Source organism: Methylobacterium sp. 1030 (assembly GCF_040544715.1).
GTDB lineage: Bacteria > Pseudomonadota > Alphaproteobacteria > Rhizobiales > Beijerinckiaceae > Methylobacterium.
Genome location: NZ_JBEPKM010000009.1, coordinates 1 through 55,011, shown reverse-complemented (window position 1 = coordinate 55,011; position 55,011 = coordinate 1). Strand labels below are relative to the sequence as shown.

The 55,011-nt window shown below is 72.9% G+C and carries 53 protein-coding genes (1 of these 53 only partly in view); 20 read left to right on the top strand and 33 right to left on the bottom strand.

Annotation, left to right across the window (positions count from 1 at the left end):
* The 4 genes from mltA to mltG all read left to right on the top strand — a co-directional run.
* Nucleotides 1-841: the 3' portion of a murein transglycosylase A gene (gene mltA, locus ABIC30_RS14470; protein ID WP_234083065.1), read on the top strand. Its footprint begins 338 nt before the window's first position; only the last 841 of its 1,179 coding nucleotides appear in the window; its start codon lies off the left edge, out of view; its stop codon occupies nucleotides 839-841.
* Nucleotides 838-1,470, top strand: coding sequence for a Smr/MutS family protein (locus ABIC30_RS14465; RefSeq protein ID WP_234081231.1), 633 nt, complete (start codon nucleotides 838-840; stop codon nucleotides 1,468-1,470). Before mltA ends, ABIC30_RS14465 begins: the two co-directional genes overlap by 4 nt.
* Before the next feature lie 122 nt (nucleotides 1,471-1,592).
* Nucleotides 1,593-2,483, top strand: coding sequence for a bifunctional DNA-formamidopyrimidine glycosylase/DNA-(apurinic or apyrimidinic site) lyase (gene mutM / locus ABIC30_RS14460; protein WP_234081233.1), 891 nt, complete (start codon nucleotides 1,593-1,595; stop codon nucleotides 2,481-2,483).
* 149 nt (nucleotides 2,484-2,632) lie between these two features.
* Nucleotides 2,633-4,048 carry an endolytic transglycosylase MltG gene (gene mltG / locus ABIC30_RS14455; protein ID WP_091976715.1) on the top strand — a complete coding sequence of 472 codons (1,416 nt, stop codon included), beginning with the start codon at nucleotides 2,633-2,635 and terminating at the stop codon, nucleotides 4,046-4,048.
* A gap of 49 nt (nucleotides 4,049-4,097) precedes the next feature.
* Here mltG and ABIC30_RS14450 read toward each other — a convergent pair whose 3' ends face one another.
* The gene (locus tag ABIC30_RS14450) at nucleotides 4,098-4,733 is read right to left on the bottom strand and encodes a PAS domain-containing protein (RefSeq protein ID WP_043712453.1); all 636 of its coding nucleotides are present in this window, start codon (nucleotides 4,731-4,733) and stop codon (nucleotides 4,098-4,100) included.
* Between the two features lie 353 nt (nucleotides 4,734-5,086).
* Here ABIC30_RS14450 and ABIC30_RS14445 point away from each other — a divergent pair, with 353 nt between their 5' ends.
* Both ABIC30_RS14445 and gmk read left to right on the top strand, forming a co-directional pair.
* The gene (locus ABIC30_RS14445; protein ID WP_042671436.1) at nucleotides 5,087-5,944 is read left to right on the top strand and encodes a YicC/YloC family endoribonuclease; all 858 of its coding nucleotides are present in this window, start codon (nucleotides 5,087-5,089) and stop codon (nucleotides 5,942-5,944) included.
* Nucleotides 5,945-6,008: 64 nt separating this feature from the next.
* Nucleotides 6,009-6,671, top strand: a complete 663-nt coding sequence (gmk, locus tag ABIC30_RS14440; RefSeq protein ID WP_020092708.1) for a guanylate kinase — start codon at nucleotides 6,009-6,011, stop codon at nucleotides 6,669-6,671.
* A 109-nt stretch (nucleotides 6,672-6,780) separates the two neighbouring features.
* On the opposite strand, the gene ABIC30_RS14435 is transcribed toward gmk, so the two are convergent.
* Complete coding sequence (locus ABIC30_RS14435) at nucleotides 6,781-7,227, bottom strand: DMT family transporter (protein ID WP_020092709.1); 447 nt, start codon at nucleotides 7,225-7,227, stop codon at nucleotides 6,781-6,783.
* Nucleotides 7,228-7,327: 100 nt separating this feature from the next.
* On the opposite strand from ABIC30_RS14435, the gene ABIC30_RS14430 reads away from it, so the two are divergent.
* Nucleotides 7,328-8,221, top strand: a complete 894-nt coding sequence (locus tag ABIC30_RS14430; protein WP_020092710.1) for a LysR family transcriptional regulator — start codon at nucleotides 7,328-7,330, stop codon at nucleotides 8,219-8,221.
* Between the two features lie 5 nt (nucleotides 8,222-8,226).
* Here ABIC30_RS14430 and ABIC30_RS14425 read toward each other — a convergent pair whose 3' ends face one another.
* From ABIC30_RS14425 to ABIC30_RS14380, 10 genes are all read right to left on the bottom strand, one after another.
* Complete coding sequence (locus ABIC30_RS14425; RefSeq protein ID WP_020092711.1) at nucleotides 8,227-8,820, bottom strand: biliverdin-producing heme oxygenase; 594 nt, start codon at nucleotides 8,818-8,820, stop codon at nucleotides 8,227-8,229.
* Complete coding sequence (locus ABIC30_RS14420) at nucleotides 8,817-11,429, bottom strand: histidine kinase dimerization/phosphoacceptor domain -containing protein (protein WP_331327598.1); 2,613 nt, start codon at nucleotides 11,427-11,429, stop codon at nucleotides 8,817-8,819. The genes ABIC30_RS14425 and ABIC30_RS14420 overlap by 4 nt, the downstream gene beginning before the upstream one ends.
* Nucleotides 11,430-11,513: 84 nt before the next feature.
* Entirely contained in the window at nucleotides 11,514-12,899 is a 1,386-nt protein-coding gene (locus tag ABIC30_RS14415; protein ID WP_354455685.1) for a dihydrolipoyl dehydrogenase, read from the bottom strand.
* A 128-nt stretch (nucleotides 12,900-13,027) separates the two neighbouring features.
* Nucleotides 13,028-14,044, bottom strand: a complete 1,017-nt coding sequence (truB, locus tag ABIC30_RS14410) for a tRNA pseudouridine(55) synthase TruB (protein ID WP_020092714.1) — start codon at nucleotides 14,042-14,044, stop codon at nucleotides 13,028-13,030.
* Between the two features lie 66 nt (nucleotides 14,045-14,110).
* On the bottom strand, nucleotides 14,111-14,539 hold the full coding sequence (rbfA, locus tag ABIC30_RS14405; protein WP_020092715.1) for a 30S ribosome-binding factor RbfA: 429 nt from the start codon (nucleotides 14,537-14,539) through the stop codon (nucleotides 14,111-14,113).
* Between the two features lie 104 nt (nucleotides 14,540-14,643).
* A complete protein-coding gene (gene infB, locus ABIC30_RS14400) occupies nucleotides 14,644-17,571 on the bottom strand; it encodes a translation initiation factor IF-2 (RefSeq protein WP_354455537.1) in 2,928 nt (975 codons plus the stop codon).
* A 76-nt stretch (nucleotides 17,572-17,647) separates the two neighbouring features.
* Nucleotides 17,648-18,370: an RNA-binding protein gene (locus tag ABIC30_RS14395; RefSeq protein ID WP_020092717.1), complete on the bottom strand. Its 723-nt coding sequence runs from the start codon at nucleotides 18,368-18,370 to the stop codon at nucleotides 17,648-17,650.
* Between the two features lie 25 nt (nucleotides 18,371-18,395).
* A complete protein-coding gene (gene nusA / locus ABIC30_RS14390; RefSeq protein ID WP_042671441.1) occupies nucleotides 18,396-20,021 on the bottom strand; it encodes a transcription termination factor NusA in 1,626 nt (541 codons plus the stop codon).
* Nucleotides 20,022-20,085: 64 nt separating this feature from the next.
* A complete protein-coding gene (gene rimP, locus ABIC30_RS14385; protein ID WP_234081243.1) occupies nucleotides 20,086-20,847 on the bottom strand; it encodes a ribosome maturation factor RimP in 762 nt (253 codons plus the stop codon).
* Nucleotides 20,848-21,145: 298 nt separating this feature from the next.
* Entirely contained in the window at nucleotides 21,146-22,156 is a 1,011-nt protein-coding gene (locus tag ABIC30_RS14380; protein ID WP_020092720.1) for an aldo/keto reductase, read from the bottom strand.
* A gap of 207 nt (nucleotides 22,157-22,363) precedes the next feature.
* Here ABIC30_RS14380 and msrQ point away from each other — a divergent pair, with 207 nt between their 5' ends.
* From msrQ to ABIC30_RS14365, 3 genes are all read left to right on the top strand, one after another.
* A complete protein-coding gene (gene msrQ, locus ABIC30_RS14375) occupies nucleotides 22,364-23,293 on the top strand; it encodes a protein-methionine-sulfoxide reductase heme-binding subunit MsrQ (protein WP_234081245.1) in 930 nt (309 codons plus the stop codon).
* Between the two features lie 68 nt (nucleotides 23,294-23,361).
* Complete coding sequence (locus ABIC30_RS14370) at nucleotides 23,362-23,763, top strand: hypothetical protein (protein WP_056525759.1); 402 nt, start codon at nucleotides 23,362-23,364, stop codon at nucleotides 23,761-23,763.
* A gap of 110 nt (nucleotides 23,764-23,873) precedes the next feature.
* On the top strand, nucleotides 23,874-24,284 hold the full coding sequence (locus tag ABIC30_RS14365) for a hypothetical protein (protein WP_234081248.1): 411 nt from the start codon (nucleotides 23,874-23,876) through the stop codon (nucleotides 24,282-24,284).
* A 14-nt stretch (nucleotides 24,285-24,298) separates the two neighbouring features.
* Here the strand turns inward: ABIC30_RS14365 and ABIC30_RS14360 are convergent, their stop codons facing one another.
* Nucleotides 24,299-24,475, bottom strand: a complete 177-nt coding sequence (locus tag ABIC30_RS14360) for a hypothetical protein (protein WP_012320668.1) — start codon at nucleotides 24,473-24,475, stop codon at nucleotides 24,299-24,301.
* 149 nt (nucleotides 24,476-24,624) lie between these two features.
* Entirely contained in the window at nucleotides 24,625-25,041 is a 417-nt protein-coding gene (locus ABIC30_RS14355) for a DUF4174 domain-containing protein (RefSeq protein ID WP_234081250.1), read from the bottom strand.
* A gap of 123 nt (nucleotides 25,042-25,164) precedes the next feature.
* On the opposite strand from ABIC30_RS14355, the gene curA reads away from it, so the two are divergent.
* Nucleotides 25,165-26,184: an NADPH-dependent curcumin/dihydrocurcumin reductase gene (curA, locus tag ABIC30_RS14350; RefSeq protein ID WP_020092724.1), complete on the top strand. Its 1,020-nt coding sequence runs from the start codon at nucleotides 25,165-25,167 to the stop codon at nucleotides 26,182-26,184.
* Between the two features lie 168 nt (nucleotides 26,185-26,352).
* Nucleotides 26,353-26,922 carry a single-stranded DNA-binding protein gene (gene ssb, locus ABIC30_RS14345; protein WP_354455532.1) on the top strand — a complete coding sequence of 190 codons (570 nt, stop codon included), beginning with the start codon at nucleotides 26,353-26,355 and terminating at the stop codon, nucleotides 26,920-26,922.
* Between the two features lie 193 nt (nucleotides 26,923-27,115).
* Here ssb and ABIC30_RS14340 read toward each other — a convergent pair whose 3' ends face one another.
* The 7 genes from ABIC30_RS14340 to xth all read right to left on the bottom strand — a co-directional run bounded on the left by ABIC30_RS14340 (nucleotide 27,116) and on the right by xth (nucleotide 32,087).
* On the bottom strand, nucleotides 27,116-27,583 hold the full coding sequence (locus ABIC30_RS14340) for a hypothetical protein (RefSeq protein ID WP_026604858.1): 468 nt from the start codon (nucleotides 27,581-27,583) through the stop codon (nucleotides 27,116-27,118).
* Between the two features lie 201 nt (nucleotides 27,584-27,784).
* Nucleotides 27,785-28,105, bottom strand: coding sequence for a GCG_CRPN prefix-to-repeats domain-containing protein (locus ABIC30_RS14335; protein WP_020092727.1), 321 nt, complete (start codon nucleotides 28,103-28,105; stop codon nucleotides 27,785-27,787).
* 139 nt (nucleotides 28,106-28,244) lie between these two features.
* Nucleotides 28,245-28,559 (bottom strand): hypothetical protein, encoded by a 315-nt coding sequence (locus ABIC30_RS14330; protein ID WP_020092728.1) that lies wholly within the window; start codon nucleotides 28,557-28,559, stop codon nucleotides 28,245-28,247.
* 101 nt (nucleotides 28,560-28,660) lie between these two features.
* Entirely contained in the window at nucleotides 28,661-28,927 is a 267-nt protein-coding gene (locus ABIC30_RS14325) for a hypothetical protein (protein WP_020092729.1), read from the bottom strand.
* A gap of 105 nt (nucleotides 28,928-29,032) precedes the next feature.
* Nucleotides 29,033-29,815: an SDR family NAD(P)-dependent oxidoreductase gene (locus ABIC30_RS14320; protein ID WP_026604859.1), complete on the bottom strand. Its 783-nt coding sequence runs from the start codon at nucleotides 29,813-29,815 to the stop codon at nucleotides 29,033-29,035.
* A 315-nt stretch (nucleotides 29,816-30,130) separates the two neighbouring features.
* Nucleotides 30,131-31,009 carry an SDR family oxidoreductase gene (locus ABIC30_RS14315; RefSeq protein ID WP_354455529.1) on the bottom strand — a complete coding sequence of 293 codons (879 nt, stop codon included), beginning with the start codon at nucleotides 31,007-31,009 and terminating at the stop codon, nucleotides 30,131-30,133.
* Nucleotides 31,010-31,277: 268 nt separating this feature from the next.
* The gene (gene xth / locus ABIC30_RS14310) at nucleotides 31,278-32,087 is read right to left on the bottom strand and encodes an exodeoxyribonuclease III (protein WP_091679731.1); all 810 of its coding nucleotides are present in this window, start codon (nucleotides 32,085-32,087) and stop codon (nucleotides 31,278-31,280) included.
* A gap of 159 nt (nucleotides 32,088-32,246) precedes the next feature.
* On the opposite strand from xth, the gene ABIC30_RS14305 reads away from it, so the two are divergent.
* Nucleotides 32,247-32,981, top strand: coding sequence for a lysophospholipid acyltransferase family protein (locus ABIC30_RS14305; protein ID WP_091679733.1), 735 nt, complete (start codon nucleotides 32,247-32,249; stop codon nucleotides 32,979-32,981).
* A gap of 13 nt (nucleotides 32,982-32,994) precedes the next feature.
* On the opposite strand, the gene ABIC30_RS14300 is transcribed toward ABIC30_RS14305, so the two are convergent.
* Both ABIC30_RS14300 and ABIC30_RS14295 read right to left on the bottom strand, forming a co-directional pair.
* Complete coding sequence (locus ABIC30_RS14300; protein WP_056525729.1) at nucleotides 32,995-33,903, bottom strand: LolA family protein; 909 nt, start codon at nucleotides 33,901-33,903, stop codon at nucleotides 32,995-32,997.
* Between the two features lie 267 nt (nucleotides 33,904-34,170).
* On the bottom strand, nucleotides 34,171-37,497 hold the full coding sequence (locus ABIC30_RS14295) for a DNA translocase FtsK (RefSeq protein WP_354455683.1): 3,327 nt from the start codon (nucleotides 37,495-37,497) through the stop codon (nucleotides 34,171-34,173).
* Nucleotides 37,498-37,982: 485 nt separating this feature from the next.
* Between ABIC30_RS14295 and ABIC30_RS14290 the strand changes: the two genes are divergently transcribed.
* From ABIC30_RS14290 to ABIC30_RS14280, 3 genes are all read left to right on the top strand, one after another.
* On the top strand, nucleotides 37,983-40,046 hold the full coding sequence (locus ABIC30_RS14290; protein ID WP_020092737.1) for an NAD(+) synthase: 2,064 nt from the start codon (nucleotides 37,983-37,985) through the stop codon (nucleotides 40,044-40,046).
* Between the two features lie 115 nt (nucleotides 40,047-40,161).
* Nucleotides 40,162-40,392: a hypothetical protein gene (locus ABIC30_RS14285; protein ID WP_020092738.1), complete on the top strand. Its 231-nt coding sequence runs from the start codon at nucleotides 40,162-40,164 to the stop codon at nucleotides 40,390-40,392.
* A 272-nt stretch (nucleotides 40,393-40,664) separates the two neighbouring features.
* Entirely contained in the window at nucleotides 40,665-41,075 is a 411-nt protein-coding gene (locus ABIC30_RS14280; protein WP_020092739.1) for a PilZ domain-containing protein, read from the top strand.
* Between the two features lie 16 nt (nucleotides 41,076-41,091).
* Here the strand turns inward: ABIC30_RS14280 and ABIC30_RS14275 are convergent, their stop codons facing one another.
* Nucleotides 41,092-41,529: an HIT family protein gene (locus tag ABIC30_RS14275; RefSeq protein WP_020092740.1), complete on the bottom strand. Its 438-nt coding sequence runs from the start codon at nucleotides 41,527-41,529 to the stop codon at nucleotides 41,092-41,094.
* 161 nt (nucleotides 41,530-41,690) lie between these two features.
* Between ABIC30_RS14275 and ABIC30_RS14270 the strand changes: the two genes are divergently transcribed.
* Nucleotides 41,691-42,650 carry a cation diffusion facilitator family transporter gene (locus ABIC30_RS14270; protein ID WP_020092741.1) on the top strand — a complete coding sequence of 320 codons (960 nt, stop codon included), beginning with the start codon at nucleotides 41,691-41,693 and terminating at the stop codon, nucleotides 42,648-42,650.
* 34 nt (nucleotides 42,651-42,684) lie between these two features.
* Here the strand turns inward: ABIC30_RS14270 and ABIC30_RS14265 are convergent, their stop codons facing one another.
* Nucleotides 42,685-43,644 (bottom strand): LysR family transcriptional regulator, encoded by a 960-nt coding sequence (locus ABIC30_RS14265; protein WP_234081254.1) that lies wholly within the window; start codon nucleotides 43,642-43,644, stop codon nucleotides 42,685-42,687.
* 107 nt (nucleotides 43,645-43,751) lie between these two features.
* On the opposite strand from ABIC30_RS14265, the gene ABIC30_RS14260 reads away from it, so the two are divergent.
* Both ABIC30_RS14260 and ABIC30_RS14255 read left to right on the top strand, forming a co-directional pair.
* Entirely contained in the window at nucleotides 43,752-44,474 is a 723-nt protein-coding gene (locus tag ABIC30_RS14260; protein WP_020092743.1) for an SDR family oxidoreductase, read from the top strand.
* Between the two features lie 53 nt (nucleotides 44,475-44,527).
* The gene (locus ABIC30_RS14255; RefSeq protein ID WP_020092744.1) at nucleotides 44,528-44,926 is read left to right on the top strand and encodes a nuclear transport factor 2 family protein; all 399 of its coding nucleotides are present in this window, start codon (nucleotides 44,528-44,530) and stop codon (nucleotides 44,924-44,926) included.
* 27 nt (nucleotides 44,927-44,953) lie between these two features.
* Here the strand turns inward: ABIC30_RS14255 and ABIC30_RS14250 are convergent, their stop codons facing one another.
* The 7 genes from ABIC30_RS14250 to ABIC30_RS14220 form a co-directional block, all read right to left on the bottom strand.
* Nucleotides 44,954-45,808: an SDR family oxidoreductase gene (locus ABIC30_RS14250; protein ID WP_020092745.1), complete on the bottom strand. Its 855-nt coding sequence runs from the start codon at nucleotides 45,806-45,808 to the stop codon at nucleotides 44,954-44,956.
* A 10-nt stretch (nucleotides 45,809-45,818) separates the two neighbouring features.
* Complete coding sequence (locus tag ABIC30_RS14245) at nucleotides 45,819-45,998, bottom strand: DUF1328 domain-containing protein (RefSeq protein ID WP_010685332.1); 180 nt, start codon at nucleotides 45,996-45,998, stop codon at nucleotides 45,819-45,821.
* 136 nt (nucleotides 45,999-46,134) lie between these two features.
* Nucleotides 46,135-47,514: a chloride channel protein gene (locus ABIC30_RS14240; protein WP_020092746.1), complete on the bottom strand. Its 1,380-nt coding sequence runs from the start codon at nucleotides 47,512-47,514 to the stop codon at nucleotides 46,135-46,137.
* A gap of 119 nt (nucleotides 47,515-47,633) precedes the next feature.
* Nucleotides 47,634-47,951 (bottom strand): GCG_CRPN prefix-to-repeats domain-containing protein, encoded by a 318-nt coding sequence (locus ABIC30_RS14235; RefSeq protein ID WP_081636466.1) that lies wholly within the window; start codon nucleotides 47,949-47,951, stop codon nucleotides 47,634-47,636.
* 268 nt (nucleotides 47,952-48,219) lie between these two features.
* Nucleotides 48,220-49,608: a deoxyribodipyrimidine photo-lyase gene (locus ABIC30_RS14230; RefSeq protein WP_020092747.1), complete on the bottom strand. Its 1,389-nt coding sequence runs from the start codon at nucleotides 49,606-49,608 to the stop codon at nucleotides 48,220-48,222.
* Nucleotides 49,609-50,204: 596 nt separating this feature from the next.
* Complete coding sequence (locus tag ABIC30_RS14225) at nucleotides 50,205-51,617, bottom strand: phosphatase PAP2 family protein (RefSeq protein WP_020092748.1); 1,413 nt, start codon at nucleotides 51,615-51,617, stop codon at nucleotides 50,205-50,207.
* Between the two features lie 136 nt (nucleotides 51,618-51,753).
* Entirely contained in the window at nucleotides 51,754-52,887 is a 1,134-nt protein-coding gene (locus tag ABIC30_RS14220; protein WP_234081260.1) for a TRAP transporter substrate-binding protein, read from the bottom strand.
* A 147-nt stretch (nucleotides 52,888-53,034) separates the two neighbouring features.
* Between ABIC30_RS14220 and ABIC30_RS14215 the strand changes: the two genes are divergently transcribed.
* Nucleotides 53,035-53,604, top strand: coding sequence for a tyrosine phosphatase family protein (locus ABIC30_RS14215; protein ID WP_020092750.1), 570 nt, complete (start codon nucleotides 53,035-53,037; stop codon nucleotides 53,602-53,604).
* A 24-nt stretch (nucleotides 53,605-53,628) separates the two neighbouring features.
* On the opposite strand, the gene ABIC30_RS14210 is transcribed toward ABIC30_RS14215, so the two are convergent.
* Nucleotides 53,629-54,765 (bottom strand): branched-chain amino acid ABC transporter substrate-binding protein, encoded by a 1,137-nt coding sequence (locus ABIC30_RS14210; protein WP_026604861.1) that lies wholly within the window; start codon nucleotides 54,763-54,765, stop codon nucleotides 53,629-53,631.
* Nucleotides 54,766-55,011: the final 246 nt, after the last annotated feature.

Genomic DNA, 55,011 nt, shown 5'->3' with positions numbered 1-55,011 from the left:
GGACCGGCCCGGCTTCCTGACCGGCTATTTCGAGCCGGAACTCACCGGCTCCCTGGAGCCCGGCCCGGATTTCCCGACGCCGGTCCTGGCCCGCCCCGATGACCTGATCTCCCTCGGCCCCGGCGAGACCCGCCCGGGGCTCGACCCGGGCCTGCGCGCCGCCCGCGCCACCGCGGACGGCTTCGCCCCCTACCCCGACCGCGCCGCGATCGACGACGGCGCCCTGGGCGCGCGGGCGAAGCCGATCCTGTGGCTGCGCGACGCGGTCGACCTGCTGGTCCTGCAGGTCCAGGGTTCCGGGCGCGTCCGGCTGCCGGACGGGCGCGCGGTGCGGGTGCTCTACGACGGCCGCAACGGCCGCCCCTACACGGCGGTGGCCAAGCTGATCGTCCAAGAGGGCCACCTGCCCCTGGAGGGCCTGACGCTCGCCCGCTGGACCGGCTGGCTGCGCGCCCATCCCGAGACCGCCAAGCGCCTGATCCGCGCCAACGCCTCCTACATCTTCTTCCGCCTCGCTCCGGTCGCGGATCCGGCCCTCGGGCCACCGGGCGCCGCGAACGCCCCCCTCAACCCGGGCCGCAGCCTGGCGGTGGATTCGACCCTCTGGCGGTACGGCCTGCCGTTCTGGCTCGCCGGCCCCCTCCCCGGCGCGACACCAGGTGAGGCCGGGCGCCTCGTCATCGCCGCCGATACCGGCTCGGCGATCGTCGGCCCCGCCCGCGGCGACCTCTTCGTCGGTACCGGTGCGGAGGCCGGCGTGGCCGCCGGCAACCTCCGCGACGCGATCGGCTTCGTGGTCCTGCTGCCGCGCCGCGCGGCTTTGCCCGGAGCCGCGCCGTGAGGGTCCCGCGCCGCGGGCGCCGCCTCACCGCGGGAGAGACCCGCCTCTGGGACGCGATCGCCAAGCTGGTCACGCCGCTGCCAGGCCGCGCCGCCCCGGTGCCCGAGACGCCTCCGCCGCCGGGCCCGACCGCCACCATGCCGGCCCTCTCGGCGCCGATCTTGAAGCCCAGCGCGCCGCCGGCCGCCAAGAGGCCGCGGGCGAAGCACCCGCCGAAGCCGGCTCCGGAGCCGGCGCGCCCGGCCACCGCCGCTCCCTACCAGGCGCCGCCTCAGCGGCACGCGCCGAGTGCCGGGCTGGAGCGGAACGCCAAGCTCGGCCTGCGCCGGGGGCGGCTCGCGATCGAGGCGCGGATCGACCTGCACGGGATGGTGCAGGCCGAGGCCCACGCCGCGCTGACGGGCTTCCTGCTCCGAGCCCGGGCCGCCGGCCATTCCTACGTGCTGGTCGTCACCGGCAAGGGCGGCCCGGGCCCCGCGGACGCCTTCTCCGAGCGGGGCGTGCTCCGCCGCAGCGTGCCGCACTGGCTGCGGGGGCCGGATCTGCGCGGCATCGTCCTCGGCTTCGAGGAGGCCGCCCGCCACCACGGCGGCGGGGGCGCCCTCTACGTCCGCCTGCGCCGGCGGTAGGACGGGTCCGCGCGCGGGACGCGCGGCAACCCGTCCGGATCCGCGCGGTTGCGGCGAGGTCCGATACCGATGATATCCGGGGCGGCGCACGGGGCGCCGCGGACGCAGAAATCGCGAGAGAGATGCCGGAGCTTCCCGAGGTCGAGACCGTGCGGCGGGGACTGGCGCCCGCCCTGGTCGGCGCGCGCTTCAGCCGCGTCACCCTGCGCCGGCCCAACCTGCGCTTCCCGTTCCCCGAGCGCTTCGCCGCCCGCCTCGAGGGGCGGACCGTCACGGGCCTCGCGCGCCGGGCGAAGTACCTCACCGCCGCCCTCGACTCGGGCGAGACGCTGGTCATGCATCTCGGCATGAGCGGCCGGTTCGACGTGGCCCTGCCCGACGGCAGCAACCTGTCGCCGGGAGACTTCTACCTCGAAGGCGCCCAGGGCACGCCCCGGCACGACCACGTGGTCATGGCGATGAACACCGGCGCCACGGTGACCTACAACGACGCCCGCCGCTTCGGCTTCATGGATCTCGTCCCGAGCGCGGATCTCGCGGCCTGCCGCCACTTCGCCCGGATGGGCGTGGAGCCCCTCGACGGGCTGACCGGGGCTGTGATCGCGCAGCTCTTCCGCCACAAGATCGCGCCGCTGAAGGCCGCCCTGCTCGACCAGCGCCTGATCGCGGGCCTCGGCAACATCTACGTGTGCGAGGCGCTGCACCGGGCGCGCCTGCATCCGGAGGCGCCGGCCGGGAGCCTCGCCCGGCCGGACGGGCGCCCGACGCCCAAGGCCAACGCCCTGGCCAAGGCGATCGTGCAGGTTCTCGAGGAGGCCGTGAAGGCCGGCGGCTCGACCCTGCGCGACTACGCCCACACGGACGGCAGCGCGGGCGCGTTCCAGCACGCCTTCCGGGTCTACGACCGGGTCGGCCTGCCCTGCAGCCGGCCGGGATGCGCCGGTGCGATCACCCGCATCGTGCAGGCGAACCGCTCGACCTTCTACTGCGCCACCTGCCAGCCCCCGGGCTGAGCCGCCGATCGGCGCCTATCGCGCCGCGGAACGGCAATTTCGCCACAAACCCGACTAGGGTTACGCCCCTCGACGTGCGCACCCGGTTGCGGGCAGCCGATCCCGGCCCGCGACGCGTGACGGGTCGCGCGGGCCCAGACAGGATCCCGATGTTCTTCCGCCGCTCAAAGACGCCCGCGCCCGAGACCGCCGCGCAGGATCCGACGGACGAGCCCGCCCTGCCGCAGCGGCTGTCGCCGCGCTCGCCCGGCGAGGCGATCAAGCCGACCGTCGCGCCCCCGCCACCGGAGAAGCCCGAGCGCGAGCGGAGCGGCCTCGTGGGCCTGATCAGCGGCGCCCTGACCTTCGCGGTCGTCATCGCCATCGCGGCGATGATCGGGATCACGCTGTTCCAGCGGCAGGTGCGAGAGCCCGGCCCGCTCGCGGCCGACAAGGTCGTGGTCATCCCGACCCACAGCGGAACGGCCGAGATCGCCGAGACCCTGAAGCGCGAGGGCGTGATCGACCATACCGGCCTGTTCGAGTTCGCCGCCCGCTTCGGCGGCCGGCCGGCGCTGCGGGCCGGCGAGTACGTCTTCAAGGCGCACGCGAGCATCTCCGACGCGCTCGACACGATCGCCACGGGCCGGCAGGTCCAGCACGCCATCACCTTCCCGGAGGGCCTGACCTCCGAGCAGATCGTCACCCGCCTCAACGACAACGACGTGCTCGCTGGCGAGATCAACGAGATCCCCCCGGAAGGCTCGCTCCTGCCGGACACCTACAAGTTCGAGCGCGGCGCCACCCGGCAGCAGATCGTCAACCTGATGAAGGCCAAGCAGCGCGAGGTCCTGAACCAGATCTGGCTGCGGCGCAGCGCCGACGTGCCGGTGCGGACCCCGGCCGAGATGGTGACCCTCGCCTCCATCGTCGAGAAGGAGACCGGCCGCGCCGACGAGCGGCCCCGGGTGGCCGGCGTCTTCATCAACCGCCTCAACAAGCGGATGAAGCTGCAATCCGATCCCACGATCGTCTACGGGCTCGTGGGCGGGCGCGGCACCCTCGGCCGCGGGATCCTGCGCTCCGAGATCGACCGGCCGACCCCCTACAACACCTACGTGATCGAGGGCCTACCGCCGGGGCCGATCGCCAATCCCGGCCGCGCCGCCCTGGAGGCGGTGGCCAACCCCTCCCGGACCAAGGACCTGTACTTCGTCGCGGACGGCACCGGCGGCCACGCCTTCGCCGATTCCCTCGAGGCGCACCAGCGCAACGTCGCCCGCTGGCGGGCGGTCGAGAAGAGCCGTCAGGCGCCGCCGGACGCCGTCGACAAGGTCGAGCCGAGCCCGGACTCGACCACGCCGGGCCGCGCCTCGGCCTACGCGCCGGGCGGCGCCCCCGCGGGCAACGGGATCAACACCAACGCGGCCTTCGCCCTGGATACCGGCACACCGGGCACGCGCGCCTTCGACGCGTCCGAGGGCACCCGCCTCGATCCCCTCAAGAACCGCAGCTACGATCTGGGCTCGCCCAAGACGGTCCCGACCCTGAGCGAGCCGGCACCGGCGCCGCGCGGCCGCCGCTAGGCAGCGGCGCCGGTCCGCGCCGCCGGCTTCGGCGCCGTCGGGGCCGCCCTCAATGCGCCCGCGGGTTCCGCGGGCGCCGCGGCGCCTCTGGCGGCTCGCCCGACAGCGAGGCCGCGATCTGCCGTCCCAGCTCGTAGAGCAGCGCCTCGAGCAGCGGCTGCACCCGCGTCGCCTCCCCGGGCCCAAGATCGCCGACCAGCTCCCACAGGCGCATCGCGTAATCGGCCATCCGCTCGACGGCGGTCCCCGGCTCGGTCGGAGCCCCGAGAAAACCGACCGGCGGCTCGTACGGGCCGTCGACCCGGCTGTCGGTGATGTCGATCACGATGCCCCGACCGTAGATGTGCCCGTCCGCGCGGCGCTCGAACCGGCCCCGCGCCAGGACCCAGCGCACGACGCCCGGCGCGGGCACGATGCGGTGCTCCCAGGCGAAGAGACCGCCCTCCTCGCGGACGCGACGGCGCTCGCTCTGGTCCCGGGCGAGGTCCTCCGGGTGGAAGAGCGCGGAGAGCTGCTCCCAGGTGATGCCGTCCGCCGCCTCGGTCTCGGTCAGGCCGAAGATCCGCGCCATCGTCGCGTCCCCGCGCACGCATCCCGTGTGCGGCGCATCCTCCCAGATGCCGACGCCCAGCGCGGACATCCCGAACGGCGTGAGCGCGGTCCTCCCCAATACTGATCGCGGCATGCGCCATCCGAGTTCATGTGCAGACGAGCGGGATTTCGAGCACACCTTCACTGCGGAATGCAACGTCGGCCGCGCGACACGAAAGTGAAAACGTGACCACCGCGACCGCGCGGGCGACGGCGGACGGGGCCCGCGTCGCGGGCGGGCGGCCCTACCGGTCCCAACAGCGTGCCGGGTGCCGCTCGACTGCACGGCGCCGCCCGAGATGGCCGGGCGCGCGGCGCGTCCGACGCGCGCCCGACGCGCCTCGCGACGCGGCGACGGCGGCGACCGGCCTCTTCCCACCGGAGTGATCCGTGCTACAGGCCCCGATCTTCACGGGGACGGGGGTCGGCGTGGCCCAGATCGCGAGCATGACCGGTTTCGCCCGGACGGCGGGCAGTGCCGGACCGGTGCACTGGGCCTGGGAGGTCCGCAGCGTCAACGGGCGCGGCCTCGACGTGCGCACCCGCGTGCCGGCCGGCTATGACGGGCTCGGCGAGACCGCGCGCACCGCGCTCCAGAAGACACTCACCCGCGGGCAGTGCCAGTTGACGCTGACCCTCACCAAGCCGGAGACGACCGCGCGGGTGCGGATCAACGAGACCCTCCTGGCGAGCCTCGCCCAGGCGGTGGCCCGGGTGCCGGTCCCCGAGGGCGTGGCCCCCGCCACGATGGACGGGCTGCTCGGCGTGCGCGGCGTGATCGAGGTCGAGGACGAGGCGGCCGACACCGACACCCTCGCCCGGGACCTGGCCGCGGGCGTGGTCCAGCTGGTCGCGGATCTCGTCGAGGCGCGCCGCGCCGAGGGGCGCCAGCTCGAGCAGGTCGTCACCGCTCAGGTCGACCGGATCGCCGCGCTGACCCAGGCGGCCGAGGAGAACCCGGCCCGCCAGCCCGAGGCCGTGCGGGCACGGCTGGAGGCGGCCGTCGCGGCCCTCGGCGGCAGCGGCCTCGACCCGGACCGCCTGCACCAGGAGGCGATGCTGCTCGCCGGCAAGGCAGATGTCCGCGAGGAGCTGGACCGGCTCCGCGCCCACGTGGCGAGCGCCCGGGACCTGCTGGCGGCCAGTGGCGCGATCGGCCGGCGGCTGGACTTCCTGGCCCAGGAATTCGGCCGCGAGGCCAACACCCTGTGCGCCAAGGCCAACGATATCAGCCTGTCGCGGATCGGACTCGACCTGAAGGCCGTGGTCGAGCAGTTCCGCGAGCAGGTGCAGAACATCGAATGATGCCGGGCACGATGCCGGATCGGGACGTGAGGATACGGATGCGAAACGTCGGGGAGCCACGCGCATGACCGAGCCGGCCGGGAGCGTCTCCGACTCGATCGCGCGGCGCGGGTTGATCCTGATCCTCTCCTCGCCTTCGGGCGCGGGAAAGACCACCCTGACGCGGGCGATCGCGCAGGATCCGAGCTGGGCGCTCGACCTGTCGATCTCGGTGACCACGCGGGGGCGGCGGCCCTCCGAGATCGACGGGCGGCACTACCACTTCATCGAGCGCGAGGCGTTCGACGACCTGCGCGAGCGCGACGACCTGCTCGAATGGGCCGAGGTCCACGGCAACTTCTACGGCACGCCCCGGCGGCCGGTGGAGAAGGTGCTCGGCTCCGGCCGGGACATGATCTTCGACATCGACTACCAGGGCACGCGGCAGGTGCGCTCCAAGCTCGCCCAGGACGTGGTGACGGTCTTCATCCTGCCGCCCAGCATGGCCGAGCTGCGCCAGCGCCTGGAGCGCCGGGCGGAGGATTCCGCCGAGACGATCGAGAAGCGTCTCGCCAACGCCCGGACCGAGATCCAGCGCTGGGTCGAGTACGACTACGTCATCGTCAACGACGATCTGCAGAACGCCTTCCGGGCCCTCCAGGGGATCCTGGCGGCCGAGCGCCTCCGGCGGGCGCGCCGCACCGGCCTCGCCCCCTTCGTCGAGGGCCTGCTGGCCGAGACGCCGTGATCCGGCCCTGGAGCGCTCTCCGCCGAAGTGGATACCGGTCCGGCGCAAGAGAGCGTGTCAAGACAAAGGCTTGGAGCCGTGCTCGGTTGCAGCGCGATCGCGCACGGCTCTAGCGGCGGATCAGCACGACGCCGCCGATCAGGAGCGCGATCCCCAGGAGGCGCGGCAGGTCGACGGGCCGCTGCGCGAGGCCGAGCAGGCCGGCGTGGTCGAACAGCACCGAGGCGACCATCTGGCCCGTGACGAGGAGCGCGAAGAAGGTCGCGGCGCCGAGCTTCGGGACCAGCAGGATCGCGAGGCCGATGAACACCGCGCCGAACAGGCCGCCGCTCCAGGTCCACCACGGGATGCGCTCCGCCACGCCGGCCGTCGGCACCGGGTCGCGCAAGGCGGCGGCGAGGAGCGCCATGCAGGCGAGCCCGACCGCGTAGCTGGAGACGCCGGCCCAGGACGCGGAGTCGAGGCCCGCGCGGAGATTCGCGTTCAGGATCTGCTGCAAGACGAGTCCGGCGCCCGCCAGCACGGCGAGCAGGGCGGAGAGCGCGAAGGCGAGCATTGCGGGACGGGCCTCGGGGTCGGGACGGCGGGCGGCATTGACAACCGTCCCGGCCGATGCCGTCAAATGCCGCGCTGACCCGCGTCCATGCAGTTTCGGCATGATGAACCCCGCACATCTCGACCTCTTCCGCGCCGTGATGCGCCACGGCGGCATGACGCGGGCCGGCGAGGTCCTGGGCATCGGGCAGCCCCATATCAGCCGCGCCATCGCGCAGCTGGAGGCGGCCCTCGGCTTCGCGCTGTTCGTGCGCGGGCACGGCAACGCGTTCCCGACCCCGGAGGGCGAGGCCTTCGCCCAGGAGGTCGCGCAGACCTACGCGGGCCTCGATCACCTGCAGCAGGCCGCGCGCCGGATCCGCGAGCGCGGCACCGGCGGATTGCGCGTCGCCTGCCAGCCCTCCCTGGCCGCCGGATTGCTGCCGCGCGCCATTCGCCGCCTCGACGCGGAATGCCCGGATCTGCGCATCTCGGTCCACGTCCCCAGCCCAGACACGATCTGGTCGTGGACCGCCTCGGGCCAGTGTGACCTCGGCCTCGCCCGGCCGCGCTCCGGCCATGCCGGGGTGAGCGCCGAGCCGTTCCTGCGGGTCGCGGCCGTGTGCGCGCTGCCCCGCGGGCACGCCCTGGTCCGCCGGCGCGTCGTCACGGCGGCGGATCTCGCCGGGGTGCCGCTGATCGCGGCCGGGTCGAGCCCCGTGCAGGCGGCCACCGAGGCGGCCTTCGCGAGCGCCGGCGCGACGCCGCGCTTCGCCCTGATGGCCGAGTACACGGCGGCCCGCTGCGGCCTCGTCGCCGAGGGACTCGGCGCCGCCATCGTCGATCCGGTCCCGGCACGGGCGCTCGGCGGGCTGCCCATCGTGCTGCGGCCGTTCCGGCCCGAGATTCCCATCGAGACGCTGCTGCTCCGGCCGGCGGGCCGGCCACCGGGGCGGCTCGTCGAGCGGCTGATGCTCCATCTGGCGGCGGAGCGGGACGCCCTCGTCGCCGCCTGAGCGGCTCAGGCGGCGGCCGGCAGCTCCGGGACCGGGCAGAGCCACGCGCGCATCGCCGCGAAGGTCGACAAGGCCGCGCCGGTGAGCGCGGCCTCCGCGGCCGGGTCGTCGCCGAACGCGTCCAGGCGCGTGCGGAAGGCGGCCCACATCGCCCCCGCGGCGGGCCCGTGCGCCCGGTAATAGGCGAGCCCCGCGTCGGAGAAGCCGTGCAGGCCGGCGATGTGGCGGCCGATCAGCTGCCCGCCGAGGGTCGATCCCTCCAGCACGTAGAGCGCGCCCGTGGCGGCGGCCGGCCCGCGGAGAACCGGAGCGGCCGGTCTCGGGAGCGCCGCGACCGCGCCGGGCTGAAGGCCGAGATGGACGAGGTCGGCCGCGAGGAGCGCGAGTCGGCGGCGCGGCGCCAGGAACGGCTCGTCGGCGAGCCCGGACCCGATGGCCGATTCCCAGACCGCGTGGAAGCCGTAGAGGCGTCCCAGCAGCTCCCGGTAGCCGCCGAGCGTCGCCACCCGCGCCTGCCAGTCGAGGGACGCCTCCAGCGCCCGGTGGGCCGGATCGGTCGCGGCGCGCAGCCGCGCGTGCAGGCCTTCGCGGGATCTCACGCGGTGATCGTGAAGCAGGCGCCGGGAGTGTTGGCGACGGTGAGCTTGGCGTTGATCTGGTCGAGCATCGCCCGGATCAGCTTCATGCCCAGGCCGGAGCCCTTGCTCCGCGCCTTGGCGTCCGCCCAGTCGTCGGGCAGGCCGGCCCCGTCGTCGCAGACGCGCAGCTGGATCTCGCCGGGGCCGGAGGCCGAGACTCTGACCTCGACGCGGCCGATGCCCGCCGGGTTGGCCGCGTATTTGAAGGCGTTGGTGACGAGTTCCGTGGCGATCAGCGAGAGCGCCACGGCCTTGCGGTAGGGCACCATCAGTCCGGGCTCCGCCGACAGGTCGACCGCGTGCCCGTCGCCGGCCAGCCCCGCGAGGTCGTTGCACAGGCTCTCGATGGTCTGGCCGAGATCGACCTCGTCGAACCGATCCGCCTGGTACAGGCTGTCGTGCACCCGCGCGACGCTCATCACCCGCGCGGAGGTGTCGGCGAAGGCCTGCCGGGCCTCGCCGTCGGCGATCTGGCGCCGCTGCATCTGCAGGAAGGCCGAGACGATCTGCAGGGAGTTCTTGACCCGGTGGTCGATCTCCCGCGTGAGCAGGTCCTTCTGCTCGAGCAGACGCTCCTTTTCGGCGAGCAGGCCGGTGAGCTCGTCGATCTTGCGCCGCTGGCGCAGCACCACGCCCTCGACCGCCTCGGCCAGGGAGCCAGCCAGTTGGACCTGCCATTCCGCGAACGGCGCGGCGAAGCCGGTGCGCTCCTCGACCCAGCGCTCGAACGAGCGGCGGGGCAGCACCGCCACGGGACCGCTTCCGGCGAGCACGGGCTTGCGCGGGTCGCCGCCCCACGTGACCGTGCTGGGCACCTCGGGCCGGAACCAAACCAGCAAGTTCTCGCGCGAATCGTCCACGAAGGCCGCGAGCAGGCCGCTGGCGATCTCGCGATGCGGCCCGGCCTCCGGAAAATCGGCGCCGAAGCTGTCGCTGCTGTAGACGACCTCGCCCTCCGGCACGCGCGCCCGCAGCCAGCTAGCGATCGCCGCCACCATCTCGGCCGGCGGCGTCCGGCCGATCAGCGTGACCCGCTCGCCCGAGACGATGCCGGCGCCGGTGGCGCTGAACAGGTCGAGCAGCGTCGTCGTCCCGGCCGTCAGGGCGGCCACGAAGTCGTCGGATCGCGTCAGGCCGCGCACGAGGCGCCCCTCGACGTCGAGATGCGCCTGCCGCTCGGCCCAGAGGCGGCGCGACTCGATCTCCTGCACCCGCATGGCGAAGGCGTCGGTGAGCACCGTGGCGGCCGCGCGCGTCTCCGGCGTGACGTAGTGCGGGCGGCGGTGGTGGCCGATCATCAGGCCCCACAGCCGCCCCTCGACCATGATCGAGATCGACATGGACCCGTTCACGCCGAGGTTGCGCTGGTACTCCAAGTGGATCGGCGAGAGCGTGCGGTGCTGGGCGAAGGTCAGGTCGATCGGGCCGTTGCCGGCGCCAGGGGCCGAGACCAGCCCGACCGGGACGCTGTCACGGTCGATGACGAAGCGGCTCTTGGCCTTGGTGTAGAGGGCCCGGGCCTGGGCGGGAATGTCGGAGGCGGGGAAACGCAGGCCCAGCAGGCTGCGCGACCAGCCCGGCACCTTGTCCTCGGCCACGGCCTCGCCGTTCCAGTCCGGGTCGAAGCGGTAGACCAGCACCGCCTCGAAGCCGGTCAGGGCCCGGATCTCGAGAGCCGCGATCCGGGCGGCCTCGGCCAGGGTCCCGGCCTCGCGCAGGCGACCGACGGCCAGCTCGGTATCGACCTGACTTGCCGTAGCGAAATCGTCGGCCGAGTCCGGCTCGAGCTCCATCTCGACGATGACGCGGCCGGCATGGGCGTGGACGACGGCGTGATAGGCGCCGCGATCCGGGAAGGTCAGGGTCCGGCGGATGGAGGCGCCGTCCTCGAGGGTCCCGCTCGCGAGCCGCGCGCGGATCGCCGCGACGACCTCCGCCGGCAGCACGTCCGCCAGGGGCCGGCCCGCCAGCGGCGGCTCGATCGGGTCGATGATCTCGTCGACATTGGCCGAGTAGGCCGCGACCAGGAGGGTTCCGGCATCGGCCGCGAGCATCACGGCGTTGGGCTGGATCGAGCCCGGGATGTGGATCGGCTCGCGCTCGCAGAGGCTGGCATCCACCGGCTCGGCGCGCACCCGCCGGCCGATCGCCGCCATCACGGCCTCGCGCGACAGGTCGGCGCCGAGGCTCTCGACGGGATCGATGGTCAGCCACGTCACCGGGCGCGTGCCGCCGATCTGGCCGTGACGCATGTGGATCCGGGCCCGGAGCGGCTGCGGTAGCCGGCCGAAGACGTAGTCGAAGGTCTCGTCCAGGGCGCCGCGGCGCGCGCCCGCGAGGAACCGGCCGCGGAAGCTCGGCACGTTGGTGCCCGGCATCACGTCGCGGAAATAGTCGCGCCCGAGGACGGCCTCGCGCGACAGCCCGGAGATCGCGCTCGCGCCCTCGCTGAAGGCCACGACGGTGCCGGCCGCATCGAGCCCGATCACCCCCTGGTCGAGGCGGTCGAGCGCGTCCGGCGCGATGACGTCGAGATCGACGTCCGTATCGGGGGCCTGGCTGGGCGGCATCAGGAGCGAAACCGGCTCATTCAGACGGGTATGGCGACCGAAATGGCCGAGCGCAATGCTAGTGATGTCAGCAAGATCAACGCCTCAGCTTCTCTGTATGATCTTAGACATAATACTGATAAGCCCTTCTTCAACCGTAGGATGGTACACCGGGCGATCATGCACGGCCTGGGCCGTCTGCTTCTCGGCGACGGCGTACGTGAGCAGGTGCGCGAGGTGTTCCACGGCCGGCCCGAGCATCTCGCCCCCGAGCAGTCGCCCGGACCGATCGGCCCAGATCCGCATGCCGCCGCGGTTCAGTCCCTCCACGCGGGCGCGCCCCTGGTCGGAGAAATCCAGGGCGCCGACGATCCGTCGATCGTCCTCCGGGTCGTAGGGCGCGCCGATCACCGCCGCCTGGGGATGGGTGAAGACCATCGCGAGGCTCGTCCACGGCTCCGGCGTCGCGACCGGGCGGCCCGCCACGAGGGCGGCCGCGTTGGCGCCCGCGATCGTGCCCTGGCGGCTCGCCTCGTGCAGCACCGGTCGCCAGCCGTCGACGTCGCCGGCGATCAGGATCGGTGCCCCGGCGCAGACGAGGCTGCGCCGGTCGAAGTCCGGCACGCCCGTCTCGCCGATTCGAAGGCCGGTCGCCTCCAGCCCGAGGGGCTCCAGGTTCGGAGAACGGCCGGTGGCGGCCAGCACCCGCGCCGCCCGCGTGACCTGGTCGCGACCGTGGCGGTCGACCCAGCCGAGACGCACGCCGTCGCTGTCCGCAACGGCGTCCCGAACCTCGGCGCCGAGGTGAAGATCCATCTCCGAAGCGAAGATCGCGGCGGCCTGCCGGGCGAGGTCGGGCTCGGTCAGGCCGGCGACGGTGTCGCCCGCGTCGATGACCGTGACGGCGACGCCGAGCCGGGCCATGGCCTGGGCGATCTCGATCCCGACGGCACCGGCCCCGAGAACGGCCAGCGAGGCCGGGAGATCGGGGATCTCGAAGAGCGTGTCGGTGGTGAAGACGTGCGCCCCGAGGACCCGCAGGGGCTCCGGGACGATCGGACTCGAGCCCGTGGCGATGACCGCGGCCCGGAAGCGGATCCGGATCGCGTCGTCGATCAGCAGGGTGCGGTCGCTCTCGAACCGCGCCGTGCCGCCGAGGCGCTCGTCTTCGGGGAGATCGTCGAGACCTTCGAGGACGCTGCCGACGAACCGGTCGCGCTCTTCGCGGAGGCGCCGCAGCACGGCGGGCCCGTCCACCGCGACGTCCGGAACCCGGATGCCGAACAGGTCGGCGGTGCGGGCGACGTGGGCGGCGGTGCCCGCGGCAATCAGGAGTTTCGAGGGCATGCAGCCGACCCGCGCGCAGGTCGTGCCGCCGGGGCCGCGCTCGATCAGGACCGACCGCGCCCCCGCCGCCGTCGCGGCGCGATGGGCCGCGATTCCGGCGGTCCCGGCACCGATCACCGCCACGTCGTAGTCGAGTTCACGCATCAGCATTCCGGACCGTCCGCCGGGGCCAAAGCGTCACGGCCCAGGTTCGTTCCGCCTGCGCGCTCTCGTCTCAGCCCGGCCTGGACCGGCCGGGGCCCCGCGCGCTCAGGCGGCGCGGAGCCGGCGTGTCAGGCGCTGCGGCCCGGGGCGGTGCCGCCGAGGTGGAACACCCGGTGCGGGACCAGCTCGCCGCGCTCCACATCTCCTACGGCGACCAGGATCCCGGCGCAGGTCGCGAAGGCCTTGCCCTCCACCGGGGCGTCGCGGCCCCGCAGGATGACCGACTGCCCCCGCATCAGGCGCAGGCCCAGATCGCGCGACACCGCGACCTCCGGGATGGCGTCGAGGGCAGTCTCCACCGGTCGCAGGTAGGCGAGGGCCGCCTCGGGGCTGCCGTCGGTCAGGGCCGAGACCGGGCAGGCCTCGGCTTCCGAGAAGGGGCCGACGCGGGTCCGGCGCAGGGCGGCCACGTGGCCGTAGCAGCCGAGCATCCGGCCGAGATCGCGGGCCAGGGCCCGCACGTAGGTGCCCTTGCCGCACTCGGCCTCGATCACGGTGCGCTCGCCGTCGTGCTCGACGATGGCGAGTCGGTCGATCTGCACCGGCCGGGCGACCAGCTCCACGGTCTCGCCCTCGCGGGCGAGGTCGTAGGCGCGCTCGCCCTGGATCTTGATGGCCGAGTAGCGCGGCGGTACCTGCTCGATCGCGCCCACGAAAGCCGGCAGCGCCGCCTCGACCGCCGTCCGGTCCGGGCGGGCGTCGCTCGTCGCGACGGGACGCCCCTCGGCATCGTCGGTGTCGGTCTCGATGCCCCACTGGACGGTGAACCGGTAGGCCTTGCGGCCGTCCATCACGAACGGGACGGTCTTGGTCGCCTCGCCGAGGGCGATCGGCAGGATGCCGGAGGCCAGCGGGTCGAGGGTGCCGGCGTGGCCGGCCTTCTTGGCGTTGAAGGCGCGCTTCACCACCGCGACCGCGTGGGTCGAGGTCATGCCGACATGCTTGTCGAGGATCACCCAGCCCGAGACGTCCCGGCGCTTCGGCCGGTCCGGACGCGGCCCGCGCTGCGGACGGCGCCCCTCCGGCCCGCGGCGCTCAGCGCTCGGCGGGGGAGCCTGGCGCTCGGCTGGCGGAAAATCTTCCATGGAAACCGTCATGTCCGCGTGTCCCCCGGGGTCGATGCCCCGTCCCTTTCTGCTTGGTATCGGGACTCAATGCCCCGTCCCGGTCTCCGGTTCGTCGTCCTCGGGCCCGGACTCGAGGTCCCGCTGGACCCGCTCGTCCCGCAGCAGCCGGTCGATGCGCGCGGCCTCGTCGAAGGTCTCGTCCCGCCGGAACCGCAATTCCGGCGCGAATTTCAGGTTCACCCGCCGGGCCACCTCCTGGCGCAGCACCTTCCGGTGGCGCTCCAGGGCGGCGATCACCGGCGCCTCGTCGAGGCCGCCGAGCGGCATCACGTAGGCCGTGGCGAGCTTCAGGTCCGGCGACATCCGCACCTCCGGCACGGTCACGACATGCGTGCCGAGCACCGGATCCTGGATATCGCCGCGCTGGAGCACCTCGGCCAGCGCGTGGCGCACGAGTTCGGCCACGCGCTGCTGGCGCTGCGAGGGGCCGGTGGAGGTCGGTTTCTGGGCCATTCTGTCTCGGGCCGGCCCGCCGGAGCGGACGGCGCACGTCCTGAAAAAAGAAAAGACGGCCGCGGCAGGTGCCGCGGCCGCCCTGTCCGGATGAGTCCGGAGCGTCAGAGGGTGCGGCGGATCTCCTCGACCCGGTAGCACTCGATCACGTCGCCCGCGCGCATGTTCTCGAAGTTCTCGAAGGCCATGCCGCACTCCTGACCGGAGGTGACTTCCTTCGCGTCGTCCTTGAAGCGCTTGAGCGTCTTGAGCTTGCCCTCGTGGATCACGACGCTGTCGCGGATGAGGCGGACATGCGCGCCGCGCTCCACGATGCCGTCGGTGACGCGGCAACCCGCGACCTTGCCGACCTTGGAGACCTCGAAGACCTCCTGGATCGTCGCCTCGCCCAGGCGCTCCTCGCGGAGCGTCGGCGGCAGCATCCCCGACAGCGTGGCTTTGATGTCGTCCACGAGGTCGTAGATGATGTTGTAGTAGCGGATCTCGATGCCCGCCCGCTCGGCGGCCTCGCGGGCCTCCTTGTGGGCGCGCACGTTGAAGCCGATGACGACGGCCTTCGACGCCTGCGCCAGGGTGATGTCCGACTCGGTGATGCCGCCGACGCCGGCCAGGAGGATGCGGGCCGCGACCTCGTCGTTGCCGAGCTTCTCCAGGGCGCCCGAGATCGCCTCGACCGAGCCCTGCACGTCGCCCTTGATGACGACCGGCAGCTCCTTGCGGCCGGCGCCTTCCTTGAGGTCGCGCATCATATCGACCAGCGAGCGGTTGGCACCGCCGGTCCGCGCGTTCTGGCGCTCCCGCTTCTGACGGGCGCGGTACTCGGTGACCTCGCGGGCGCGGGCCTCGTTCGGCACCACGATCACGCGGTCGCCGGCATCCGGCGTGCCGTTGAAGCCCAGCACCTCCACCGGCACCGACGGCCCGGCGTACTGCACGTTCTCGCCGAGATCGTCGATCAGGGCGCGCACGCGGCCCCACTCGGCGCCCGCCACGACGATGTCGCCGGTGAACAGGGTGCCGCGCTGGACCAGGACCGTGGCCACGGGGCCGCGGCCGCGGTCGAGCTGGGCCTCGATGACCGTGCCCTCGCCGTCGCGCTTCTCGTTCGCGCGCAGGTTCATGATCTCGGCCTGGATCTGGATGCCCTCCAGGAGCTGCGGCAGGCCGGCGCCGGTCTTGGCCGAGACCTCGAACTCGAGGGTCTCACCGCCCATCGACTCGACCTGGATGTCGTGCTGCAGCAGCTCCGTGCGGACCCGCTCCGGCTTGGCATCCGGCTTGTCGATCTTGTTGACCGCGATGATCATCGGGACACCGGCCGCCTTGGCGTGCTGGATGGCCTCGATGGTCTGGGGCATGACGCCGTCATCGGCCGCCACCACGATCACCACGATATCGGTGACCTTGGCGCCGCGGGCGCGCATCGACGTGAACGCCGCGTGGCCCGGGGTGTCGATGAAGGTGATCATGTCGCCGGAGGGCGACGCGACCTGATAGGCGCCGATGTGCTGGGTGATGCCGCCGGCCTCGCCCTCGACCACGTTCTCCTTGCGGATCGCGTCGAGCAGCGACGTCTTGCCGTGGTCGACGTGGCCCATGATGGTGACCACCGGCGGACGGGGATCGAGATCCTCCTCCAGATCCGGCTCGTCGGAGGAGAGGCCCTCCTCGACGTCGGACTCGGCGACGCGGCGCACCGTGTGGCCGAGTTCCTCGGCGATGAGCTGGGCGGTGTCCGAATCGATCACGTCGGTGATCTTGTGGATCTGGCCCTGCTTCATCAGCAGACGGATCACGTCCACGGCCCGCTCCGACATGCGGTTGGCGAGTTCCTGGATGGTGATCGTCTCGGGGATCGTCACCTCGCGGGACAGCTTCTCCTTCTGCTCCACGTGGCCGCGGCCGCTCATGCGCTGCTGGCGGCGGCGGAACGAGGCGACCGAGCGCGTGCGCTCGTCCTCGCCCGAGGTCGCGTTGGCGATGGTCAGGCGGCCGCGGTTGCGGTCGCCGCCCGGAGATTTCGGGGTCTTCGGCGGCGCGATGATCTTGAGCGGCATGCCGGGACGGCGGATCACCCGCTTGGTCTCGGACTCGTCCTCGTTGGTCTGGGCACCGCGACCGGCGGGGCGCGCCGCGGCCCCCGCGCCGGCGGGACGCGCGGCGGTCGCCGGCGTCGCGCTCTTCTCGGGCTCGGGCGCCGGAGCCGGACGGGCCATGAAGTTGAGGTCGCGCGGCTTGCGCGAGTCGGCCGTGATGGTCTTGCGCGGCTCGCCCGTGGAGGGGCGCGGCGTCAGCGGCGGGCGCGGAGCGGCCGGAGCCGCGGCGGAGGCAGCCGGGCGCGCGGCGGCCGGACGGGCCGCCTCGGGCTGACGGGCCGGCGCTGCCGCGGGGCGCGCCGGCGCCGCGGCGGCGGGACGGGCAGCGGCCGGCTGGGCCGGCTGGGCCGGCGCTTCGGCCGGACGGGCCGGTGTCGCGGCGGGGGCGTCGGCCGCGGGTGCGGGGGCGGCGGCCTGAGCCTCGGCGGCCTTGGCAGCTTCAGCCGCCGCGGCAGCGGCGGCCGCAGCCGCGGCCTTGCGCTCCTCGTCCTCGCGACGGCGGGCCTCGGCGGCCTCGCGCTCGCGGCGGGCCTGCTCCTCGGCCTCGCGACGGCGCGCCTCGGCCTCGGCCTCCACCTTGCGGCGGGCCTCGGCCTCGCGGCGCTGCGCGTCGGCGAGGGCGGCGGCGCGGGCCGCACTCTCCTGCTCGCTCAGGGTGCGCAGGACGACCCCCGAAGCGGCGCGCTGCGCCGGACGCGGGGCCGGCGCCGTCGGCGCGGGGGCCGCCGGGCGTGGGGCCGGCGCGGGTTCACGGGCAGGGGCGGCCGGCGCCGCACCGATGACGCGGCGCTTCACCGTCTCGACCACGACCTGCTTGGAGCGGCCATGGGAGAAGCTCTGACGCACGGTGCCCGCCTCGATCGGCCGCTTGAGGCCGAGCGGCTTCGGGGAAGTCCGGTTCAGAGTCTTGTCGCCCGGGTTGTTCGTATCGCTCATTCAGCCTGAACCCTGAGGGTTTCCATCGTCCCGTGAACCGACACCCGGTGGCGCCGGTCAAAATAGTCCTGCGTCGTCAACGTGAGGCTTCGTCGATCCCGCCGATTCGGGCTGGATCGGGCTCCCCGGTCGCCGCGGCGGCGCCCTCGAAGGAGCGTAGCCGACGCCAACGCGACAGGCAGCCGGCGGCTCCGGCTCCTGCGACGAGCGCAGCGTGTATCACATGATCCCGACCTAAGGCCATGTCCAATTCGTCCTCGGACAGGTCATCGATGATCGGGATCCTTGACATGGCCCCGCCGTGGCGCCTGTGCAAGGCCGACGCGATCTTCCGCCGGCCGTCCGGGCTCGCCTCGGCGGCATGAATCACCGCAATGGCGCCCGGCTGCCCGCCGATCGCGGCCTCGACCTTCGAGAAGCCCGCGACCACGCAGCCCGCCTTGTTGGCCATGGCGATGGCCTGCCGCAGGTCGTCCCGCAGCCCGGCGGCGATCCGGTCCGGCAGGTCGGGGGCGGCCGGGGTCGGCCCCTTGAACGCCCGCGAGAACAGGTTCTTCCGCACCGCGGTCGCGACAGCCTCGCGCCGGGCGCTGATCCAGGCGCCGCGGCCCGGCAGCTTGGCGCGCAGGTCGGGCACGACGCTGCCGTCCGGCCCGCGCACGAACCGGATCATCGCGTCCGGCGCCTGGACGACGCGCGTGACGATGCAGGTCCGCTCGGGCGAGCGGCGGCCGGGGCCGGCATCGAGCCCCCCGGCATCCAGCCCGTCCTCGGGCAGGGTCGTGTCGACCGCGACCATCGCGCCTCCGCCGCCGGCGCCCGCCTCAGGCCTCAACCTGCGCGGGGGCGGCCTCGTCGCCCTCGGCCGCCTCGGCACCCTCCTCGGCCTCCGGCTCCGGCAGGGCCTCGATCCAGCCGGCCTTCAGGCGGGCGGCCATGATCAGGGCCTCGGCCTCGGCGCGGGACAGGTCGAACCCGTCGAGGTAGCCGGCGTGGCGCACGGCCTCGGGACCGCGGCCCTCCGTGTAGCCGACGAGGTCGTCGGTGGCGCAGCCCGCCAGATCCTCGACGGTCTTCACGTCGTTCTCGCCGAGGGCGACCATCATGGGCGTGGTGATGCCCTCGATCTCCCGCAGCTCGTCGGCGACGCCGAGCTCGGTGCGGCGGGCGTCGTGCGCCTGCTCGATCCGGGCGAGGTGGTCCTGGGCGCGGGCCTGGATCTCGGTGCCGGTCTCCTCGTCGAGACCCTGGATGCCGGAGAGCTCCTGGATGTCGACGTAGGCGATCTCCTCGACGTTGCGGAAGCCTTCCGCGGCGAGCAGCTGGCCGACGGTCTCGTCGACGTCGAGCGCCTCCATGAAGACCTGGGTCCGCTCGGCGAACTCCTTCTGGCGGCGCTCCGATTCCTCGGCCTCGGTCAGGATGTCGATGTCCCAGCCGGTGAGCTGCGAGGCGAGGCGCACGTTCTGGCCGCGGCGGCCGATCGCCAGCGACAGCTGGTCGTCCGGCACCACCACCTCGATGCGGTCGGCCTCCTCGTCGAGCACCACCTTCACCACCTCGGCGGGCTGGAGCGCGTTGACGATGAAGGTCGCCTCGTCCTCGGACCACGGGATGATGTCGATCTTCTCGCCCTGCAGCTCGCCGACGACGGCCTGCACGCGAGATCCCCGCATACCCACGCAGGCGCCCACGGGATCGATGCTGCCGTCGCGCGAGATCACCGCGATCTTGGCGCGCGAGCCCGGATCGCGGGCCACCGCCTTCACCTCGACGATGCCGTCGTAGATCTCCGGCACTTCCTGGCCGAACAGCTTGGCCATGAACTGCGGGTGCGAGCGCGACAGGAAGATCTGCGGGCCGCGCACTTCCGAGCGCACGTCGAACAGGTAGGAGCGGATGCGGTCGCCCGGCCGGAAGGTCTCGCGCGGGATCATCTCGTCCCGGCGCACGATGCCCTCGCCGCGGCCGAGATCGACGATGACGTTGCCGTACTCGACCCGCTTCACGATGCCGTTGAGGATCTCGCCGATGCGGTCCTTGTACTCGTCGAACTGGCGGGCGCGCTCGGCGTCGCGCACCTTCTGGACGATGACCTGCTTGGCCGACTGCGCGGCCACGCGGCCGAAATCGAAGGGCGGCAGGGTGTCGGAGATGACGTCGCCGACCAGCGCGCCCGGGTTGTAGCGGCGGGCCTGGTCGAGGGTGATCTCGCGGGCGTCGTTCTCCACCTGATCGACGACCAGGAGGTGGCGCGAGAGGCGCAGCGCCCCGGTCTTCGGGTCGATCTCGGCGTGAACGTCGGTCTCGGCGCCGTAGCGCGAGCGGGCGGCCTTGGCGATCGCCTCCTCCATCGCGTCGATCACGATGGAGCGGTCGATCACCTTCTCGCGGGCGACCGCGTCGGCGATCTGGAGGAGTTCGAGCCTGTTGGCGCTGACGACGGCCATCGGTGTCGGTCCTTCTCTTCCGTCAAATCTTCGGGCCGGCCGCCGGGCGGCCGGCGCGGGGGTCTCAGTGCAGGGAGTCGCGGTCCTTGAGCCGGGACGCCTTGGTCACGACCGGCTTCTTCGGGCCGGTCCGGGCCTGTTTCTGGGGCTTGGCCGCGGGGCTGGCCTTGCGGGGGCCCTTCGGCTGGAAGGGCGCGCGCGCCGGCGGCGCGCTCTCCGCGGCGTCCTCCTCGTCCTCGGCCTCGTCGGCCTCGTCAGTGGCGGGCGGCCCGCCGCGGCGCAGCGACTCGCGGATCAGCGCGTCGGTGAGGACGAGATGGGCCTCGGCGAGGTCCTTGAGCGGCAGGTCGATGCGGCTCGGCAGCCCTTCCTTCACGTCGGGCAGGTCGATCGGGACGGTCGCGCCCGTCGGGTCCGGCGCGCCGAGGATGCCGCGGAAGCGCTTGCGCCCGTCGAGCGGCGGGCTCAGCTCGACCTTGGCCTCGTAGCCCACCCAGCGGGCGAAGTCCGAGACCCGCACCAGCGGCCGGTCGATCCCCGGCGAGGACACTTCGAGGTTGTAGGCGCCGCCCACCGGATCGTCGACGTCGAGGATCGGCGAGATCGCGCGGCTCACCGCCTCGCAATCGTCGATCGTGAAGGTGCCGTCCGGCCGCTCCGCCATGATCTGCACGGTGCAGCCGTTGACGTTGGACATCCGCACCCGGACCAGCCGGAAGCCGAGGCCCGCCAGTGGCCCCTCGATCGCCTGCGCGACGCGCGCGGCGACTCCGGCCTCGCGGACGAGGCGCTTCTCGGACAGATCCGCTTCAATCTCGGACGACATGGGTGTTCAGCGCGCAACCTTCGCGGCGTTCTGCCTGGCCGCCCGCGGCGTGGGGCCTCGTGCGGCGAGAGGGTGTGCGGCGAAAAAAAAGAGCGGACCCGGTGGGGCCCACTCCCGAACCGCAGCCTCTCGACTGCCATCAGAACTGTCGAGAGCTAGATAGCGGCCCTCGGCCCGGAGCGCAAGGTGGATCCGCCGCGCCGCGCGAGCCCGCTCGTCCCCAGCTCCGCCTCATCCTTCGATGTCGCGCTTCGCGGCCACCTCAGGATGAGGGGATCGGTCGAAGATCGGCCGCGTCTCAGCCGCTGCGCGGCACCCGCCCCTCCAGCGGATAGGCCGGATCGTTGTAGCCCGGCGTCGTCGGATGCCCCGCGGCCACGAACCCGTCGACCAGCGCCTCGTCCTCCGGGGTGAAGGCGTAGTCGAGGGCGCCGAGATATTCCTGCCACTGCGCCTCCGTCCGCGGCCCGGCGATCACGCCGGTGACGAGGCGGTTGTTCAGCACCCAGGCGGTGGCGAACTGGCCGGCCGTGATGCCGCGGGCCTCGGCGTGCTCCCTCAAGGTCCGGGCGATGCGCAGGGATTCCGGGCGCCACTCGGTCTGCATCATCCGGGCGTCCTGGCGGCCGGCCCGCGACTCGGCCGGCGGCGGCGCGTCCGGGTCGTACTTGCCGGTGAGCACGCCGCGCGCGAGCGGCGAGTACGGCACCACGCCGAGCCCGAAATGCGCGCAGGCGGGCAGGTGCTCGGTCTCCGGCATCCGGTTGAAGGCGTTGTAGTAGGGCTGGCTCACCACCGGCCGGTCGATCCCGGCCTCGTCGCAGAGCCGGCAGATCTCGGCGACCCGCCAGGAGCGGTGATTCGAGACGCCGAAATGGCGGATCTTGCCCGCCCGCACGAGGTCGGCGATCGCCCGGACCGTCTCGGCCAGCGGCGTGTCGTGGTCCTCCTTGTGGAGGTAGTAGATGTCGATGAAATCCGTGCCGAGGCGGCGCAGGCTGTCCTCGGCGGCCTTCATCACGTGGACCCGCGAGAGGCCGCGGTCGTTGACGCCCGGCCCGGTCGGGTTGGCGACCTTGGTGGCCAGGACCCAGGCGTCGCGCTCGGCCCGGATCGCCCGGCCGGTGATCTCCTCCGAGCGGCCCTCCGTGTAGACGTTGGCCGTGTCGATGAAGTTGATCCCGGCCTCCCGGGCGCTGGCGACGACGCGGCCGGCCGTGGCCTCGTCGGTGGGGCCGCCGAACATCATCGTGCCGAGGCAGATCGGCGAGACCTTGAGGCCCGAGCGGCCGAGCGTGCGATACTGCATGGGATCCCTCCAACGTCCGTCGTCTCGCTATCTCGCCGCGGGAACGGCGCGGTCAACCACAACACAGGTCAACGCCGCCCTGTAACCCGCGAACGCCCGCGGCGAACCGACCCGTGACGGCACCGATGGCCCGGGCAGCCGTTCCCGCCGGTGGCCCGGGCCATCGGCGCGGCGCCGTCGTCCACCGCGAAGCTTCCGTTCGGACCCATGATCGATCGCTCGGCCGCCGCCCTCGGCATCCCCCTCCCCTGGCTCGACCGGGCCGGCCGCCTCTCCTGGCTGAAGCTCGCGGTGTTCGCGTGCTGCGTCGCGCCCGCGCTCTACCTCGCGGCCGCCTACCGGCTCGACGCCCTCGGGGCGAAGCCGATCACCGCGCTGATCCACGCCACCGGCGAGTGGGCGGTGCGCTTCCTGCTCTTCTCGCTGGCGATCTCGCCGCTGCGCCGCCTCGCGGACTGGCCGAAGGTCCTCGTCGTGCGGCGCATGCTCGGCGTCACCGTGATGGCCTACGCGGTGGCCCATCTGACCCTCTACGCCGTCGACCAGAACCTGATCCTCACCAAGGTGATCTCCGAGATCGCGCTCCGGCTCTACCTGACGATCGGCTTCGTGGCCCTGATCGGCCTGATCGCTTTAGGGTTGACCTCCACGGACGCGGCGATCCGCAACCTCGGCCCGAACTGGAATCGCCTGCACCGCCTCACCTACACGATCGCCGTGGCGGCCCTGGTCCACTACTTCCTGCAGTCGAAGATCGATGTCACCGACCCGGTCTTCTCGGCGGGCCTGTTCCTGCTGCTGATGGGCTGGCGGGTGATGCGGCGCTTCCAGTGGCCGGAGCGGCCCTGGTCGCTCCTCTTCCTGGCGATCGTCGCCGGGCTCGCGACCGCCGGCCTGGAGGCCGCGTGGTACGGCCTCGCCAGCGGTGTGCCGGCCAACCTCGTCCTCGCCGCCAACCTGGACTTCTCCGGGCCGATCCGGCCGGCCTGGTGGGTGCTGGCCGTCGGCCTGTCGCTCCCGCTCGTTGCGCTCGTGCGCGGCCCGAAGGCCCCGGCAACGGGCAGGCGACCGGCCCAGGCGGCCCGCCGGGAGCCTATCCGGGAGCCCGTCCGGGAGCCCTTGTCGCCGTCGGCCTGATGCCGCAGAACCCGCTCCCGGTCCTCCGCCGCCGGCGGCCCCGGGCCCAGCGGAGCTTTCGAGACGCCATGCGCGGCACGCCTCTCCTGATCGCGGGCTTGCTCGCGCCGACCCTCGCCTTCGCGACGCCCCCCGCGACCCAGGCCGCGAAGCCGGCCGCCAAGGCGGCGCCCGCCGCGCCGCCGCCGGCCGCCGCCGCGCCGGCAGCCGCGGCCTGCACGCCGCCCGCGCCGCCGCCGGCCTCCGCGCGCCCGGCCAAGCCGGAGCTGCCGCCGAAGCCCGCCTGCCTCGACGCCAAGGAAGGCTGCCCGGGCTGGGAGGCCTACAGCTACAACGACGCGATCAAGGCCTATAACCTGCAGGCGCAGGCCTTCCGGCCGATCGCCGAGGCCTACCTGCAGAAGCTCAATGCCTACGTGAAGGCGAGCGCGGACTACGCCCAGTGCGAAGTGAACGCGATGCAGAAGTAGCCGGCTGAACGGCGGCCGACACCGCGGCTCGGAGGCGGTTCAGGCACCCCGTCGCATCCTCCGGCGATGATGGCCGCGATCCCCGCGCGCCCGCTCACGCCGAGGCCACCGTGCCCGCTCGTCGTCTCCTCTTACGAACCGGCTTCTGCGCCCTGCTCCTCGCCGCCGGCCCGGCCCTGGCCGCCGATTTCGACGGCCCCTACCCGCCGCACGGCTACGGCGGGCCCGCCCAGGACGACGAGCCGGAGCGCCGGCCACCGCCGCCCCCGCCCCCTCCGGGACCGCGGCCCGAACCCGAAGTCCGCGGCCCCCGCTTCACAGCGGCGCCCCCGGAAGCGTCCCCGGAGGCGTCCCCCGAGGCATGCCGGGAATTCGTGCGGCGGCGCTTCGGTCCGGACGGGGAGCCGGTGCTGCGACGGGTGCGGGTCTGCGATGAGCCGGTCGTCGACCGCGGGCCGCCGCCGCCTCCCCCGCCGCCGGAGGACATCCCGCCCCGTCGCTGGGGCGGGCCGCGCTGGTAGCGCGGGAATCCGGCTCAGATGCGGGCCGGCGCCTTCCTGAGGGCGGCCGCGAAGGCCTTGAGCTGGCGGTTCAGATCCGCCAGCTCGTTCAGCGCGATGGTCTTGTGGCCGTCGCGGACCGCGCGCTCGATATCCTCGACCTGCAGGTCGACGAGGCGGCGGATGGCGGTGGCGACTTGTTGTCGGGTCATCGATTCGAGCGTCTCGTCCGAGCGTCCTGGCGGGCCTCAACGGACGGCCGGTGCGCGGCCGTCGACACGTTTCGGTGATAGGCCGGTAGGCTTAACCGATGGTGTCCGCGGCCCCGCCGTTCACAGGCGATCCGGCCCTGGCCGAGGCCCTAGCGGCGCTCGCGCATCTCGCTGCGGCGCATCGGCATCGCGTCGATGGTGGCGAACAGCCTCTGCGGCGCGATCGGCGCCGCTTCGGTGATCTTGGCGCCTCCGTCCTTGCCGACCAGGACCGCGCGGAAGCTGTCCGCGGGCAGGCCGAGGCGCTCGCGCAGGGCCCGCGCCTCGGCCCCCGTCCCGACCGCTTCGAGCACCACGAGGTCGCGCTCGGCGACGCCGGTGCGGACCGAGGCCAGCGCCGCCCGCTGCGCCCGGAGCTGCGCGTCCCCGGCCTCGGGCGCCGACAGCACCAGCACCCGCGCCCGGTCGCGGTAGCCGTCGAGGGGACCGGCCAGGGCGGCCCCCGCCGCCAGGGCTGCCATGCCTGCTATGCCTGCCAGCCCGAATCCCAGTGCCGTCTCCCGCATGCCGCCGCTCCGCTCGCTCGAGTCGGGACAACGCGCGACTCGGCCGCGCGATCGCGGCGGCGCCTTTGCCTCGCGGGCCCGGCGCCCCAGATCGGGGCGGAAGCCCGTGTCCCGGAGTCCGCCATGACCACCGCCATGAACCGCCGCATCGTCCTGGCCTCGCGCCCGCACGGCGAGCCGCGGCCCGAGAATTTCCGCCTCGAGGAGGTGCCGGTGCCGCAGCCCGGCCCCGGCCAGGTCCTCCTGCGCACCCGCTGGCTGTCGCTGGACCCCTACATGCGCGGCCGGATGAGCGACGCGAAATCCTACGCGGCACCCGTCGAGATCGGCGCGCCGATCACCGCCGAGACGGTGGGCGAGGTGGTCGCCTCCAACCACCCGGATCACGCCGTGGGCGACCTGCTGACGGCCTTCGCGGGCTGGCAGGAGTACTTCGTCACCGACGCCAAGGGCTCGCGCAAGGTCGACCCCGATGCCGCCCCGCCCTCCACGGCGCTGGGCGTGCTCGGGATGCCGGGCATGACCGCCTATACCGGCCTCCTCAACATCGGCCGGCCGAAATTCGGCGAGACCGTCGTGGTGGCCGCCGCCGCCGGCCCCGTGGGCTCCCTGGTCGGCCAGATCGCCAAGATCCACGGCGCCCGCGCCGTCGGGATCGCGGGCGGCCCCGAGAAGTGCCGCTACCTCACCGAGGAGCTCGGCTTCGACGCCGCGATCGACCATCGCGGGTCCGACCTGCCGGGCGCGCTGGCGGCCGCCTGCCCGAAGGGCATCGACGTGTACTTCGAGAATGTCGGCGGCGCGGTCTTCGCCGCCGTGCTGCCGCTGCTCAACCCGTTCGCGCGGATCCCGGTCTGCGGCCTCGTCTCCGCCTACAACGCCACCGAGGTGCCCCCCGGCCCGGACCGCCTGCCCAGCCTGATGCGCGCGGTCCTGACCAACCGGCTGCACATCCAGGGCTTCATCGTCTGGGACTTCGCCGAGCAGGCGGACACATTCCGCAAGGAGGTCGCCGGCTGGATCCAGGACGGGCGCGTCCGCTACCGCGAGGACGTGGTCGAGGGGCTGGAGAACGCCGCCGAGGCGTTCATCGGCCTGTTGAAAGGTCGGAATTTCGGCAAGCTCGTCGTCCGCGTCGCCTGAGAGCGGCTTGCTGCCCAAACGGAACAGATATAGAACAAATCGATCCGTCGGCGCTGCGGAAAGCGGGCACAAGCCCGCCCCGCCGGTTGCCGCTCCGGAGGCCCGGGCGCATGGTTCGCGCGCCGCCGGGCAGATGCCCTGTGAGATCCGTACGACTAGGAGAGAGCGATGGCGGGCAGCGTCAACAAGGTGATTCTGGTGGGCAATCTCGGGCGCGATCCCGAGATGCGCCGCCTCGGTTCGGGCGACCCGGTCTGCAACCTCCGGCTCGCGACGTCGGAGTCGTGGAAGGACAAGGCGACCGGCGAGCGCAAGGAGAAGACCGAGTGGCACTCGGTCGTGATCTACAACGACAACCTCGCCCGGGTGGCCGAGCAGTACCTGCGCAAGGGCTCGAAGGTCTACATCGAGGGCCAGCTCCAGACCCGGAAGTGGACCGACAATTCCGGCGTCGAGAAGTACACGACCGAGGTGGTGCTCCAGCGCTTCCGCGGCGAGATGACGATCCTCGACGGGCGCGGCGGCGGCGGCGGCGACTTCGCCGGCGAGGACGAGGGCGGCGGCCAGATCAGCCGTGGCGGCGACTTCGGCGGTGGTCGGGGTGGTGATCGCGGCGGCGATTTCGGCGGCGGTCGGGCCCAGGGCAGCGAGCGGCGTCCGGCCCCGGCCTCCTCGGGTGGCGGCGGTGGCGGTGGCAGCCGCGGCGGCTACGACCTCGACGACGACATCCCCTTCTAGGACCGCCCACGATCCGGAGGCCCTGTACCGTCACCCGGGTCGGCCTGCCCGACCCGGGTGACGCGGACATCTGGGCTGCGTCAGCGCAGCCGTTTCAAGGCAGCATCCCGGGACCGCGCGGCGGTGCCCGGGATCCAGATCCGCCGGCGTACGTCTCGGGCCGCCCGCCTTCGGCGCCCCGGAGCGCCGCCGCTCAACCCTTGAGCTGCCGGTTGCAGGCCGAGTAGTAGCCGCCGCCCTTCTCGATCCACTTCATGCCGCCCAGCGTGCCGGCAGCCTTCGCGGCGTTGTAGCTGTCGAGGCAGGTGTGCATCCGGGCCTTGCCGGCCGATTCCTTGGCGTATTTCGGATCGACGGCGCGGGGGAACGTGGCCGACGCCGCGGCGGCGGACGTCGTCCCGGCGCGCGGGGCGGCCGGCGGCGCGGCCGGAGCTGTCGTCGCGGTCGGCGAGACAGGGTTCGGCGCGGTCGTCGGGGCGTTGTCGGCCGCCGCACCGCACTCGGCCTTGCGGAAGTCGTTCCACTTCTGGCCGTTGAGCGTGCCGGCCTGCTTGGCGGCCTGATACTTGACCGAGCAATCCTTCGCGGAGAGCGCGGAAGCCGGCGCGGCGCCGGCCACCAGGCCGGCGATCATCAGGGATGCAAATACATAGCGACTCATGACGAAGAATCTCCGGGACACTATGTTGCGTCCCGAAAGAGATTAATACGGCTCTATGCCGTCGTGAATATGGGTTTGTCCGTTCCAGGGGACAACGCGATGGCCGAGCACTGACCCGGCACCGGCCGGCCGCGGATCCGGATCGCGCGCGGCGGGCCGAGCTCTGGACGCGGCGACCCGAACTCGGGTCGCCGACGCGGATCACCAGCCGCCGTAGGACCGGCGCGGGCCCTCGTAGCCGCCATAGCCGCCATAGCCGCCGTAACCGCGGTCGTAGCCGCCGTAGCCGGGCCGGCCGCCGTAGGGTCCCCGCGGTCCGCCCCAGCCCCAGCCGCGATCGTTCGGCCGGCAATGGCCCCAGGGATTGGGATGGAAGCCCGGACCGCAGCCTCCGGCCACGCGCTCGATCACCGATCCGGCATCGGGCGGCCCGTAGCCGAACGGCGCCGCGTTGGCCGTCGTGGCGGTCGCGAGAGCCGCGGCGGCCACCGCGACGAGGCCGATCACCTTGGCGCGCATCATGACACGATCTCCTGAACCTGCGGCCCGGACGCGCCGGGCCGATGACAGGAGGATGCGCCGGCCGCTGTGAACCCGGACAGGCTCGGGCATTCATCGAGCCGACACTCTCGGCCGGCCGGGCCTCCGCGCGGCGGGTCGGTCAGGCGGCCTGGAGCTGGATCGGCGCCGGTGCGGGCGCCCGCGAGCGCGCGAAGAGGTCGGCGCCGACCGTCACGCCCGCAGCCCTGACCAGCGTGGCCTCGTCGCAGGAGCGCGCGACCTTCAGGCCGAGCGCCTCGAGCCGCGCGTGCTCGGCGCAGTAGGCGGCGATCCGGGCGCGGCCGTAGGCCGGCATCGGCGCGAGCAGCCGGTCGCGCTCCGCGTCGTCGGCGCGGAACAGGGCCGAGATCAGCTCGATCGGAACCGGATACCGCGCCAGGGCGCTCGGGTGGGGTCGGTTGCCGTCGCGCGCCATGGGTGCCTCTCCGCTTCGCTGTGCGGTGGAAGGTTCGGCAACCATAGTTAACGATCAGTTGTGATCGCGGCGGGAGCCTCGGTGAGCCGCCCCGCGGCGCCTCAGCGGCGGGGCGGGCTCACCCAGGTTCCGCCGGCGGCGCGATCCGACTCCGGCGCCGCGAACGGGGGTCGCGCGTCCGCCCAGCGGGCGACCGGGCCCGCGGCCGGCGCGATCGAGCCCGTCGTCTCGGGGTCGGTCCAGACGGGGGCGCCCGCGGCGACCAGCGCGGGTGACGCGGACGGATCCGGCAGGTTCCGCTCGTAGCCGGCGACGACCGCCGCGAGGGCGATCGCCACGAGGACGAACGCTAGACCGTCGACGATCATGGAGCCGAGTCTCGGCATGGTGCCCGCGCCTGTTGACCAAGCCTCCGGGCTACGGCGGCAGGGTTAACGAACCCTGTCCGAACCCGGCGGATCGGGCCGACGCGTTCAGATGTTGCGCGCGCCGCGCAGCGTCTTCAGGCCGATTCCCGTCGACTCGAAGCCGCCGTCGACGGCGAGTTGCTGACCGGTGATGTAGGAGGCGCGCTCCGAGCAGAGGAACACGATCGCCTCCGCGAGCTCCGTCTCCAGCCCGTAACGGCCGAGCGGGACGGCGTCGTGGTAATCCGCCCGGATCTCGGGGCTGTGCACCGCCTTGGCCATCGCGGTGTCCACCGGACCGGGAGCGACGGCGTTCACGCGGATCCCGTACTGCGCCAGCTCGGCGGCCTGCTGCTTGGTGAGCTGCGCGAGGCCCGCCTTGCTGGTGCCGTAGGCGGTGCGGAGCGTCGAGGCGCGCAGGCCCGAGATCGAGGTGATGTTCACGATGGCGCCGCCGCGCTCGGACAGGAGCGGGACGGCCGCCTGCGTGCACAGGAACGGGCCGGACAGGTTGACGGCGAGCACCCGCGACCAGTCGGCGAAGGTGGTCTCGGTCAGCGGCTTGAAGATCGCGATGCCGGCATTGTTGACCAGGGCGTCGAGGCGGCCGAACCGGTCGGCGACCTGCTGGATCGCCGCCGCCACCGCCTCGGGGTCGGAGACGTCGGCCGTCACCGCGAGCGTGGCTTCCGGACGGCCGAGCCGCTCGGCCGCCGCCGCCGCGCCCGGGCCGTCGATGTCGAGAAGGGCGACGTTCCAGCCGTCGGCGAGGAAGCGGGTCGCGGTGGCGAGGCCGATGCCGCGGGCGGCCCCCGTCACCAGCGCGGTCCGGGCCTGGGCGTCGCTCATGGTCGTCTCCGTCGGGATCGGCGGCGCCCGGATGGCGCGGGTCAGCGTTCGGGTCCGCGGCGGTGCCATCACCGCGCGCCGGACCCGGGCGGCCTTCCGGGCCGTCCCGCCGTTGTGAACCGATCCGCCCTCAACGTCTGATGGATCGCGCGCGCGCCGTCGAGGGTCTGCCCGAACATCCGCCCGGCGATGACCCGCGTCAGCGAAGCGGCCCGGGAGCGCCACGCCCGGCGGATGTCCCGCGGGTCCGGGGCACGTCGCAGCGCTCGGGACGACGGCGTGGTGCCGCCGCAAAGAGCGGCGACGGGTGCGGGATTAGAGCATCGGCATGCCGCCGGTGACCGGCACCAGCGCCCCGGACATGTAGCTGCCCTCGCGGGAGGCGAGCAGCACGTAGGCCGGGGCCAGCTCCGCGGGCTGGCCGGCGCGGCCGAGCGGCGTCTGCGCACCGAGCTGCTCCATCTGCTCCGGGCTCTTCACGATCGGCTGGATCGGCGTCCAGACCGGCCCGGGGGCGACGCAGTTCACCCGGATGCCCTGCGGCGCCAGCAGGTTCGACAGGCCGATGGTCAGGCTCGCGATCGCGCCCTTGGTGGCGGCGTAGATCAGCATGTTCGGCCCGGCGACCTTGGCCTGCACGCTGGTGCTGTTCACGATCGCGCCGCCCGGCTTCATGTGCGGCACCGCCGCCTGGGCGAGGTAGTACATGGCGAAGACGTTGGCGCGGAACGAGCCCTCGATGTCGGACGCCGCCAGATCGTCGAGGCCCTCGTTCACCACCTGGGCGGCGGCGTTGTTCACGAGGATGTCGAGGCGCCCGAAGGCCGCGACGGTGCGCGCCACGAGATCTCGGCACCGGGCCTCGTCGCGGATGTCGCCGGGGAGCAGCAGGCAGCGGCGGCCGGCCTTCTCGACCCAGGCCTTCGTGTCCTCGGCATCCTCCTGCTCGGCTTCGAGATAGGAGATCGCCACGTCGGCGCCCTCGCGGGCGTAGGCGATGGCCACCGCCCGGCCGATGCCGGAATCGCCGCCGGTGATCAGCGCCGCCTGACCCGTGAGCAGGCCTTTGCCGACGTAGCTCTCCTCGCCGTGGTCGGGGCGCGGCGTCATCTTCGTGGTGAGGCCCGGGCGGGTCTGCTGCTGGTCGCCGGGGAAGGGCGGCCGGGGGCCGGCCTCGCGCGGGTCCTGGGTCATCGGGTGCGGCTCCTCGGCGGGGGACCCGCAGGATCTAGGGCCATCGCCGCGGCCTCCGCCTGCGCCCGGGGGTCACAGGCGGAGGCCGCGACCGGGCCGTCTCAGAAGGCGCGATTGCGAGTGGCGTGCGGGCCGCCGTAGCGGCGGCGCAGGTAGGACACGACCTTGGGAAGCAGGAAAGCGATCAGGATCTTGCGCATCGGGGCTCGCTCACGTCACGGGTTCGTGAGCGGGCAATGCTCGGACCGCGCCGCAGTTCCGCGCCCGGTCACAGCTCCAGCGTGAGGGTCACCGGGGCGTGGTCGGAGGGGCGCTCCCAGGCGCGGGCCTCGCGCAGCACCTCGACCTTGCGGACGGTCCCGGCGAGGTCGGGCGACACCCAGGCATGGTCCAGGCGCCGCCCCTTGTTGGCGGCCGACCAGTCGGGGGAGCGGTAGCTCCACCACGTGTAGATCTTCTCCGGCTCCGGGGTGAGGTGGCGCGCCGCGTCGATCCAGCCCGCCTCCCCGCGCAGCACCTCCAGCGCCTCGGTCTCCACCGGCGTGTGGCTCACCACGTCGAGGAGCTGCTTGTGCGACCAGACGTCGTGCTCCAGGGGCGCGACGTTGAGGTCGCCCACGAGGATCGCCGGCCCGGAGACGCGCCTGCCGCCCCAGGCGCGCAGTTCGGACAGGAAGTCGAGCTTGTGGGCGAATTTCGGGTTCAGGTCGCGGTCCGGCACGTCGCCGCCGGCCGGGACGTAGAAATCGTGCAGCACGATGCCCGAGGCCGCCCCGGCCTCCGGCCCCAGCACCGCCGAGATGTGGCGGGCGTCCTGACGCTCGCAGAAGCCCATCACGGCGCGGGTGTGCAGGGGGAAGCGGGAGAGGATCGCGACGCCGTTGTAGCCCTTCTGGCCGGCGAACATCACGTGCTCGTAGCCCGAACCGCGCAGGGCCTTCAGCGGGAAGGCGTCGTCCGGGCACTTGGTCTCCTGGAGGCAGAGCACGTCCGGTCTGTGCTCGGCGAGGAAGCGCAGCACGAGGTCGATGCGCAGGCGCACCGAGTTGATGTTCCAGGTGGTGACGGTGAATTGCACGGGCGGCGCTGGGGTTCTGACGGCGTTGCGCTCCGATAGCCGATTTCGCGGCCCGCGACAGTCCGCTCACCGCCCGCCCGGCGAAAGGCCGTGCGCGCCCGGCCGGCAGGCGCTATGTCCGGGCCCTGCCCTGTCCCGGGCCCCTCGTCGAGGCCCGCCATGGCGCACGCCCGCTCGCTCCTGTTCGCCGTCTACTGGGCCGCCTGGACGACCCTGTTCCTCGCGCCGCTGGCGATCTTCCTCCTGTCCGGATCGCCCCAGCGGCCGATCCGCAGGGCGACGCGGCTCTGGGCGCGCGGGATCCTGGGCGGCCTGCGGCGCATCGTGGGGCTGCGCTACGTCGAGGAGGGCCGCCAGCACCTGCCGGACGAGCCCTGCCTGATCGTCGCCAACCACCAGTCGACCTGGGAGACGCTGGCCTTCCTGGTCCTGGTGCCGGACGTGGCGATCGTCGCGAAGCGGGAGCTGCTGGCGATCCCGGTGGTCGGCTGGTTCCTCCGACGCTCGCCGATGATCGTCATCGACCGGGCCAAGGGCACCCAGGCCCTGCGCACCATGATCGACGGCGGTCGGGAGGCGGTCGCGGCGGGGCGGTCGGTCCTGATCTTCCCCGAGGGTACCCGCGGCGCGATCGGCGAGCCGCTCCGCTTCAAGCGCGGCGTCGAGTTGCTCTACGGCCGTCTCGGCCTGCCGGTGGTGCCGGTGGCGCTCAATTCCGGCCTGTTCTGGCCCGGGGGCGCGGCGACCCGGTCCGGCACGGTGGTGGTGAGCTACCTCGCGGCCCTGGCCCCCGGCCTGTCGACCGCGGAGTTCCTGCACGGGACGGAGGGCGCGATCGATCGGGAATTGAACCGGTGGCGGCCCGGCGACGCGGCCGGGCTCGGCGCCCCCTGACGGGGCGACCCCGTCACTTCTGCGATTGCTGGATCTGCTGCTGCATCGCCTTGTCCTCGGACCGTCCGTAATTGATGAAGAACAGGCTGCCGTCGACGCTCTTGCCCTTCTGCAGGTTCGAGAGCGTCACCGTGGTGACGTAGCCCTGCGGGTCGGTGATCCGCCACTGCGACAGGGTCTTCATCTCGGCGTCGAAGAACAGCTGGATCTTCGAGGTGCCGCCGAGGGTGGCGCGGTCCTCCAGGCTGATGCGGACGCTGCCTGGATCGCTCGCCACGTCGGTGACGGTGAGGTCGCGGGCGAGGTCGATCTTCTCGCGCAGGAGGAATTTCAGCGGCGTCTGTGCGATGAAGTAGAGGTCCTGGGTGTTCAGCTTGCGGTCGCGCACCGCCACCGAGGTCCCGTCGGCGACCACCTCTAGCGGCGAGGGCTGGTCGTAGTCGAAGCGCAGGCGGCCGGGCTTGACGAGCGTCAGCTTGCCGCCGATCCGGCGGCCGTCGGCGCCGATCTGCACGAAATTGCCCGTCAGGGTGTTGATGCCGTTGAAGTAGGCGTTGGCCTGCGCCAGCAGCGCGGCGGGATCGGCCGAGTCGGCGGTGACGATCGCCGTCGGCGCGCCCACCGCCGCGACCTTCGGCTCGGGCGCCTTGTGGTCCGCCTTGTCGGCGGCCTTGTCGCCGCCCTTGCCGGACTTGGCCGTGCCGGGCTTCGCCTCCTTGCTCGCCTCCTTGGCCTTGGGCGCGGCCTTCTTGGCCGGCGCAGGGGCCGCCGGGGCGGCCTCCGGCTGCGGGGCGGGCTCCTCCTTGTGGCCGAACAGGCTGTCGATGAAGGCGCCGACCTGCGCGTGGGCCGGGTTGGCTGTCGCGAGCCACAGCCCGGCGGCGATCACGGAGCCGGCTGTGCGGGTGCGGCGGCCGATCATCGGCAGAGTCTCCTGAGGAGCCGCGGGCAAGCTCCGGCGGCGAAACAGAGGTGGGCGGGCCGCTGCGGACGCCTTGCCGTCCCCTCGTCTTCGCGAGCGGAGCGAGGCAATCCAGGTGCGCCACGATACCGGAGGTCGCGCTACTCTGGGTTGCTTCGCTCCGCTCGCAGAGACGGGGCGGGTTTCGCAGCCCCCTTTTAGAACCTCGCCCTGTGGCGAAGATGCGACGTCCGGGCCGCCCCGTGGCGAGGCGGCCCGGACAGCGTCTCACTCGTCGTCGTACATCCCGGCCGAGCTGTGCGTCGCCCCGGCGACCAGGATCTCGCGCTTGCCGGCGTGGTTGGCCGGGCCGACGATGCCCTCGATCTCCATCCGCTCCATGATGGAGGCGGCGCGGTTGTAGCCGATCTGCAGCCGGCGCTGGATGTAGCTCGTCGACGCCTTCTGGTCGCGCAGCACCACCTCGATCGCCTGCTTGTAGAGGTCGTCGGAGTCGCCGCCGCTCGCCGCCGCGAAGGCGCCGATGTCGAAGACGGGGGCCTCCTCCTCGGGCTCGTCGGACCGCTCGGCCTTGTCGGCCGCGGCCGCCTTGCCCCGGCCGGACCGGCCGCCCTCCTTGGCGGGCTCCTCGGGCGAATCGTCGGCGGTGACGGCGTCGAGGTAGCTGGGACGGCCCTGGCGCTTGAGATGGGCGACCACGCTCTCGACCTCGCTGTCCGAGCAGAACGGCCCGTGCACCCGCGTCGTGCGCCCGCCCCCGGCCATGAACAGCATGTCGCCCTGGCCCAGAAGCTGCTCGGCGCCCATCTCGCCCAGGATCGTGCGGCTGTCGATCTTGCTCGTCACCTGGAAGCTGATCCGGGTCGGGAAGTTCGCCTTGATCGTCCCGGTGATCACGTCCACCGACGGGCGCTGGGTCGCCATGATCAGGTGGATGCCCGCCGCCCGCGCCATCTGCGCCAGGCGCTGGATCGCTCCCTCGATGTCCTTGCCGGCCACCATCATCAGGTCGGCCATCTCGTCGACCACGATCACGATGTACGGCAGCGGCGCCAGGTCCATCGCCTCGTCCTCGTACACCGCCTCGCCGGTGTGGCGGTCGAAGCCGGTCTGGATTGTGCGCGTGATGGTCTCGGCCCGGTCGCGGGCCTCCTTCATGCGGGCGTTGTAGCCGTCGATGTTCCGGACGGCGATCTTGGCCATCTTCTTGTAGCGCTCTTCCATCTCGCGCACGGCCCACTTGAGGGCGATGACCGCCTTCTTGGGGTCGATGACGACCGGGGAGAGCAGGTGCGGGATGCCGTCGTAGACCGACAGCTCCAGCATCTTCGGATCGACCATGATCAGGCGGCACTCCTCGGGCTTCAGCCGGTAGAGCAGGCTGAGGATCATGGTGTTGATCGCCACCGACTTGCCCGAGCCGGTGGTGCCGGCGACCAGGAGGTGCGGCATGCGCGCGAGGTCGGCGATGATCGGCTCGCCGCCGATGTTCTTGCCCAGGCACAGCGCCAGCTTGTGCTTGCTCTCGGCGAAGTCGGCCGACGAGAGCAGCTCGCGCAGGAACACGGTCTCGCGGGTCTCGTTCGGCAACTCGATGCCGATAACGTTCCGGCCGGGCACGACCGCGACGCGGGCCGAGACCGCCGACATCGACCGGGCGATGTCGTCCGACAGGCCGATCACGCGGCTGGACTTGGTGCCGGGGGCGGGCTCGAGCTCGTAGAGGGTGACGACCGGGCCCGGCCGCACCGCCAGGATGTCGCCGCGCACGCCGAAATCCTGGACCGTCTGCTGCAGGTTGAGGGCGTTCTGCTCCAGCACGTCGGCGTCGACCTCCTCGCTGCCGCCGGGGGCCGGCAGGGCGAGCAGTTCGAGGGACGGCAGCTCGTAATCGGCGTTCTCGATCGGCGCGATCTCGAGGTGGCGGCCGGCCGGGATCAGGTGTGCCCGCGGCGCCACCAGGGGGACCGACGCCGGCGCGGGGGCCGGCAGGGTCGCGACCTCGATCGCCTCGACGGCAGCGGCGACCGGCTCGGCCTCGACCCCGATCTCCGCCTCGATCTCCGTCTCGACCGGCTCCGGCTGCGGCGCCAGCTTGCCGCGGAGCAGGACCGGGCGCGGCGTCATCGGGATCACAACGCGCTCGGCCTCGGCGCGCGCGGCGACCGGCGCGGCAACGACCGGGGCGGGACCGGCTTCGGGCACGGCCGGGGGTGCTGGCGGGACGGCGGTCGGCTGGCCAGCCGCGCGGATCGCCGCCCGGGCCGCCATGGCGCTGAGAGCCGGCGCGCGGCGGGGCGCCTCGGACGCGGGGGCGGCCGGAGGCTCCGCCGCGGCGCTGCCGGGGCCGAAGACCAGCGACAGGCCGGACGCGGCCGGCGGCGCGACGGGCGGCAGGAAGGCGCTCCGGATCGAGGCGGCCTCGTCCATCCGCTGGCCGGTCTCCGTCCCGTTATCCTGCCCGTCGGCGGGACGCGGCGGCTGGTCGAACCGGACGAGCCGGTCGAGCACGTAGACCGGCCGCGGCGGCAGCGACCGCAGGTGCGAGATATCGAGGGGCATGGAGACGAAGCGCTCGTCGGACGCCGCCGGCGCCGAGACGGCGGCCGGGGTCGGCGCGACCTCGGCGGGCTGCGCCTCCAGGGCCGACCAGGCATCGACGGACGACCAGTCGGCGCCGTCGAACCAGGGCTGGACCTCGGACCAGTCCGGCAGGTCCGACCAGTCGCGGGCCGGGGCCTCGGCGACCGTCTCGACCGGCGCGGCGGCGACCAACGCGGCCGCGACCGGGGCGATCGCCGCCGTGGAGGCGGCCAGCTCGACCGCGGGCCGGACCGGGCGGCGGTCCGGCGTGCGGAAGAAGCGGACGCCCGGCGGCGCGACGAAGGGCTGGCGCCACAGCGGCACCGGCTCCGCGTCCGGCGCGGCGGCTTCGGGCAGGGCCGGCACGGCTGCGGCGCGCTCGGCCGCCTCGGCCGAGATCCGCGCGCGCTCGACCCGCTCCTGCTCGGCCTCTTCGCGGGCGGCCCGCTCGGTCTCCAGGGCGAGGGCAGCGGCCTGCGCCTCGGCACGGGCGCGCTCCAGGGCGACGCGCTCGGCCTCGAGGGCGCGCTGGCGGCGCTCCTGCAGAACCGAATCGGGGGTGCGGGTGTAGCGCACCGCCGAGGGCGCGGCCGGCGCCGGCGCGGCGGCCGGCGTCGCGACGTGGTCGGTCACTTGGTGGGCCACATGGCCGGCCGCATGGCCCGCGAGCGGAGCCGCGGCCGGCGCGTAGTCGGGGGCGATGGCGGCGGGGCGGCGCGGCTGGCGCACCAGCACGCCCGGCGACGAGGCGCTGCGGTCGATCCGGCTCTCGAAGATCGGGGCGTCCAGGGCGTCGAGGCTCGCCCGGTCGTCGAAGACCTGGGCCGGCCAGTGCGGCTCGGGTGCCGCGGCGCGCGGGGCGCGCTCGGAGCCCTCGCGGCCGACCATCGCGCCCGGCGGGGTGAGCCAGCTCGGCTCGGCCCGGCGCCCGGGCGCGCCGTAGGACGGACGGGCGGGCAGGCCCGCGGGAGAGCCGGAGAGGCGGCGGGTGAGGCTCGCGCGGAGCGCCATCAGCCGGTGCGCCAGGGCTCCCAGGGAGAGGCCCGAGCGGTCGCCGCCGCGGACAGGGCGGGCGGGGTCACGGTGGGAGTACGGAGGCCGTCCCGATGCGCGCATGGGTTCTCAGACGATACTCGAAACAGGGATCCGCCGACGCGCGGCGGCTGTTCCTGAGTTAGGCCATTCGTCGTTAATGGAGGCTTGCCGCCGGTCGCGGTGCGGAAACCATGCGGGACGATCGGCCCGGCGCTCCGGCCGGCCCCCGCATCGCCGCGACCGTGCCGTGACCGCCGCCGGGGGCCGTTTCGACCACGAAATTTCGAGGTAACGACGCCCCATGGACTGGAAATCGCGATCTGGGCCCCGTCCCGATCCGCCGCAGCGCAGTCTCTCGCGATGACGTCGGGAACCGGCCAGGGCGCGAACAGACTCCGCGCTGCCCCCCGCCCGCGTCCGCTATAGTAACCCGCAGCCACCCCTCACCCGGACAGGTGCCCGTGTCTCCAGCCACCTCCGAATCGCCGGCGCGCTTCCGCTCCCTCTACCGCCACGGCTTCGCCCGGGTCGCGGCCTGCACCGGCCGGAGCCATCCGGCCGAGCCCGAGCGCAACGCCGACGTCGTCCTCGACCTCGCCCGGACCTGCCACGATTCGGGCGCGGTGCTGGCGGTCTTCACCGAGCTCGGCCTCTCGGCCTACGCGATCGAGGACCTGCTGCTCCAGCAGACCCTGCTCGACGCGGTCGAGGCCGCGGCCGCCCGCGTGATCGCCGACTCGGCCCGTCTCCGGCCGCTGCTGATCGTCGGCGCGCCCCTGCGCTGGCGGCACCGCGTCTACAATTGCGCGCTCGCCATCCAGGGCGGCCGCCTGCTCGGCGTCGTCCCGAAGACCTTCCTGCCGAACTACCGGGAGTTCTACGAGAAGCGCCACTTCGCCTCCGGCGCCGGGATCGTCGGCGAGACCGTCCGGGTCGCCGGTCAGGACGCGCCGTTCGGCACCGACCTGCTGTTCCCGGCCGAGGACCTGCCGGGCCTCGTGGTCGGGGTGGAGATCTGCGAGGACCTGTGGGTGCCCGAGCCCCCCGGCATGCGCGCCGCGCTCGCCGGCGCCACCGTGCTGGCGAACCTCTCGGGCAGCCCGATCACGGTGGGCCGCGCCGAGTCGCGGGCGCTCCTGTCCCGGGCGGCCTCGATGCGGGGCGCCTGCGCGTATGTCTACGCGGCGGCCGGCCAGGGCGAATCGACCACCGACCTGTCCTGGGACGGCCAGACCAGCGTCGACGAGCTCGGCGTGCGCCTCGCCGAGGGCGAGCGCTTCCCCGAGAAGCCGGTGACGACGCTGGCCGACATCGACCTCGACCTGATCGCCCAGGAGCGCCTGCAGGCGGGCAGCTTCGACGACGACGCGCGCGGCCGCGCCCTGCCCTATCGCCGGGTGCCGTTCCGGCTCAACCCGCCCGAGGCCGATCTCGGCCTGATCCGGCGGATCGAGCGGTTCCCGTTCGTGCCGGCCGACCCGTCGCGCCTCGCGCAGGATTGCTACGAGGCCTACAACATCCAGGTCGCCGGCCTCGCCAAGCGCCTGGAGGCCACCGGCACCCGGAAGGCCGTCATCGGCGTCTCGGGCGGCCTCGATTCGACCCACGCGCTGATCGTGATCGCCAAGGCCTTCGACCGCCTGGGATACCCGCGCTCGGACATCCTGGCCTACACGCTGCCGGGGTTCGCCACCTCGAACGCCACCAAGACCAACGCCCACGCGCTCATGAAGGCGCTGGGCTGCACGGCCGCCGAGATCGACATCCGCCCGGCCGCCAAGCAGATGCTCGCCGACATGGACCACCCCTTCGCCAAGGGCGAGGCGGTCTACGACGTGACCTTCGAGAACGTGCAGGCGGGCCTGCGCACCGACTACCTGTTCCGGCTCGCCAACCACGCCGGCGGCATCGTGGTCGGCACCGGCGACCTCTCGGAGCTGGCGCTCGGCTGGTGCACCTACGGCGTCGGCGACCAGATGAGCCACTACGCGGTCAATGCCGGCGTGCCGAAGACGCTGATCCAGCACCTGATCCGCTGGGTGATCGGCAACGGCGAGGTCGGCCCGGACGAGGCGCGCACGCTCCAGGCGATCCTCGACACCGAGATCTCCCCCGAGCTGGTGCCGGTCGACCAGGACGACAGCCCGCAGAGCACCGAGGGGACGATCGGCCCCTACGCGCTGCAGGATTTCAACCTGTTCTACACGCTCCGGTACGGGTTCCGGCCCTCGAAGATCGCCTTCCTGGCGCTGCACGCCTGGGGCGACCGGGAGCGCGGCACCTGGGCGCCCGACTTCCCGGAGACCAAGCGGGTCGCCTACGACCTCCCGGAGATCCGCCGCTGGCTCGGGGTGTTCCTGAGCCGCTACTTCGGCTTCAGCCAGTTCAAGCGCTCGGCGCTCCCGAACGGGCCGAAGGTCTCGGCGGGGGGCTCCCTGTCGCCCCGGGGCGACTGGCGCGCGCCCTCCGACGGGTCGGCGCGGATCTGGATCGACGAGTTGAACCGAAACGTCCCTGAAACTTGACCGTCACAAACTCGACCGATTGTGCCATTATGAGCACGGTCAAGCCGATTCTTCGCAATGCGAAATCTTGTATTGGGAAAATTGGCTTCGAGGGCGGCCAGGCGGAGGACTTCGGATGCGAAGCTACAACCTGTTCCAGCTCAAAGGCGAGGAGGGCCTCTGCTGCGCGGTGCCGGAGGCCAGCACGGTCCCGCCCTTCATCGGCGCGGGTCGCTGGACCTTCGGCGGCAAGCTGGGCGACGGCGGCCGGCAGCCCCTCGACTTCGACGGGCGGGCCGCCGACACCGCGGTGCGCTTCAACGGCTTCTACCTGTTCCAGACCGTGGACCGGCGCTTTATCGCCTGAGCGGGCCCCGTCCGTCACGGCGAGCAGGCCGGCGTCGGGACGATCGGCGCGGCGCTGCCGGGTCGCCGCTCCGGCCACGGAACGACGAACCGAAGTCGTCGCGGGTAAATTGGACCGGCCCGGGGCGCGGACTCGCTCTTCCGGAGCCTTGGCGGCAGCACGTTACCGGTATCGAGCCCTATAGCGGGCCTCGACTCGGCGATCGCGACCAAGATTCCTTAAGGGCTCGCGTGCAGGTTTCGCGGAACCGTCAGCTGTCCGGAGCCGCCCGCATGTCGGAGCATCGCAGAGAGGCGCGCCAGAGGGTCTTCCTCAAGGGCCGCATCGTCTTCAACAACGGGTCGTCGAGCCTCGACTGCCTGGTGCGCGACATGTCCCCCACCGGCGCGCGCCTCGTGATGAGCGAGGCCACCACGCTTCCGGACGCGTTCGATCTCTACATCCCGCAGAAGGACCGGACCTACCGGGCCACCCTGCGCTGGCGCCGGGAGGACGGAATCGGCGTGACCTTCGAGGCGCCGGCCCGGGCCGGCACCGCGCCCGCTTCGCCCGATCCGGCCGCGACGGACGCCTCCGTGACCCTGCTGCTGAAGCGCATCAGCGAGCTCGAGACCGAGAACGCCGCCCTGCGCCGGCTGCTCGCCAGCATGGCCCAGTCGGGCGACTCGGCGAGCGCGGCCTGATCCTCAGGCCTGGGCGTCAGGCCTGAGCCTCGAGCGCCGCGCGGATGCGGGCGGCGTGCTCGGCGAGGACCCCGCTATCGGCCATCCCGCCCTCGTGGCGCTTCAGCGGCACGCCCTCGCGCCGCGGGATGACGTGGACGTGCAGGTGGAAGACGGTCTGGCCGCCGGCCGGCTCGTTGAACTGGAACACGGTCAGACCCTCGGCCCGGAACGCCGCCTTCACGGCGCGGGCGACCTTCTGGACGCTCGCCATCAGGGCGCCGAGCGAGTCCGGGTCGGCGTCGAGCAGGCCCCGGGCCGGCGCCTTCGGGATCACCAGCGTGTGGCCCTCGCCCTGGGGCATCACGTCCATGAAGGCCAGGGTGTGGGCGTCCTCGTAGACGCGGTGGCAGGGGATCTCGCCCCGCAGGATCTTGGCGAAGATGTTGTCGGGATCGTAGCGGGCGTCGGCCATGCTGCCTCCGGGACTCCTTGAGCGGCCGCAGGTTGCACGGGGCACCGGCCCGCGTCCACACGGGAACAACCTGCGCGCCGCGACGCTTGCATCGCCGCGGCGGCGGCGCCGTGCCGGGGTCCGAGAGCCCGGTGTCCCCCAGACCGCGCAGGGAGTTCCGGATGGCGCACGAGAGCACGGGAGCGATCTACGCGGCGGCGGGCGCCAACCTCGCCATCGCGGCGGCGAAGTTCGTGGGCGGGGCGCTGACCGGCTCGACCGCCATGCTCGCCGAGGGCGTGCACTCGGTGGTCGACACGGCGAACCAGGTGCTGCTCCTCGTCGGCATGAAGCGGGCCGAGCGCCCGGCCGACGCCCGCCACCCGTTCGGCTACGGCCGCGAGATCTACTTCTACGCCTTCGTGGTCGCGCTGATGATCTTCCTCGGCGGCGGACTGTTCGCCGTCTACGAGGGGATCGAGCGGGTCCGCCATCCCGAGCCGGACGTCGATGCCGAGCTGTTCGGCTACCGCCTGCCCGGCCTCTGGGTGAACGTCGCGATCCTGGGCTTCGCCATCGCGGCGGAGGGTACGTCGTTCTTCGTTGCGATGCGCCAGTTCTGGGCCGAGAAGGGCAAGCACTCGGCCGTGCGGGCGATCCGGCGCAGCAAGGATCCGACCCTGTTCACCGTGCTCGCGGAGGACACCGCCGCCCTGATCGGCCTCCTGATCGCGCTCGCCGGCGTGGCCCTGTCACACCTCCTGGAGATGCCGAGCCTCGACGGCTGGGCGTCGGTCGGCATCGGCCTCGTGCTCATCGGCATGGCGGCGTTCCTGATGGTCGAGACCCACGGCCTGCTGATCGGCGAGGCGGCCGATCCCGAGGTCGTGGCGGCGATCGCGGAGCTGGTCCGCGGCGAGCCGGGCGTGGTCCACGTCAACGAGGTGCTGACCCAGCACCTCGGCCCGTCCGACATCCTGGTCAATCTCAGCATCGACATGACCGACGATCTCAGCGCCGGCGAGGTCGAGAGCCTCGTCACGCGCCTCGACCGGGCGCTGAAGGCGCGCAGCCCCGACGTGACCCGGGTCTTCATCGAGATCCAGCAGCAGGGCGACCACAAGGTCCGGGCGGCGGCCTGAGGGGTGCCGCCTCGCCGGCGCGCACGGACCTCTGTCAGGCGGCCGCACCGGGCGTCGGGGCCGGCGCGAGCACGCCGTCCCAGGGGACAGGCGACGGGAAGACCTCGTCGAGGAAAGCGAGGAACGCCCGCACGTTCGGGCTGCCGCGCCGGCTCTCCGGCCAGAGCGCCGTGAAGGCCGAGCGCTCGACCGCGAAGTCCTGCAGGATCGGGATGAGCGCGCCCCGCCCGACATGCGGTGCGGCGATGTAGGTCGGCGAGATGCCGATACCGCCACCGGCCACCAGCACCGCCGTCACCGCGTCGCTGAAATCCGCGACGATGCCGGTATCCGGCGTGATCTCGACCCTGCGGCCGCCCACGTGGAACGGCCAGCGCGGGGCCTGCCCCGTGCTCTGGAAGCGGAAGTTCACGCAGTCGTGGTGGACCAGATCGTCTGGATGCCGCGGCGTGCCGCGCCGCGTTAGATAGGCCGGGGCCGCGAAGGCGCAGACCCGGTGCGGCGCGAGGCGGCGCGAGACCAGCCGGGAATCCGCGAGGTCGCCGACCCGGATCGCGACGTCGATGCCCTCCTCGATCAGGTCCACGAAGCGGTCGCTCAGGCGCAGGTCGACCGACAGCTTCGGATGGCGCGCGCGGAAGCGCGGCAGGGCCGGCGCGAGCAGGTGGACGCCGACCGGGATCGACGCCGCCACCTTCAGGGTGCCGGCGGGCTCGGAGCGTGCCGCGACCGCCGCCTGCTCGATCGCCTCGGCCTCGCGGAGGAGCCGCAGCGCGCGCTCCTGCAGGTCGCGCCCCTCCGGCGTCAGGGTCAGCGAGCGGGTGGTCCGGGTGAAGAGGCTCACGCCGAGCCGCGCCTCCAGCCGCTGCACGCTCTTGCTCACCGCCGAGGGCGAGATGCCGAGGGAGCGGGCGGCCGCCGAGTAGCTGCCGAGGGAGGCGGAGCGGGCGAAGGCGACGATGCCCGTGAGCCGGTCGAGGCCGATCTGTTCCATGACGGCACGACTGAAGCGAAGAGCGGACCGATTATCAAGGAGGGGTCGCTGGCCCAATCTCCCGTCCATCGGCGCCGCGCTGGCGACGACCGGCCAGGTTTCCCGCCATGAGCAGCACCCTTCAGGATCGCACCGTCGTGGTCTTCGGTGGCACCTCGGGCATAGGCCTCGCGGCCGCCCGCCAGGCCAGGGCGGCGGGCGCGGAGGTCGTCGTCATCGGCCGCCAAGCGGCGGGCGCCGAGCGCGCCGCGGCGGAGAACGGCTTCGCCGGCTGGCGCGCCGCCGACGTGACGCGGCCCGAGACGATCGCGACCGCTCTGGCCGACATCCCCCGCGTCGACCACCTCGCGCTGCTGGCCGGGACCTTCGTGGCCGGCAGGGTCCTCGAGGCCGAGGTCGAGCACCTCGCGCGGGCCTTCGACGAGCGAATCTGGGCTGCCATTCATGCCCTGCGCGCCCTCGGCGGCCGGCTCGCCGGGGACGGCTCGGTCACCCTCATCTCCGGCGCCCTGGCGGACCGCCCGAGCGCGCAGGGGACCGCCGTGCTGGCGGCGGCGTCGGCCGCGATGGAGGCCTTCGCCCGCGGCCTCGCGCTCGAACTGGCACCGGTGCGGGTGAACGCGCTCTCGCCCGGCACCACCGACACCCCGCTCCTGGCCCGCACACTCGGCGCCCACCGCGACGCCTACGTGGCCGGGCTGACCGAGAGGCTGCCGCAGAGACGCCTCGGCACCGCCGAGGAGGCCGGTGCCGCCGTCGTCTTCCTGATGTGCAACGGCTTCATGAACGGCGAGACCCTGCACATCGACGGCGGCGGCCGCCTGATATGAGCCGCCGGCCGCCGCGCGGCACGCCCGACAACCCCCTTCGAAGGAGACGCGCGATGTCCGACGGCACGGAGGCCGCGCCGGCGGCAGAGCCCGACTACGACCGGCTGCTGCGCGCCAATCTCGCGCGGATCTTCAACGCGCGGGACGCCGGCGCGCGGGCGGCCGCCCTGGCCGAGCTCTACGTGGCCGAGCCGACCCTGTTCGAGCCGGACAACGTCGTGCGCGGGCGGGCCGCGATCGCCGCGGTCGCCGGGGCGCTCCTGGACCGGTTCGGGCCGACCTTCCGCTTCGTGCCCGTCGGCACGGCCGCCGGACACCACGGCGTGGGATCGCTGCGCTGGGAAGCCGGTCCGGCGGGCGGCCCGGTCGCGGTCACCGGGACGGACGTTGCCGAGATCGTGGACGGCAGGATCGCGCGACTCTGGGTGCTGCTCGACCCGCCGCCCCCCTGAGACCGCCGCCACCGAACGCTCCGATCTTCAGTCGCTCCGGCCCACCTGCCGGAGGCTCAGCGCCCAGAGCCGCTCCTGGACGGCCTCGTCGCGGCTCTCGGCCGAGGAGACCTTCGGCCGACCGTGGGAGAAGTATCGGCCCGTGACCCCGTCCAGGCCCGGGTCGCTGGCCACGTGGAGGGAGGTCCGCGCGCCCTTCTCGGGCGTGATCAGCAACGGCCGCATCAGCGCCCAGGCCGCGCCGAGCAGGCCGCCGGTGTTCTTGGCGAAGCCGGTATTGACCACCCCCGGATGGACGGCGTTCGCCGTGATGCCGCTGTCGCGCAGGCGCCGGGCGAGCGCGTAGGTGAACAGCACGTTGGCGAGCTTGGCCTGGGCATACGCGCCCATCGACCGGTAGCGCCGGGCGCCCTCGACGTCGTCGAAGTCGATGTGCCCCCGGTAATGGGCCGCCGATGCGACGTTGACGATCCGCGGCTTCCCGCCCGCCGCCGCCGCGTCCTTCAGCGTGTCGAGGAGTTCGAGGGTCAGGAGCACGTAGCCCAGATGGTCGAGCGCCCAGGTCCGCTCGATCCCGTCGACGGTCAGCGTGCGCCGGTCGAAGATCGCGCCGGCATTGTTCACCAGCACGTCGAGGCGCGGATAGGCCGCCCGCAGGATCCCGGCGAGCCGGCGGATCTCGGCCTGCGCGGACAGGTCCGCGCGGTGCGGCTCCACGGCGGCGCCGGGCACCGCGGCGCGGATCCTGTCGGCACAGGCCTGCAGCTTCCCGCTGTCCCGGCCGACCATGGCGACCCGCGCGCCGAGGCGCGCGAGACCGAGGGCCGTCTCGTAGCCGATGCCGCCGGTCGCCCCGGTGACGAGGCAGACCGCGCCGCGCACCGCGCCGGCCTCAGAACACCGCCTGGCCGACCGCGAAGGCAATGACCACGATCACGATGGCGATGAGCAGGAACAGGCCGAACAGGATTCGGGCCAGCGAGCCGGCGCCGGAGGCGATGCCGGTGAAGCCGAGACCGCCGGCGATCAGCGAGATCACGAAGCAGATGAGGGCCCATTTCAGAAGGGTCATGGCGTCACTCCGGCTGCGCCCCGGCGCGGGGCCTGATGCTGCTGCCTCAACCGACGCCAAGCGAGACTGTTCCGCGGATTCCGGACCGGTCCGCTTTTATTCTTACCCGCGTCCGGCCGCTCGGTCGGGGACGCGGTCAGCCGGTCTTCGCCACGGGCTGCGCCGGCACGTCGGCCCGTTCCAGCATGATCTCCGCCAGCGTGTGGTAGAGGCCGCCGCGGCAGATCGCCTTCGAGGCCGCGTCGGCCAGGAGCGCCGCGACCATCAGGGGGATCACCATCGCGTGGTTCTGGGTCATCTCGGTGACGATGACGAAGCTGGTGATCGGCGCCTGCAGCACGCCCGTCAGGTAGGCCACCATCCCGATCAGCACGACGGCGCCGACGGGCATGCCCGGCAGGAATCCGTGGACCGTGCCGCCGAGGCCGGCCCCGACCGCCAGGGACGGCGCGAACAGGCCGCCCGGGATACCGCTGATCGAGCTGAGCACGGTGGCGGCGAATTTCAGGGGCGCGTAGGTCCAGCCGGCCGTCGCGTCGCCGTGGAGGATGGCCTTGGCCTCCTCGTAGCCGGTCCCGTAGGCGGCGCCCCCGGAGGCGAGGCCGCACAGGGCGACGCACAGCCCGCAGGCCGCCGCGAAGATCACGGGCCGCTTCCGGATCATCCGTCCGGCCGCGCCCGGCAGGCCGCGGGCGAACAGGATGACGAGGCGGCTGAACAGGCCGCCCGCGAGGCCGCCGACCACGGCGATCAGCGGCACGATCCAGCTGGCCGCCAGCGGCAGGGCGGCGTCGGTCGTCCCGAAATAGGTATAGTTGCCGAGGAGCCCGAGCGAGGTCAGGCCCGCGGCCACGATCCCGGCCACGATCAGGCCGGAGGAGCGCGCCTCGTAGGCGCGTCCCAGCTCCTCGATGCCGAACACGATGCCGGCGAGGGGCGTGTTGAAGGCCGCAGCGACCCCGGCCGCGCCGCCCGCGAGGAGCAGCCCGGGCAGGCGCTCCGGGGTCAGGCGGCCGAAGGCGGCCATGATCGCGGCGCCGACCTGCACGGTCGGCCCCTCGCGGCCCGCGGAGGCGCCGCAGAACAGGCCCAGGAACAGGACCAGCACCTTGCCGAAGGCCACGCGCGGCGAGATCAGCGAGTAGCGGAAGCCGGTATCCCGGGCGTGGCGGGCGGCGATCACCTGCGGGATGCCCGAGCCCTGCGAGTTCGGGAAGACCGTGAGGGCGAGCAGCGCCGCGAGGGCGAAGCCCGCGGGCGTCAGCACCAGGGCGATGAGCGGCGACGGCGCGGTGAGCCGCCGGAACCCGTCCTGCGCGAGGTCGGCGCCCTTGGCCATCAGCACGGCGGCGAGGCCCACGCCGATGCCGCCCACGAGGAAGAGCAGCCGCCCGCGCCAGAGCGGATAGGCCTCCATCGAGGCCGACCGCAGGCGCATGATCGAGCGGCGGTAGCGCGACCGTTGCGGGGGCGGAGCATCCGTCGTGTCCCGCACCTCGTCCCGCTTCTCGACCATGAAAGAGCACCTCGTCCGCGCAGTGAGAGCGGACGCTATAGCGCAATGGTCAAGGAAAGGCCCCCTGCGCGGGACGGCCGAGGGCCGGCACCGGCGTGCCGGCCCCGCCGCTCAACCGATCACCACCTGTGGTGCCAGGCGGCCCGATGCCAGCCGCCGTGATGGTGCCAGCCCCAGGGGCGATGCCAGCCCGCGTGGCGCCAGCCCCACCGATGGTGCCAGCCCCAGGGACGGCCCCAGGGACGGCCCCAGCCGTAGGCCACCGGCCGGGCGTAGTAGACCGGGCGGTACGCGTAGGGGCGCCAGTTCGGCTTGCACCAGCCTGACCAGCCCCGGTGGAAGCCCGGGCCGCAGCCCTGGGCAGCCTCCGCCGTACCGGCCGTGGCGGCCAAGGTTCCGAGCGCGAGGAGTGCTGCGCCTGCCAGCTTCATCCGCATCGTCGTCCTCCGTTCAGTTTCGAGCAGCGCGATGATCCGGCCCCGGTCCGACCGAGTTGTCGCCGGATCATGTCCGGCCGTCCGCGACGGGCCGGAAGTGGGCTCGAAACATCCGAGGCCGGGGAAGCGTTTCTTCACGAACCTGTGCGCGCGAGACGACTGAGCCTCCGCGGAGACAAGCGTCGCAATACGCTGCCGCCCGGTCCGGTCATCGTGCGACGATTGCGAGGATACCGAAGCGCCCCAGCGGCCGCGCGGCCGTCCCGCCTCAGCCCTCGGCGGCGCAGAGCTTCTCCACCGCCCGCACATACGCCTTGGCGTCGAACTTCTTGAGCGAGTTCTCGCTCTGATAGCGGACCGTGCCGAAGATCTCGCGCCTCTGCCAGGGCCGGTCGTGCAGGCCGTACACCCAGGCGACGTTGGTGAAGGAGTTCGGATCGCGCCCGTCGAGGAAGTAGCGGTTGTTCAGGCGGAGCGTCCGCGCGAAGCCCTCCTCGGGCGACGGGGACCATTCGAGGATCTTCTTGCCCCAGTACATCCGCAGCTGGTTGTGCATGTAGCCGGTCTCGCGCATCTCGCGCATCGCGGCGTTCCAGTAGCGGTCGTGGGTCTCGCCGGCGGCGAGCTGCGCCTCCGAGTAGGCGTGGGGGCGCTCGTCCTTCGCGTGCTCGGCCAGGGTCTTGCGCGCCCAGTCCGGCACGGCCCTGTCGTAGGCGTCGTAGCCCTCCGTGTAGAAGACGTGGTTCATGGCGAGCTCGCGCCGGACGATCAGCTCCTCCAGGTAGGCGCCGCGGTCGTCGGCATCGCCGACCTTGGCCTCCCGCACCGCCAGGGCGATCTCCACCGGCGAGATCTGCCCGAAATGCAGGTAGGGGCTCATGTGCGAGGCGGCGGCCGCCTCCGGCATGTTGCGCCCCGCGCCGTAGCCCGAGAACCCGTCCTTCAGGAACGCCTTCAGGCGCTTGCGGGCCTGCGTCTCGCCGCCCGTGAAGCGCTTCACCGGGCCGACCTCCCGGTCGAGGGTCATCCCGGCGAGCACCGCCTCCGGATCGGAGACGTCGATCGCGCTCTTCAGCGTCAGGCGATCGGCCGCGCACTTCACCCGGCGGGGTTTCAGCGCCGCGAGGAACGGGTCCCACAGCCGGTTCAGCTTCGGCCTCAGCGTCCGGGCGGCGTACTCGTGCTTCGGCGAGGCCGTCTCGACGGGCACGACGACGTCGCCCTCGACCTGGACGATCCGCGTCTTCACCGACTTGGCGATCTCCCGGTACCAGCCCTTCTGGATCGCGAGGTAGCCGCGGTCGAGCACGAGGAGCGCGGCGTCCTCGGCGAGGGCGATGGCGATCTTGGCGGGCGAGCACTTGCGCATGACGAAGCCGATCCCGCGCTTCTCCAGGCCTGCCTTCGCGTCCGCGAGACCCTGGAGCAGGAAGGCGTAATGCCGGGCATTGGCCTCGGGAAAGCCGCTCGCGCCGTCCAGCAGGCCGAAGCAGGCGACGACCGGCAGATCGAGGCGGTTTCCCTCCTCGATGGCGAGTTCGAGAGCGGGATTGAACGTCGCCCGGTTGGCCTGCTGCAGGAGATACAGGACGTAGGCGCCGTCTTCGCGCGGCTCGACATCGTTGAGGATCCGGATCCGTTCGCCCTGGATCGCCATGCTCACCTGCTCCTTGCTTGGCGCGCCGCGCCGGAACCTTGGCCGGAGAAGGTAGAGCGGGCGGGATTTTCGTCCGTCCGGACCGGACGGATGAAAAGCCGCAGTCGAGGCGACGGGCCGAACTCCGGCGCCAGCCGCCAAAACCCCGCCTCATCAGGGACTTGCACGGCGATCGATCGGTCCCGCCCGCGACAATGCAGGTTTCGATCGCGCTCGACGGCCTGCGACATTTTCAACACAGGCGGGAAGTGACGCGTGCGCGAGCGCACGAAAGGACAGCCCTGCTGTCCTGATGCTCTTGAATTTTCCGTCGAGGAGCGCAGATTGTGCAGCGCGGGAAGGCGATGGCGTCGCCCTTCCGCAGCCCTTCTTGGGCGTTTCCTCCCTAGACTTCGGGCCGCTCCTTCGGGAGTGGCCTTTTTTCTGTCCGGAGCAGGCGCGGGCCCCGGTCCGGCCCTTCTACGGGCGCGTTGAGGGGCAGCGCGCTTCCCGCGCAGGCGGGGCGCCCGGGGCGCGACGGACCCCTCTCCGGCGGCTCTGCCTCTCTAGGACATCCGCGCCCGCCGGCGATCCGACAGGCCCTCGGCCACGGCGTGTCAGCGCGTCGCGCTGGACCCCGCCCGGCTCGCCGCCAGCGCGGCGGCCTTGCCGCCCGCCGTGTAGAGGTCGAGGCGCGCGTAGACGCCGAATTCCGAGCCGTCGTCGAGGAAACCGCCGCCCGGCCCCTGCGTCTCGGTGAGGATCGCGTTGGCCTCGTCGAGCGTCAGCGCCGGGAAGGCCGCGGTCAGCAGGTGGCCGGCCTCCGGCGCGATCTTGCCCACGTCCTCCCGCCGGCCGGCGGTGTCCGGATGCACCACGGGCAGGCCGTAGGTCTGGGTCGCCGCGTAGAAGGCGGCGTTGGCGGCCGCGTCCTTGAACCGGCCGCTATCCTTCGCCGCACAGGCCGCCACCGTGTCGCCGCAGCCGGCCTTCAGCGCCTCGGTCATCGCCGCGCGGGCCTCCGTCAGGAGCGCCCGGTAATCCGTCACGCCGACCGTCCTGTCGGCCTCGGCGGACGCCTTGTCGAGGACGGCCGGGTTCTTCCGGATCTGGCCGACATAGGCCGGATCGTTGGCGAGCAGGTGCGCGAGGGCGTGCAGCGAGGTCGCCCGGCCGCCCAGCACGTCCATGGCGTAGTGGGCGCCGACGATGATCCGGTCGTTGCCGTACTCGGCGGCGCGGGCGACCATCTGCTGGTAGCGCTCGGGCACGAGGAGCGCGAGCACCATGGACTCGGTGTAGCCGTAGGTGGTGTGCCCGCTCGGGTAGGACGGGCTGTTCACGAGGTCCTGCGAGGGGCCGCGCAGCCAGTCGAGGCTGTCGGACGCGTCACCGAAATAGTCCTTGCCGCGATACGAGAGGAGGCGTGGCAGGGTCTGGAACGGCCGCGAATTGCCGTAGCGGTCGGCGCCGGGGCTCCCGGCCGGCCGGTCGTAGGCCTTGCCGAAGACGTCGGTGACGGCGCCGTTCGACAGGATCGCGGCGGCCTCGTCCGAGACCGGATGCTTGCCGTTGGTCGTGGCGTTGGCGAAGAAGTACTTGCCGGAATTCGAATCCGACTTGGTCACGTTGTTGGTGTAGCCGATCAGGTTGGCGACCGCCGGCGCGATGCTGGTGAAGGTCTTGTAGTCGCTGTAGGTCGCCTTGGCGTAGTAGGCCTGGGCCAGCGTGGTGCCGAGGCCGTCGGCGAGGTTGGCGGCGTTGCCGTCGGTGATGAAGCAGTCCCGGAGGGCGAGCTGCTGCTGCTCGGGGAACGGCAGGAGCGTCGGCTGCTGCAGCGCGCCGCTCTGGATGTCGCCGGTGACCCGCAGGTTCGCGTCGAGCGCCGCCTTGCCGTCGGGCGTCGTCTGCAGCCGGGCCACCGGGACCAGCCCGCGCAGGGCCGACAGGTTGGCGGCCGACTGTGCGAAGGCCTGGAGGGGCAGCGCCGCCCCGAGCAGAGCCAATCCGACCCGCAGCGTCCCGAACATGCAGCCCTCCCCTCGCCGATGCCGTGCCGGACGCTAGAGCCGTTCCCGATCGCGTGGCAATCGGGCGCGGCCCCGACGTCCCCATCTTTGAAGCGCCCCCGGGGCGCCGCGCCGGCCTCCGGCGGCGGCGCGCGCCTCAGCCCCGCGCCCGGGCGCGGATCATGAAGTTGTCGTAGGTGTACTCTGCCACCTGGAACCAGAGGTACTCCTCGTTGCGGAAGGTCCGCATCGCCTCGTAGACGCGGCGGAAATCGGCGTTCTTGGCGGCGATCTCGGCGTAGACGTCATTGGCGTTCTTGAGGGCGGCCTCCATGACGTCCTGGGGGAACGGCCGCAGCTGCGCGCCCCCGGCCACCAGCCGGCGCAGGGCCTGCGGGTTGCGGGCGTCGTACTTGGCCTGGACGTCGGCGCCGACTTCGGCCGCCGCGGCCCGGAGGATCCCCTGGTAGGATTTCGGCAGCGCCTTCCACTTCTCGGCGTTGAACCAGAAGTGCAGCAGGGCGCCGCCCTCCCAGAAGCCGGGATAATGGTAGATCGGTGCGACCTTCTGCAGGCCGAGCCGCTCGTCGTCGTAGGGCCCGATCCACTCGGCGGCGTCGAGCTTCTTGCTCTCCAGGGCCGCGTAGATCTCCGGGCCCGGCACCGCCTGCGGCTGGACGCCGAACTTGGCGAGCACCTGGCCGCCCATGCCGCCGATCCGGAACTTCAGGCCCTGCAGGTCCGCGAGGGTCTTGATCTCGCGACGGAACCAGCCGCCCATCTGGGCGCCGGTGTTGCCGCCCGGCAGGCAGACCAGCCCGGCCTTGGCGAAGACCTCGGCGAAGAGTTCGGCGGCGCCGCCCGCCTGCCACCACGCGGCGGCGCCCCGGGCGTTCAGGCCGAAGGGCACCGCGGTGGCCAGCGCGAAGGTCGGATCCTTGGCCATGCCGAGGGTCGCAGGACCGTGTCCCATCTCGACAGTGCCGGCGGCCACGGCGTCGAGCAGGCCCTCGGCCGGGACCGGCTCGCCGGGGCCCTGGACCTGGATCTGGAAGCGCCCGTCGGTGGCCTCCGCGACGATCCGGCTGAGCGCCTCGGGGGCGCCGTACAGGATGTCGAGGGTCTTCGGGTAGGCGGAGGACAGGCGCCAGCGCAGCTCCGGGGCGGACTCGGCCCGGGCCGGCGCGGCGAGCGGCCCGGTCAGGGCCGCGGCGGCGCCGAGGCTGGCGGTCAGCACGCTGCGGCGCCGCGTCCCGGCCGCGGGGGATCGCGCGAGGTGAGGTTCGTCCAACGGCATCTCGTCCGAGCAGGTCCGACCCGTCCGGGCCGGATCGGGGGTCGCAGGTAGCACGTGCGTGCCGGTTCTCGAAAGCCGCGGGCGGCCCGGGCAGTTCCGTGGCGCCTCGAAACCGGACCGTGCCCGTGCTAGGCGCCCGGGATGCGAACCGAGCCAGCCGTCACCCTGCACACCGTCTGCGGCCTGGAGGAACTGGCCGGCCACGGCGCGCGCGGCGTGAGCCACGTCCTGTCGCTGCTCGATCCCGGCACGCCGGAGCCCGCGGCCTTCACCGCCTACGGCGCCCACGCCCGCACGACCCTCCGGTTCCACGACTGCCTCGGCCCGGGCGACGGTCTCGTCCCGCCCGAGCCGGAGCACGTCGCGGCGATCCTGGATTTCGGGCGGGCGCTCGACGGGGCCGGCCATCTCCTGGTCCACTGCCATTACGGCCTGTCGCGCTCCACGGCGGCGCTGCTGACCCTGTTCGCGCAGGCCGAGCCGGACGCGTCCGCCGCCGCCCTGGTGGAGCGGCTCCACGCCCTGCGCGAGCCGGCTTGGCCGAACGCGCGCATGATCGGCTACGCCGACGCGATGCTCGGGCGGGACGGGGAACTCAGCGCGGCGGTGCGGCGGCTGCACGCCCTGCAATTGCGGGTCCGCCCGCATCTGGCAGAGCTGCTGCGCGGCCTCGGCCGCGGCGCGGAGGTCGAGGCCGCAGAGACCTTGTGAGGTTGCCTGTGCGGGGTCCGCCCCTCACTTGCCGGCCGGCGTGAAGCTCCCGTCCTTCCACACGTAGAGCACGTAGCCCTGGGCGGTGACGTCGCCCTTAGCGTCGAAGCCGACGGTGCCGAGCACGAGATCGAAGCGCTCGGTGTGCAGCGCCTGCGCGATCGGCCTCGGCTCGGTGGAGTGGGCGAAGTTGCCGGCCGCCACCAGCGCCTGCATGGCCGCGTACCCGTAGATCGTCGAGCCCGTGGGATCGACGCCCTCGGCCTTGAAGGCCTTCACGACGGCCGCGGCGGCGGGCTGCCGGCTCGGGTCGAGGTAGAAGGTCATCAGCACGCCGTTGCTGGCCGATCCGGCGATCTTGGCGAAGTCCGGCGTGGCGATGGCCGAGGTACCGAACCATTGCGGCCGGAAGCCCCGGTCCGCCGCGATCTTCACGAGGCGGCCCATCTCGGCGGCGTCGCCGCCGTAGTAGACGACCTCGATCCCCGCGCCCTTGAGGCGGTCGACCAGGGCGGCGTCGTCGGCGTCGCTCGGCGAGAACGACAGGAACAGCGCCTCGTTCACGCCAATGCGGTTGAGGTTGTCCTTGGTGGCGGCGGCGAGGCTGCGCGCCGCCGGCGTCTGGTCCTGGATCAGCGCGATCTTCCGGTCGCGGAACCGCTCGGCCAGCACGGCGGCGGACAGGCGGGCTTGGTCGTCGTCGCGGCCGCAGACCCGGAAGATGTTCGGCAGCCCCCGGTCGGTGAGCCGGGCCGCCACCGAGGCCGCGGTGATCATCACCACCCCGTTCTGGGCGTAGATGTCGGAGGCCGCGATGGAGGCGTTGGAGCAGACATGGCCGACGACGAGACGGACGTTCGACCGGACGAAGTGGTTGGCCACCGCCATGGCGGTGTTCGAGTCGCAGGCATCATCCTGCACGTCCAGCGTGACGGGCTGGCCGTCGAGCCCGCCCATGGCGTTGGCGTCCCGGGCGGCGGCCTCGACGCCGCGCAGGACCTGCTCGCCGACCGCCACGTAGGGACCAGACCGCGGAACCGCGACGCCGACCACCACGTCGGCCACCGCTTGGGTGGCCGGGAGGAGCGCGAGACACAGGCTCAGGGCGATCAGTGCGGGCCGGAGCGGCCCGTGGGCGGGGACGAAACGTCCGATCTTCATCGGGCTCTTCTGGGCATCCTTGCGCGACACGTCGGCGCGACGGCGGATGCGGCTCCGTAGCCTCGATCCCGCCCCGCACCCAGTGCCCATACGCGAGGACGCGGCGAAACGCGATTTTTTTCCGCGGCGGTCCTGTCGACGACCCTGCGCCTACTTGGCGTAGGAATAGGCCAATGCGGCCGAGGAGACGGGTCCCGTGACGCCGCTGAAGGCGGTGAGGACCTTCTGGACCTCGGTGAAGGGGGC

Bases quoted from the DNA above. Each gene is read 5' to 3' on its own strand.
- nusA (WP_042671441.1), bottom strand. From the start codon at position 20,021: ATGGCCGTCGTCAGCGCCAACAGGCTCGAACTCCTCCAGATCGCCGAC.
- ABIC30_RS14360 (WP_012320668.1), bottom strand. From the start codon at position 24,475: ATGACCCGACAACAAGTCGCCACCGCCATCCGCCGCCTCGTCGACCTG.
- ABIC30_RS14230 (WP_020092747.1), bottom strand. From the start codon at position 49,608: ATGGCGATCCAGGGCGAACGGATCCGGATCCTCAACGATGTCGAGCCG.
- ABIC30_RS14320 (WP_026604859.1), bottom strand. From the start codon at position 29,815: ATGAGCGACGCCCAGGCCCGGACCGCGCTGGTGACGGGGGCCGCCCGC.
- ABIC30_RS14285 (WP_020092738.1), top strand. From the start codon at position 40,162: ATGCGAAGCTACAACCTGTTCCAGCTCAAAGGCGAGGAGGGCCTCTGC.
- ssb (WP_354455532.1), top strand. From the start codon at position 26,353: ATGGCGGGCAGCGTCAACAAGGTGATTCTGGTGGGCAATCTCGGGCGC.
- ABIC30_RS14295 (WP_354455683.1), bottom strand. From the start codon at position 37,497: ATGGCGCTCCGCGCGAGCCTCACCCGCCGCCTCTCCGGCTCTCCCGCG.
- ABIC30_RS14370 (WP_056525759.1), top strand. From the start codon at position 23,362: ATGCGCGGCACGCCTCTCCTGATCGCGGGCTTGCTCGCGCCGACCCTC.
- ABIC30_RS14330 (WP_020092728.1), bottom strand. From the start codon at position 28,559: ATGGCGCGCGACGGCAACCGACCCCACCCGAGCGCCCTGGCGCGGTAT.
- mltG (WP_091976715.1), top strand. From the start codon at position 2,633: ATGTTCTTCCGCCGCTCAAAGACGCCCGCGCCCGAGACCGCCGCGCAG.
- gmk (WP_020092708.1), top strand. From the start codon at position 6,009: ATGACCGAGCCGGCCGGGAGCGTCTCCGACTCGATCGCGCGGCGCGGG.
- ABIC30_RS14210 (WP_026604861.1), bottom strand. From the start codon at position 54,765: ATGAAGATCGGACGTTTCGTCCCCGCCCACGGGCCGCTCCGGCCCGCA.
- rimP (WP_234081243.1), bottom strand. From the start codon at position 20,847: ATGTCGTCCGAGATTGAAGCGGATCTGTCCGAGAAGCGCCTCGTCCGC.
- ABIC30_RS14445 (WP_042671436.1), top strand. From the start codon at position 5,087: ATGACCGGTTTCGCCCGGACGGCGGGCAGTGCCGGACCGGTGCACTGG.
- ABIC30_RS14415 (WP_354455685.1), bottom strand. From the start codon at position 12,899: ATGCGTGAACTCGACTACGACGTGGCGGTGATCGGTGCCGGGACCGCC.
- ABIC30_RS14335 (WP_020092727.1), bottom strand. From the start codon at position 28,105: ATGATGCGCGCCAAGGTGATCGGCCTCGTCGCGGTGGCCGCCGCGGCT.
- ABIC30_RS14395 (WP_020092717.1), bottom strand. From the start codon at position 18,370: ATGGTCGCGGTCGACACGACCCTGCCCGAGGACGGGCTGGATGCCGGG.
- ABIC30_RS14215 (WP_020092750.1), top strand. From the start codon at position 53,035: ATGCGAACCGAGCCAGCCGTCACCCTGCACACCGTCTGCGGCCTGGAG.
- ABIC30_RS14430 (WP_020092710.1), top strand. From the start codon at position 7,328: ATGATGAACCCCGCACATCTCGACCTCTTCCGCGCCGTGATGCGCCAC.
- truB (WP_020092714.1), bottom strand. From the start codon at position 14,044: ATGGAAGATTTTCCGCCAGCCGAGCGCCAGGCTCCCCCGCCGAGCGCT.
- ABIC30_RS14240 (WP_020092746.1), bottom strand. From the start codon at position 47,514: ATGGTCGAGAAGCGGGACGAGGTGCGGGACACGACGGATGCTCCGCCC.
- ABIC30_RS14315 (WP_354455529.1), bottom strand. From the start codon at position 31,009: ATGACCCAGGACCCGCGCGAGGCCGGCCCCCGGCCGCCCTTCCCCGGC.
- ABIC30_RS14270 (WP_020092741.1), top strand. From the start codon at position 41,691: ATGGCGCACGAGAGCACGGGAGCGATCTACGCGGCGGCGGGCGCCAAC.
- ABIC30_RS14225 (WP_020092748.1), bottom strand. From the start codon at position 51,617: ATGTTCGGGACGCTGCGGGTCGGATTGGCTCTGCTCGGGGCGGCGCTG.
- ABIC30_RS14435 (WP_020092709.1), bottom strand. From the start codon at position 7,227: ATGCTCGCCTTCGCGCTCTCCGCCCTGCTCGCCGTGCTGGCGGGCGCC.
- ABIC30_RS14420 (WP_331327598.1), bottom strand. From the start codon at position 11,429: ATGCCGCCCAGCCAGGCCCCCGATACGGACGTCGATCTCGACGTCATC.
- ABIC30_RS14450 (WP_043712453.1), bottom strand. From the start codon at position 4,733: ATGCCGCGATCAGTATTGGGGAGGACCGCGCTCACGCCGTTCGGGATG.
- ABIC30_RS14380 (WP_020092720.1), bottom strand. From the start codon at position 22,156: ATGCAGTATCGCACGCTCGGCCGCTCGGGCCTCAAGGTCTCGCCGATC.
- ABIC30_RS14245 (WP_010685332.1), bottom strand. From the start codon at position 45,998: ATGACCCTTCTGAAATGGGCCCTCATCTGCTTCGTGATCTCGCTGATC.
- rbfA (WP_020092715.1), bottom strand. From the start codon at position 14,539: ATGGCCCAGAAACCGACCTCCACCGGCCCCTCGCAGCGCCAGCAGCGC.
- ABIC30_RS14275 (WP_020092740.1), bottom strand. From the start codon at position 41,529: ATGGCCGACGCCCGCTACGATCCCGACAACATCTTCGCCAAGATCCTG.
- ABIC30_RS14260 (WP_020092743.1), top strand. From the start codon at position 43,752: ATGAGCAGCACCCTTCAGGATCGCACCGTCGTGGTCTTCGGTGGCACC.
- curA (WP_020092724.1), top strand. From the start codon at position 25,165: ATGACCACCGCCATGAACCGCCGCATCGTCCTGGCCTCGCGCCCGCAC.
- ABIC30_RS14340 (WP_026604858.1), bottom strand. From the start codon at position 27,583: ATGAGTCGCTATGTATTTGCATCCCTGATGATCGCCGGCCTGGTGGCC.
- ABIC30_RS14325 (WP_020092729.1), bottom strand. From the start codon at position 28,927: ATGATCGTCGACGGTCTAGCGTTCGTCCTCGTGGCGATCGCCCTCGCG.
- ABIC30_RS14300 (WP_056525729.1), bottom strand. From the start codon at position 33,903: ATGATCGGCCGCCGCACCCGCACAGCCGGCTCCGTGATCGCCGCCGGG.
- ABIC30_RS14255 (WP_020092744.1), top strand. From the start codon at position 44,528: ATGTCCGACGGCACGGAGGCCGCGCCGGCGGCAGAGCCCGACTACGAC.
- ABIC30_RS14280 (WP_020092739.1), top strand. From the start codon at position 40,665: ATGTCGGAGCATCGCAGAGAGGCGCGCCAGAGGGTCTTCCTCAAGGGC.
- ABIC30_RS14305 (WP_091679733.1), top strand. From the start codon at position 32,247: ATGGCGCACGCCCGCTCGCTCCTGTTCGCCGTCTACTGGGCCGCCTGG.
- msrQ (WP_234081245.1), top strand. From the start codon at position 22,364: ATGATCGATCGCTCGGCCGCCGCCCTCGGCATCCCCCTCCCCTGGCTC.
- ABIC30_RS14235 (WP_081636466.1), bottom strand. From the start codon at position 47,951: ATGCGGATGAAGCTGGCAGGCGCAGCACTCCTCGCGCTCGGAACCTTG.
- infB (WP_354455537.1), bottom strand. From the start codon at position 17,571: ATGAGCGATACGAACAACCCGGGCGACAAGACTCTGAACCGGACTTCC.
- mutM (WP_234081233.1), top strand. From the start codon at position 1,593: ATGCCGGAGCTTCCCGAGGTCGAGACCGTGCGGCGGGGACTGGCGCCC.
- ABIC30_RS14355 (WP_234081250.1), bottom strand. From the start codon at position 25,041: ATGCGGGAGACGGCACTGGGATTCGGGCTGGCAGGCATAGCAGGCATG.
- ABIC30_RS14265 (WP_234081254.1), bottom strand. From the start codon at position 43,644: ATGGAACAGATCGGCCTCGACCGGCTCACGGGCATCGTCGCCTTCGCC.